We start from the raw sequence: 57,671 nt of genomic DNA on the forward strand, positions 1-57,671 counted from the left end.
AAACAATTATATTAATTAAAAATTGATATAGCAATCGATTGTGAAAATTCTGAACCGTGATTTTTAGGATTGAAGGATTATCCTCATCATAATTTCTGGTTTGGAAATCATGAAATCCTCTAATCCTGAAAATCAAGGTTCTTTTCTTATTTTTACCCCATGCTCCAGATAAGCGAATTATTTATTTATCCCATCAAATCATTAGGGGGTATTGCCGTACAAAGCGCGGTGGTTACCAGTCGTGGCCTACAGCACGACCGGCGCTGGATGCTGGTTAATGAACACAGGCATTTTATAACCCAGCGTGAGTTTCCGCAGATGGCTTTATTAAAAGCGACAATCGAAGATGAAGGTATAGCAGTACATCATCATTCAAGCGGGTCATTATTAATTCCGTTTAATTCCGAAAAAAAAACTTTGCAACAGTTTGCAGTTTGGGATGATACATGTTTGGGGCAATATGTAAGCGAAGAATTTGACCGGTGGTTCAGCGAGGCCCTCAATATGAAATGTCGCCTGGTTTATATGCCGGACGATAGTGAACGAGAAGTTGACCAGCGTTATGCCAAACCCGGCATGATCACTTCTTTTGCCGATGCCTATCCCTTTTTATTAATAGGACAATCTTCGTTAGACGATCTCAACAAGCGTATGGCTCAACCCTTACCAATGAATCGCTTTCGCCCCAATATCGTTTTTACCGGCGGCGATGCTTACAGCGAAGACCTGATGAACCAGATAACGATAGCAGGTATAAACTTTTACGGGGCAAAGCTTTGCGCCCGTTGTGTATTAACCACCATCGATCAGCAAACAGCTATGAAAGCTAAAGAGCCATTGAAAACACTGGCCTCCTACCGTATGAAAAACAATAAGATCATGTTTGGGCAAAACCTGGTGCATGAAAATACCGGCATAATTTCAGTTGGTGACGACCTTAAGGTTTTAAGTATCCATACCGAAGAAAGATTTATTATAGCAAAGAAACCCATAACAGCAGCATGAAGCCAACTATAACTATCGAATATTGCCCTAAATGTAACTGGATGATGCGGGCCGCTTATATGGCCCAGGAACTGCTTACAACTTTCACTGATGATGTAAGTGGTGTTACATTAAAACCAAGTGAAGTAAACGGAAGATATACCATTAGTGTTGATGAAGAAACACTGTTTGACCGTAAGCGCGACGGGCATTTCCCCGAGATCAAAGAGTTAAAACAGGCTATTCGTGATAAAGTTAACCCGGCTAAAAGTCTTGGTCATTCAGATCGGCATCAATTGTAACTTTTATATAACAAAGTCTGTATAAAATATCCTTTCTATATAATCTATAATATTACTCGAAAAAATAGTTAATTTAGATAATATCTTTATTTAACTTTGTGAGTTTTTATTTTAGAAAATGCTTTCAAAAAAAACTAAGTACGCTATAAAGGCACTTGTGGTTCTTGGCAAAAACATTGACCAGCCGCCTATGCAAATTTCGAAGATTGCCGAAACTGAACGGATCCCTAAAAAGTTTCTTGAGCAAATACTGCTTGATCTGCGCAATGCAGGGTTTCTGTACAGTAAAAAAGGCGCTGGTGGCGGCTACAGCCTTAACCGCGACCCTAAAGACATATTCCTGGTAAGCATCATGCGCATAACCGATGGCCCTATTGCCATGGTGCCGTGTGCCAGCTTAAATTTTTACCATAAATGTGATGAGTGCCACCAGGAAAGCACTTGCGGCATAAGGGATGTGTTTGTTGAAGTAAGGGATGCCACACTTAAAATATTAAGCGAAACGAGTATCGCTGATATCATCAAACGCGAAACTACCCTCATCAGCGTTTAATTTCAAAGCTTCATAAAACTGTCATAACGCAGTTTTTTTTATTTAAATGCTACCTTTTCCGTATACTATATATATATTTGGGAAATGAATCATGAGAGCATTGATATTACTTGCCTTAACCAGTTAACCTATTGCCGTATGCGCAATGGCAAAACGAGGCTATAAACGTAATATTTAACCATATATGCCTCTTTAGCCACAGCCAAAGGGGCTTTTTTATAAAAGATTAATACATAGAATATGCAGAGCTTCAGAACAGAACTGGAGAATCCCATTGTTGAGAAGGATATTGTCGATCTTGAAAAAAAGATCCATGCTTTTCGTGAAGGTAAAATTCATGATGAAAAATTCAGGAGTTTGCGTTTGGCGCGCGGTGTATACGGCCAGCGTCAACCAGGTGTACAGATGGTGCGTATTAAATTACCTTTCGGTAAGGTTAGCTTTAAGCAATTATTAAAGATTGCCGAGATCTCTGACGAATTTGGGAGCAGCAACCTGCACCTTACTACCCGTCAGGATATCCAGATCCACTATGTAAGCCTTGATCGCACACCTCAGCTGTGGGCCAAGCTTGAACAGGATGATATTACTCTTCGCGAAGCCTGCGGTAATACCGTTCGTAACGTTACAGCCTCGCCTACTGCCGGTATCGATCCGAAGGAACCGTTTGACGTTTCTCCATATGCATACGCTACGTTTGATTATTTTCTGCGTAACCCGATATGCCAGGAAATGGGCCGTAAGTTCAAGATCTCTTTTTCATCAAGCGATGAGGATACCGCATTTTCATACATCCACGATATTGGTGCTATCCCTAAAATAAATGCCAACGGCGAGCGTGGGTTCAAGATCATGCTCGGTGGTGGTTTAGGAGCACAGCCTATTTTAGCCAGCATTGTTGAAGAGTTTTTACCTGAAGACCAGCTGATTCCTTATATCGAGTCAGTAATCCGTGTTTTTGACCGCTATGGCGAGCGCAACAACCGTAATAAGGCCCGCATGAAATACCTTATCCAGAAATTAGGATTGGATGAAGTATTGCGCTTAACCAAAATTGAGCGCACAGCCAACAAGGTAAAATCATACCCTGTTAACCGCGACGCTGTTGACGCCCCGGCTTTGCCTCCAACCAATAGCTACCCTGAAGTGACCATTAGCAACCCGCTGCGTTATGAGCAATGGTTGGCTACCAACGTTTTTGAGCAAAAGCAAAAAGGCTTTTATGGTGTATATATCAAGGTGCCTGTAGGCGATATTTCATCTGATACCGCCCGCGCATTGGTGAAAACATTAGAGCCCTTGGTTGGTAACGAGATCCGCATCACTCAAAACCAGGGTTTGCTGTTAAAGTATGTGCAAAAAGAAGCCTTTCCAGCATTGTATGAAGGTTTAGCTAAATTGGAACTGGCAGCGCCGGGCTTTGATAGCATAGCTGACGTTACCACCTGCCCAGGTACAGATACCTGCAACCTTGGCATCTCAAACAGTATGACCATGGCCCGGGTGCTGGAAGACCTGATCTATAACGAATACGAAGATTTTATTTATAACCGCGAAATCAAGATCAAAATAAGTGGTTGTATGAACTCATGTGGTCAGCATGGTTTGGCTCACATAGGTTTCCATGGTAGTTCGCTTAAAGCGGGCGCTAAAGTATTACCATCTGTGCAGGTGATGCTGGGTGGCGGTACAGTTGGCGATGGCGTTGGCCGTGCTGCCGAAAGGGTGATCAAAGTTCCTACCAAACGTGCTACTGATGTTTTAAGATGGTTATTGAACGACTATAAAGAGTTTTCGCCTGAAGGTGAAACTTACCACGAATACTATGACAGGCAGGGTAAAGATTATTTTTACCGTTTGCTGAAGCCACTTGCCGATTTAACTACTCTTACCGATGACGAATACATTGACTGGGGTCACCAGGAAACATTTGTTACCGCCATTGGCGTTGGTGAGTGCGCCGGTGTAATTATCGATTTGGTAGCTACCTTATTGTTTGAATCAGAAGAGAAATTGGGCTGGGCTAATGAAGCTTATGCAGATGGCCGCTGGGCCGATGCTATTTATCACGCCTACAATGTTTTTGTAAGCTCGGCAAAGGCATTATTGCTTGATAAAGCCGTTAACAGCAGCACACAGGTTGGCGTGATTCGCGAGTTTGATGCCCAATACGTTGACAAAGGCGAGTTTGAATTGAACGGAAGCTTTAACGACCTGGTATTACAGCTCAATCAAAACGAACCATCACAAGAGTTTGCCACAGCCTATTTGGCACAGGCTACAGAATTTTTAAGCAGAAGCAAGGATAAGAGAGAGGCGCTTGTACAATAATGACCGATAGTAATAAAAATATAAAAGAACCACGTATTACCCTTGTAGGCGCTGGCCCCGGTGATGCCGACCTGATAACAGTAAAAGCCATCAAAGCTTTAAAAACAGCCGATGTTGTTTTGTATGATGCTTTGGTTAACGAAGAACTGCTTGAATATGCCCCGGAAAGCTCAACAAAAGTTTACGTAGGCAAACGGTCTGGTGATCATACTTTTTCGCAGGAAGCAATTAACAACCTCATGGTTGATTATGCTAAAAACTACGGTCACGTAGTGAGGTTAAAAGGAGGCGACCCGTTTGTATTTGGCCGCGGATATGAAGAATTAACTATTGCTGCAGCGCATAATATACCGGCGTCGGTTATTCCGGGTATTTCCAGTTCCATAGCCGTGCCTGAGCTACAGAATATTCCAGTTACTCATCGCGGTTTAAGCGAAAGCTTCTGGGTAGTTACCGGTACAACAGCAAATGGCCAAATCTCGAATGATCTTATTGACGCTTCGCGCTCAAAAGCCACTGTAGTTGTGTTGATGGGTATCCATAAACTGGCCGAAATAACAGAAATATTTAAACAGCAAGGTAAAAACAAGCTTCCTGTAGCCGTTATTCAAAGCGGATCGACAGCTGACGAGAAAATTGCTGTGGCTACGGTTGATACTATTGTCAATGCTGCTAAAGAAAATAAAATCTCGTCGCCTGCCATTATTGTTTTAGGCGAGGTAGTGTCGCTTCATCCAAAATTCCAACTGATACAAGAAGTTTATGACATTGTTGCCCGGGGATAAGAGTTTAGCTAACATTCAGGACGAAAAACAGGAAGGCAACCAGCTTTTCCCTGTATTCCTAAAACTGAATGATCTGCATACGGTGCTTGTTGGCGGCGGCAATGTTGGTTTGGAAAAACTTACCGCTATACTTAACAACAGCAACAGTGCGAGGGTTACAGTTATTTCGCGCGAGTTTTTGCCCGATGTACATACACTTGCATCACAATACCCTGGTATCCGCATCGTGCAAAAATCATTTACCGAGGATGACCTGAACGAAGCAGATATAGTTATCGCTGCTACCAACGATAGCGAGCTTAATAACTATATCCGTAATGCAGCACATGAGCGTAAACTATTGATCAATGTAGCGGATAAGCCTGCATTGTGTGATTTTTACTTAGGATCAATAGTGCAAAAAGGTGACCTGAAACTGGCCATATCTACCAACGGCAAATCACCCACTGTGGCAAAACGATTAAAAGAAGTATTAAACGAAAGCCTCCCTGCCGAGCTCGATATCACTTTGCAGCAAATGAGCGAACTTAGAAATACCCTTGAAGGCGACTTTACCGATAAGGTAAAAAAATTAAACAGCGTGACATCTGTTTTGGTTGAGCCTAAAGCCGCCAGCCGGAAAAACTTCATCTGGCTCATCTGGTCTACCATTATTGTATCGTTAGCTATTGGTATAACGGCACTTTATTTCAAAGAGCCCAATTTTAAGAACTTCGTAACAGGAATCGATCCTATATTTTATTACTTTTTAGGGGCAGGTTTTGTATTTGCCATGATAGATGGCGCTATCGGCATGTCATACGGCGTTACGTCAACTACATTTTCGCTTTCCATGAGCATCCCTCCTGCTTCGGCAAGTATGGGGGTGCATTTATCAGAAATATTGAGCTGTGGCATAGCTGGCTGGATGCATTACCGCATGGGTAACATTAACTGGAAGCTATTTAAGCTATTGGTTATCCCCGGTATTATAGGGGCAGTAACGGGCGCTTATTTATTATCCTCGCTTGAGCATTATGCCATGTACACCAAACCTGTTGTATCGGTTTACACCCTGATATTGGGTATAGTGATATTCAGGAAGGCATTCAATACGCAAAAGAAAAAATCCGCAGATAAAGTAAAACGCATTTCTTTGCTTGGTTTAGGCGGTGGTTTTATTGATGCTGTTGGCGGTGGTGGTTGGGGATCAATCGTACTCTCTACCCTGATAGCTGGCGGCCGGAGCCCTCGTTTTTCATTAGGCACTGTTAAACTATCCCGCTTTTTTGTGGCAATGATGGGTTCAATAACCTTTATTGCAATGGTAAGCAGCGATCACTGGCAAGCTGTAGCAGGGCTTATATTAGGCAGCGCGCTCGCTTCGCCGATAGCAGCTAAAATATCTAATAAAATCTCAGCAAAAACCATCATGGTGGCGGTATCAGTAATAGTTATCCTTATCAGTATCCGATCCATCATTATGTTCGTTACCAAGGTTATATAAAATGAGCACCGCATTACAACAAATACAAGGTATAACCACCGGACTTGGCCCCGTTGAAGCCCTCACCAAACTGGCAGAGCGTTTCCCGGGTGAGGTTATATTTTCCACCAGTTTTGGCTGGGAAGACCAGGTGATCAGTCACATGATCTTTACCAATAACCTGCCTATTAAAGTTTTCACACTTGAAACCGGCAGACTTTTCCGCGAAACTTATTCAGTTTGGGCAGCCACTATGAACAGGTACCAAAAACCCATTCATGCCTACTATCCTAATAACGCACTGCTGGAAGAAATGGTAAGCAAAAAAGGCCCGAACAGCTTTTACGAATCGGTTGAAAACCGTAAGGAGTGCTGTGGTATCCGTAAAATAGAGCCGCTTAAACGTGCTTTAAAAGGCAACAAAATCTGGATCACCGGTATCCGTGCAGAGCAGTCGGTTAATCGCCATGATATGCATGACCTTGAATGGGATGAGCAAAACCAACTGGTAAAGTTCCACCCTATTTTCAGCTGGACATTGGATGAAGTGAAAGCTTACGTTAAACAGTATAATATCCCTTATAATTCATTACACGATAAAGGCTTTCCGAGCATCGGCTGCATGCCATGTACCCGCGCAGTAGCCGAAGGCGAGGACTTTCGCGCCGGCCGCTGGTGGTGGGAAGACCAATCCAAGAAAGAATGCGGACTGCATGAGGTAACTGCCAAATAAGTCAAAGATGCTTTTTTTATACGTAGGTCAATTGGTTGAAAAATCAGTTGGCCTTTTTTGTTTCCATCATAATCTCCACCGTCATTGCGAGGCACAAAGCAATCGCGAACTATAAAGGCTGGATTTGCTCAGCTCCTCTGTGGTTAGGGGATTGCTTCTCATTGCGAGGCACGACGCTTTTATAATAACGATAGACAAAACAAAAAAGGGGATGAAGTTTTTACACCTCATCCCCTTACAAACTAATATAAAACGTAATAAAAGCGCTTATTTATTGTTGTTGCCGGCTAATAAACCATCAAGCGTTACCGATACGTAGTATAATCCGCCAATGGTTGGGCCGCCTGCGTATTGGTAGTACCTTTTGTTAAAGATATCGGTAGCACCTAACTTAAATGTGGCATAGTATGAAGGCACGCGGTAAGTAACCTGGGCATCAACTGTTTTGATTGATGGCACAGTACCGGTAACCAATGGGCTTTCCCACAGGTATGACTGTTGCCATTTGTAAACCACGTTAAAGCCAAAGTTTTTAACCACCTCGCGGTTACCGAACGATACGTTCCCTGACCATTCCGGAGTATTAAAGCCTGTAACAAAGATATCAGATGCTGTTTGAGCTTTTAACTTATTAAAGCTTACGTTTCCTGATACCGTGTAGTGCTGATAAAAATTGTAAGTAACACCTGCTGACGAACCATAGTTATGATAGATGTTCTTAGCGTTGGTATAAACACGGTACCTGCTTTGACCCTGGCTCGCTGCGTTACTTGATGTACCTGTTGTAGGGTCACGGTTGATGTCAAGCATAGACAATACGCCCGCGTCAGTTCCTACTGTAGCACCGTTTGGCACAAATACCTGTACCTGGCCAAGGAAACCATTGTAACGGTTGGTGTACGCATCAATATCGATGAATACTTTATTATCGGCTACGATACCTTTATAGCCTACTTCAAAAGAAGTGATTTGCTCTGGACGGGCAGGAGGAAGATCGGCCACTTTAAGCAGGTTACGGTTAGCCAGGGCAGCCTGATCCGAGCCTCCCGCGGCATTTACAGCTGCGTTGAATGCTACCACCGATGTTTGGGTATAACTGTTACCAAGGTAACCTAAACCCTCGTTAATGAATGGTAAGCTACCAACACGTTTTACACGACCATTATTTACATACGATAAAGCCTCAAACAGTGAAGGGAAACGGTACCCGTTCTGGAATGTGAACCTGAAGTTATGGTTTTGGTTAACAGTATAAACAGCAGCTAAACGCGGTGTAAATTTAGGATCAAAGTATGGGTTACGGTCCCAGCGGATGGAGCCGAATAATTTCAGTTTTTCATCAAAAAACGTTTTGGTAACCTGGGTGAAGGCACCATATTTTTTGTAGATTACGTCTTTACCAAAAGTACCATCTGCCAATGGAGTATTCCTGTCGGCAATTGAGCGAGTGAAATCTACGAAGTTATTACCATCAGGTGTAATGCTGTACACGCGTACATCGGCACCAACCAACAGGTCAACAAACTTCACTTTATCTGTCAAATCCCATTGAGCCTCGCCGTTGTACATGTGGCTTTTTTGCACTAATGCAGCACCGCCGGTAGCGGGGGCGTTAGGAATCAGGCTCGATTTAATATCCCAGTTATTGATCCCAATAATGGTTTTCCTTAAAGCGTCAAATTCAGGAGTGCCTGGTTCAACACGACCTTTATCGGCAGCAGCACGCGCAGCTTGTTCTGCAGCAGCAATATTTGCTGATGTTAATACTCCGCCGTTATAGGCTTTTAAAGCGTTACCATATAAAGTGCCCCATGCCGAGTTGCTGGCATGGTTAAGATCAAGGTTATCAGCTAATGGCTTTACGTTAAACGAGTTGCCGGTATTTTCAATTGATTCGTAACCACGTACCAGGAAATCTTTGCCTTTCAACTCAATCTTGTGGTTCTGAACTGTTGCACCTTGTAATGAGATCTTGTTACCGCGCTGAAACACCCCATCAAGCCTTCCGTAACGATAAGTGTAGGATAAAATAGTATTAGGCGATAATTTATAAGACAAAGTACCATCTAACTTTAAGTTTTTCACGTGAGGATCAACCAGGTCAACCTCGTTGTAGCCTGTACGTGCAACAGTAAGATTTGGACGAGCCTTACCATCAACTGTGATGCCTTTTATAGATACGGTATTACTACCTGCAAGCGCGTCATCGCCATACTTGTTCCAGCCGTCATATGCAGCATTGCTGATGCCGGTAAGTTCAGGATAAGCCGGATTTGCTGATTTAAGATTGGTGGGGTTTTGGTCAAGGCGGGTATCTGATTGCCAGTCCTGGCCCTGCATGTAACTAAAGTTTACTTTAACGGCAAATTTATCATTAAAAGATTTGGCATATCTTAAAGCATCTTCGGTAAGTGAACTCGCTCCTAAACGGTCTTTACCAACGTGGTTTAAACCCTGGCGATGGTAAAAGCTTAAGCCCTGATATTTGAAAGCATCTTTGGTGAATAAGTTTGATAAACCATTAATAGCGTTAGTACCATAAAGCGCAGCAGCCGCACCGGGAGTTATTTCTATACTGGCAATATCAAGCTCCGTTGGGCCAATAGCGTTACCAAGCGGTACACCTAATGTAGCCGATTGCATATCAACACCATCAACCAGTTGCATAAATCTAAAGTTATTTGGGCTGTTGAAACCACGTGTATTAGGTACTTTAAGGGTAATACTTGTGGTGGTCATCTGTACACCTTTAACATTCTCAAGCGCGTCGTAAAAACTTGGGCCAGGCGATTGCTTTAAAGCGGTGATGCTCAACTTTTCAATTGCAACGGGCGAACGAAGTAATTTTTCTTCCTTGCGGGAAGCTGTTACTACTATTTCATTAACCAATAACGATTGCGTAGTAAGGGTAATATTCACCGCGCTGTTAGCGTTTTTAATGTTAAACTCCTGGCGTTGGTAACCCACCGCTGTAAAAATCAGCGTGTAAGGCAGCTTGGCACTGGTGGTTAACGAAAATTTGCCGGTTGTATCGGTTGATGTTTTGTTGGTTGTACCTTTAATAGATACGGTTGCTCCTACCAGTGGCTTGCCCTGGTCATCGTTTACTTTTCCGCTCAATATATATGAGCCGTTAAGTTGCGCGTAACTTAGCCCCGGTAACAGTACCAGGAAAAGCACAACTATTTTAATTGAGTTTGTAAAAATTTTCATGAAGTAATTTTGTGTGGTGGTAAAAAGTGATTGGTTGGTTGATTATTGTTAATTGAAACGTTACTCTCAACAACAACACATTACAGCATGGGGCTGCATTTTTAACATAGGCTGAACGGCAATTGCATTAAAATGATACATTGTCTATAGAATTAGTCGACAAAAATATAAATTTAATGCTGACTGTCAAGCATTCTGCTATGTTTTTTTAAACTTTTGATGATTTTAGCATCATTTCACTATAAAATCCATCACTTTAGTGGATATTTCAAAATAAACGAAGCCTAATTACTCCCAAATTTGTAATATTGAAGCCTCAATCTGTACTGTACTAATGGCTTTCAATTATCAACGCATTGTTATCAAAATCGGCTCAAATGTTATCACCCAGGAAAACGGTCTCCCCGACCTGTCGCGTATAACGCATTTGGTTGAGCAGATAGCTGCGATAAAAAAGCAAGGTATTGAAGTGATACTGGTTTCATCAGGTGCTGTAGCATCCGGACGTAGTCTGATCAACGTTGCAGAAAAAACAGATGCCGTTGCCGCCCGGCAGGTACTGGCTTCTATTGGGCAGGTAAAACTGATCAATACGTACTCGCATTTGTTTGAGCAGTTTCAGATCCTATGCTCACAGGTTTTGGTTACCCGCGAGGATTTCAGGGACAGGATGCATTACCTCAACATGAAAAACTGCCTCGAGGCCTTATTACAATACGAAGTTATCCCTGTTGTGAACGAAAATGACGTGGTATCGGTAACTGAATTGATGTTTACCGATAATGATGAGCTGGCAGGCCTGATAGCTTCGATGCTTAACGCTAACGCACTCATTATCCTCACCAACGTAGATGGTATTTACAATGGCGATCCAAAAGCGGCAGGTTCGGCAGTAATAGATGAAGTTAGCGGCAACGAACTTGATTTTTCAACCTTTGTCTCATCAGGCCGTTCGCAGTTTGGCCGCGGAGGGATGATCACCAAATCAACCATGGCTCAGAAAACAGCCCAGTTGGGTATTTCGGTACATATAGCCAATGGTAAACGGGATAACATATTGACCGATGTTTTGGAAAACCAGGTTACGCATACCCGTTTCATCCCCAATAAAACAGCATCGGGCAAAAAGAAATGGATTGCTCATTCCGAAAAATCGGCGACCGGAAGCGTACTGATTAATGCGGGTGCAAAAGCAGCGCTGATCTCCAATAAAGCAACCAGTTTATTACCCGTTGGCATTGTTGGTGTAATAACCGACTTTAAAAAAGGCGACATTATTAAACTGATAGACGATACGGATAAATTGGTTGGCTTAGGCATTGCCGAATATGGTGCAGATAAAGCCCGTGAACGCATCGGCCAAAAAAACCAGAAGGCACTCGTACATTATGATTATCTTTACTTACAAGGCTAAATACCATGACCTACAACAGTTATTTCGATAAAGCACGTGAGGCAAGCCGTAAACCTACCCTTGCCCCTGCCCTCATCAATGCAGTTTTGGAGGATGTAGCTGCTGAGGCAATTGCTCAAACCGAATATATCCTGGCCGAAAACCAGAAAGATCTTGACCGCATGGATCCGGCTGATCCAAAATACGACCGCCTTAAACTTACTGCCGACAGGATCAAAGGTATTGCCGACGATATGTTGAGCGTTGCCAAATTAGATAGCCCGCTTGGTAAACAGCTTTCGGCTACAGAAATGCCCAACGGCTTATCCATATCAAAAATACGTGTGCCGCTTGGCGTTGTTGGTGTTATATATGAAGCCAGGCCCAATGTTACTTTTGATGTTTTTGCGCTTTGCTTTAAAACAGGTAACATCAGCATACTAAAAGGTGGCAGTGATGCCGATTTTTCTAACCGGGCCATCATTTCGGTTATCCATAGCGTATTAGCAAAACACAATGTTGATGTTAACGTAGCTACCTTGCTCCCTGCCGAGCGTGAGGCCACTACAGCGCTACTAAATGCCATTGGTTATATTGATGTGCTCATCCCAAGGGGAAGTCAATCGCTGATTGACTTTGTGCGGGATAACAGTAAGGTTCCGGTAATCGAAACAGGCGCGGGCATTGTGCATACTTATTTTGATGAATCGGGCAACCCGGAGAAAGGTGCAGAGATCATTGCTAACGCCAAAACCCGCCGCGTAAGTGTTTGCAACGCTTTGGATTGTTTGATCATCCATTCGGCACGGTTAAATGACTTACCGCGCCTGGCACATATCCTGAAAGAAAAAAAAGTAGAGATCTTTGCCGATGAGCAGGCTTTTGAAGCATTAAAAAGTGATTATCCTGCCAATCTTTTGCACGAGGCAAGCCCGGAACACTTTGGTACCGAATTTCTTTCGATGAAGATGGCTATTAAAACGGTAGGTTCGTTTAACGAAGCTTTGGCATACATTGCTGTGAATAGCTCTAAACATAGCGAAGCCATTATCTCTGAAGATGCCGAAAATATTGCTCAGTTTTTAAATGACGTTGATGCGGCAGCTGTTTACGCCAATGTGTCCACTGCCTTCACCGACGGTGCCCAGTTTGGCCTCGGCGCCGAAATAGGCATCAGCACCCAAAAACTGCATGCTCGCGGTCCAATGGGTTTAGAAGAGCTTACCAGTTACAAATGGCTGGTTGTAGGTGATGGTCAAACCCGTAATCCGTAAATTATCCCTTAAAAATCTTATCGCATAAAAAAGGTGCTTACGCTGTGTAGTAAGCACCTTAAAAGTGTTAGTCTGTATTGGTAAGCGCTTACTTTATCAAGTAGTTGGCTGCGGCAATAAAGCAGATAAGCACTAAAATTACGCCCTGTAATTTTTGTTCTAAAGTCAATTGAGTTAACATTGTTTTATTAATTAGGATATAGCAAATTTATAATGTAATAGGTCTGTTACAATAGGCAGTATCATTTTTACGTTATTTTTAATAAATAATGTTGCTTGTTTTTATAATAGTCAGCGCTACATTTATTATTTAAAATTTTAGCAACAAATACCTTTTAACATTGAAATTAGTGTATCACCTACACCTGTTACAAAGGCATTTTTTATAGCCAAATCTATTATTTGAGCGCTCGTTTAATTCTTTTTTTCCAACCTCCTCTTGTTACACTAAGTAGATCAGTTTTTTTCACTTATTATTCAATATTAATATGATGTTAAGGATATAACTATCGACACATTTAACTCATATTAAAGACACAATGAAACTAATAATAGCGCAATGGGGACTTTGTAAGCGATATTTATTACAGGTTGGCTTGGTATATGGATATCATAATTACTTAATATAATCCACACAAAATACTGAATAACAACACATATTAACTATTGATTAATGCCAAATCGGCTGCTATTCCAACACATTTTACCCTATACTGACCAAGCATATGTTAACATAAACATCAAATAGGTATCTTTGCAGCATTATGAGTAAGCATGGCAGGATATTAGTGGCAATGAGTGGCGGGGTTGATAGTTCGGTAGCAGCAGTGATGTTGCATGAACAGGGCTATGAAGTAATTGGTTTAACCATGAAAACCTGGGACTATGCCTCATCTGGCGGTAGCTCAAAGGAAACCGGTTGCTGTAGTTTGGATAGCATCAATGATGCCCGTGCTTTGGCTGTTGGCTATGGCTTTCCTCATTATATATTGGATATCCGTAACGAGTTTGGCGATTTTGTGATCGATAACTTTGTTGACGAGTATTTAGCCGGTCGTACCCCTAACCCATGTGTTTTATGCAACACTCACATTAAATGGGAAGCATTGTTAAAACGCGCCGATAAACTCGATTGTGAGTTTATTGCTACCGGGCACTACGCCAATATCCGTTTACAGGATAATGGCCGGTATGTGATATCAAAAGGTAAGGATACCAATAAAGATCAATCATACGTACTGTGGGGTGTATCTCAAAAAAACCTTGCGCGTACTAAATTCCCTTTAGGCAGTTTTTCAAAACCCGAGATCAGGCAAATGGCGCTTGATATGGGGCAAATTGAACTCGCTGGCAAAAGTGAAAGCTACGAGATTTGTTTCGTGCCAGATAACGATTATCGCTCTTTCCTGAGGCATAAAGTAGAAGATCTTGACGAACGCATTGGTCAGGGCAACTTCGTGCTTACAAACGGCACGGTAGTAGGCAAGCACCAGGGTTATCCTTTTTATACCATCGGTCAGCGTAAAGGTTTAGGTGTGGCATTGGGTCACCCAATGTTTGTAACCCATATCGATCCAAAAACAAACACTGTTGTTTTAGGGACGGCTGATGAACTTGAACGCAAACAAGCCTGGGTAAGAAACCTGAACCTCATTAAATATGAAAATATAAATGAGCCGCTTGAAGCTATTACCAAAATACGTTACAAGGATGTGGGCGCTCAAAGTACTATCCTCCAAATGGGCGAGCATATGAAAGTTGATTTCCATCATAATGTATCAGGCATAGCACCGGGCCAGTCGGCAGTATTTTATGAAGGAGATGACCTGCTTGGCGGTGGCTTCCTGATGTAAACATCGTTTCCCCGGAACCATTGCAGTTTAAAAGTATGAACGACGGCAATCAAGTGTTGTCATTTTGTTAAAATCATCGCAGATATTTTGCGAGAATACAATTTTCAACGGCATTTTCTCGCCATTTTATCAACTTAAAACATAATAAGCTTTCAACTTTTGCACCTTTTACCAAAAACTAATTGGTGTTTCGATTACTTTATGTTTTATTTGCAAAAACTAAAACTGATTAAATGGCCAAAAACTTACTGATAGTTGAATCACCTGCAAAAGCTAAGACCATTGAGGGTTACCTTGGTAAGGACTTTACTGTAAAGTCCAGCTATGGGCATATCCGTGATTTGGTTAAGTCGGAAGATGCAATTGACATAGCTAATAACTTTAAACAAAAATACGAGGTACCGGCCGATAAAAAGCAGGTAGTTAGCGAATTAAAGAAGTTAGCGAAAGAAGCCGAAATGGTTTGGCTTGCATCGGACGAGGACCGCGAGGGTGAGGCCATTTCCTGGCATTTGTTTGAAACATTGGACCTGAAAGACGCGAGCACCAAGCGGATTGTTTTCCATGAGATCACCAAACCTGCCATTTTAAAAGCAATAGATACACCACGTAAAATTGATTATAACCTGGTTAACGCCCAACAAGCCCGTCGTGTTTTAGACAGGCTGGTAGGTTTTGAGCTCTCCCCTGTCCTGTGGAAAAAGGTAAAACCATCCCTTTCTGCCGGTCGCGTACAATCAGTTGCAGTAAGGCTTATTGTTGATCGTGAGCGCGAGATCAATAAATTTAAATCAGAAGCAGCATTTAAAATAGTAGCCTTATTTGGCAAAGGTAAAGAAGCCTTCAAAGCCGAACTGCCTGAACGTTTTGCAAAACAGGAAGATGCTGAAAAGTTTTTACAGGATTGTATTGCTGCCGACTTTGATGTAAAATCATTAGATACCCGGCCGGCAAAACGTTCGCCTGCAGCACCGTTCACTACTTCAACCCTGCAACAGGAAGCCAGTCGTAAGCTTGGCTATTCGGTGGCACGTACCATGCAGGTTGCGCAAAGGCTTTATGAATCGGGGTATATCACCTATATGCGTACCGACTCCGTAAACCTGTCTGAGCTGGCTTTAAATTCGGCAGCAAGCGAAATTGTATCGGCCTATGGCGAAAAATATCATCAGCAAAGAAGATATAAAACCAAGAATGCCAGTGCACAGGAAGCGCACGAGGCGATAAGGCCAACCTACTTCAATAACCATTCTATCGATGGCGAATCGGCAGAGAAGCGTTTATATGAACTGATCTGGAAACGCGCTATCGCATCGCAAATGAGCGAAGCACAGTTTGAGAAAACCACCGCAAAGATCAGCGTATCAACCCGTAGTGAAGATTTGGTAGCCAACGGCGAAGTAATGAAGTTTGATGGCTTCCTGAAAGTATATCTCGAATCGCAGGATGACGAGGATGATGCACAACAGGACGGTGATAACACCATGCTGCCACCTTTAACTAAAGGTCAGCGTTTGGCTTTACAGGAAATGTCGGCAACTGAACGTTTTTCACGCCCTGCAGCCCGTTATACCGAGGCCAGCTTAGTGAAAAAACTGGAAGAACTGGGTATCGGCCGGCCGTCAACCTACGCTCCTACTATCTCCACCATTCAAAACCGTGGTTATGTAGTTAAGGAAGAGCGCGAAGGTAAGCAACGTAATTTCAGGGTGTTAACACTGAAAGCCGGAAGCATTATTAAAGAAGAAAAAACAGAGAACACAGGTGCTGAACGTGGCAAATTGTTCCCTACCGATATTGGTGCTGTAGTTAACGATTTCCTGGTACAATACTTCAAGGATATCGTCGACTTTAATTTTACCGCCAGCGTTGAAAAACAATTTGACGAGATAGCACAGGGCCTTAAAGAGTGGACAGACATGCTCCACGATTTTTACAACCCTTTCCATAAAGAAGTTGAAAACACTATTGAGAAGGCCGACAAGGCTACAGGGGAACGTGAATTAGGAGCTCACCCTGAAAACGGAAAGAAAGTTTCCGTGCGGATTGGCCGTTTCGGACCGTTTGTACAGGTGGGTGAAAGTGCTACTGAAGAGAACGAAGAAAAACCGCTTTATGCAAGTCTTCGTTCAGGTCAAAGCATCGAAACCATCAGCCTTGAGGAAGCACTTGAGCTATTTAAGTTACCAAAAGTTGTGGGCGAATATGAAGGCAAGGTAATGAAAGTAGCTATTGGCCGTTTCGGACCTTACATTAGTCATAACAGTGCTTTTGTATCCTTACCTAAAGAGATCGACCCACATGATGTTACTGAGGAACAAGCTATTGAGCTCATCAACCTGAAGCGTAAAAAAGATGCTGAGAAACTGATCAAATCTTTTGATGAAGATCCGGACGTGAAAGTATTGAACGGTCGTTGGGGGCCATATATTGAATTTGGCAAGCTGAACGTTAAGATCCCTAAAGATAAGGATCCTTTGACCCTTACCTATGAGGAATGCAAGGCACTTGCCGATGCAACACCAAAGGATGCTAAAAAAGGGCGCTTTGGTAAAGCCGCGGCTGCCAAACCAGCTGCAACAAAAGCGCCCGCCAAGAAAAAGGTTGCGCCAAAGAAGAAGTAATAATATGAATGGTAGATTGAGTTGATTAGATGAATGGTTTAGGTAAGCATGCTCGAAACTAATCACCTAATCAACTCAATCAACCCAATCAACTAAAAGAATGAAAAAAGACCTGCCTGAAAATAATGTAAAGGATATTGCTATCGCAGTAGCATTGGAGAGCGAGAGTGCGGAAAGTAAGGTATGGTATGTATATCTCATCAACCTAAAAAATGAGCCCATCGAAAATGTACTCATCACCTCGAAAGGGTATGGTGAAAAGGACGGCGAGCAGGTAAAAACCTCTGTACTGAGGCATATGATCCCTGTTGTTGATAGCAAGGCATATAAGCTTATTGAGCCTATCGATGAGCAAACTTTCGGCCTTAATAATGAGTTTTGGTTGAGCTATTACATTGGCAAAGACATTTTCGATAAGAAATTTATTTTCCTTCCTGAAAGCATTGTGGAGATGAATTTTATTAGGATTCCGGTTTTAAACAAGCCCGGAGTTATGATAAAATAATTTTCGCTTTAAATTATTTATTGTCATAAATTTCATAATTTACCTGATAATAAATAAACCTATTTCATGGAAAACGGATACAGTCAATTCCGCAAACGCCGAACCTTAATCACTGTTGTCACCACCATTGCCCTTGTTTTACTCATCGTATACCTGGTAGCCAGTGGCCACAAAAAAACAGTTGTTGACCCTGCATTCAGCAAGTATATCGAGTCGTACACCACTGGTGTTGTCTCCAAACAAAGTCCCATCCGTATCAGGCTGGCCAGCGATGTGCAGGTAACGCATCAGCAAAATGAAGAAATAACCGAAGACCTTTTTAACTTTTCGCCATCCATAAAAGGAAAGGCTATCTGGACAGATGCGCGTACCATCGAGTTCAGGCCTGATGAAAAGCTTGATCCCGGTAAAAACTATACTGCCGATTTTAAATTGGGCAAACTTATCGAAGTGTCAAACCATTTCGAGCATTTCAAATTTAGCTTCCAGGTGATCCAACCTGATTTTACGGTGTCATTTATCGGGATGCAAACCGCCAGCAGCACCTCAAATGCCGAAATGAAATTGACCGGCGATATCCAAACCGCCGATGCTGAAGATCCATCTGCTGTTGATAAACTAATTGTGCCTAATTATGATTCGCCCGTTAAAATAAACTGGGAGCATGACGCTGCACATAAAAATCACCATTTTACCATAACCGGCTTAACCCGTGTGGCAGGCAAAGCCAATCCGCTTGTTATTAATTGGGATGGCAGCAGTATAGGTGTGGATAAAAAAGGCAGCCAGAATTTTGAGGTGCCTGCAATTGGCGACTTTAAAGTACTGAACATTAGTGCCGTACAGGATAATGACCAATATGTTGAAGTACAATTCTCGGATAATATTTTGGTTGGCCAGGAGCTTAACGGACTTATCACTATCAATAATATATCTGACCCTGCCTATAGCATTGATGGTAGCCTGGTAAAAGTTTATGCACCAGATCGTTTACAGGGCGATTACACGGTATCCGTGAATGAAGGCATAAAAAATACCCTTCTGAAAAGGATCACCAAAGGATACACTGCCAATTTGTTCTTTGAGAACCGCCTGCCTGCCGTAACCATCCCCGGCAAGGGCGTAATCCTCCCCGATTCGGGTCGCATTATGATGCCTTTTGAGGCGATTAACCTGAACGCTGTAGATGTTACTATCATCAAGATTTACGAAAACAATGTACCGCAATACTTCCAGAGCAATGGTTTTGACGGCAATGCCGAATTAAGGCAGGTGGGTAAGCCTATAGTTCAGAAAACTATCCGTTTAGATACCGACAAAGGTCTTAATCTACATAAGAAAAACCGCTTTATGCTCGACCTTGACCAAATGATCCGTACCGAGCCGGGTGCTATCTATCGCGTGGTTATCGGTTTCCGGCGGTCGTATTCGTTGTTCAATTGTAAGATACACAGTGGAAAGGTTCAAAAAGACAATGGCACTGACGATGAAGAAGGCGGCTACTATGGCGGCGAGTACAGCGATAACACATCAAAGGTAAATGATGAGGACGATGACTTTTGGAAGCGCTATGATAATTACTACCCCGAAGGATACAATTGGCAGGAACGCGACGATGCCTGCTCTGAATCGTACTACAGCAAACAGCGTTGGGCTACGCGCAACATCATAGCATCAAACATTGGCCTCATTGCCAAACGCGGCAACAATAACAGTATGCTCATAGCAGTTACTGATATTCTGACCGCCGAGCCTATGGATAACGTAACACTGGAGCTGCTTGACTATCAGAAACAGGTAATTTACAAAACAACTACTGGTGGCGACGGACTGGCTAAGTTCGACCTGAAACGAAAACCTTATCTGCTGGTAGCCAAAAAAGGCGTACAGCGTGGTTATTTAAAACTTGATGACGGCAGCTCACTGCCCCTGTCAAGGTTTAACGTTGGCGGCGAAGAAGTCCAAAACGGCCTCAAAGGATTTATTTATGGCGAGCGCGGCGTTTGGCGTCCTGGGGATTCTATTTATACTTCATTTATTTTGGAGGACAAATTAAAAACCCTTCCTGCTGATCACCCGGTTGAGTTTGAATTATATGATCCGAGTGATAAGCTATACAGGCGCATCACCCAAACGAAAAGTTTGGACGGATTTTACAGTTTCCATACCGCAACCGAAACCTCATCCCCTACCGGTAACTGGACAGCTAAGGTTAAAGTAGGCGGTGCCATATTTGAGAAAAAAATTAAGGTTGAAACCATAATGCCTAACCGGCTCAAGCTTAGTCTCTCATTCGGCGGAGCCGCAGAGTTGACTAAAGGCAACAATGCCAATGGTAAACTAAGTGCACAATGGCTGTTTGGCGGCGCTGCTCAAAACTTAAAAGCTAAGGTTGATGCTTATCTATCCGCGCAAAACACCAGCTTCAAAAAATATAAGGATTATGTTTTTGACGATCCTACCCTGGCCTTTAATACGCAGGTGCAAACCGTTTTTGACGGCAAGCTGAGCGAAGCCGGCACAGCCGATGTGGATGCCAATGTAAATGTAGAGAAACAGGCTCCGGGGCAGCTCCGGGCAAACTTCCTGGTGAAGGTATTTGAACCGGGCGGTAACTTCAGCATCAATCAGGTTAGCATGCCATATAACGTTTACCCCGGCTATGTGGGCGTTAAAACCCCCGAAGGCAGCGACCTGTCGGGTATGCTGGTTACCGATAAAGACCATTTGATTGATATTGCCGATGTGGATGTGAACGGGAACGCCCTGCCAGGCAGCCGCGATGTACAGGTTGAATTGTATAAAGTGCAATGGCGCTGGTGGTGGGATCAAACCGGTAATGAGATGAGCAACTTTACGCAGGATAAGTACAACAAGCTCATTAAAACCGAAACCATAAAGTTGACCAACGGCGCAGGTAAATGGAAACTGCACATCAACAAAGCCGACTGGGGCAGGTACCTCATTAAAGTGAAAGATGAGCAAACCGGGCACTCAACCGGTAAGATCATTTATGTTGACTGGCCAAACTGGTCGGAGCGGCTGCAATCAACCAACCCTACTGAAGCGGCGATGCTATCTTTCACTTCAGATAAACCGGCTTATAAGGTTGGTGATGAGGCTACTTTGACTATTCCAACAGGTGAGGATGGTCGTGCGCTGATAAGTTTTGAAAATGGCAGCAAGGTTTTAAAAACCACGTGGATAGATACCAAAAAAGGGCAAACCCGCTACACATTTACGGTTGATGAAAGCATGGCCCCTAACGTTTTTGTAAACGTTACGCTATTGCAAAAACATTCACAAACGGTTAATGACCTTCCTATCCGCATGTATGGGGCTATCCCGCTGTCGGTTGAAAATCCTGAAACAATTCTGAAACCTATCATCAGCATGCCTGATAAGATCAGGCCTGAAACCCAGTCGGCCATTACTGTATCAGAGGCCTCGGGCAAGGAAATGACTTATACCATTGCCATTGTTGATGAAGGGCTACTGGATATCACCAACTACAAAACGCCCGATCCGCATGATACCTTTTACGCGCATGAAGCTTTGGGCGTAAAAACCTGGGACTTGTTTGACTATGTGATAGGCGCATTTGGCGGTGGACTTGAACGTATCTTAAGCATAGGTGGCGATGGAAATTTAGGCAATAACAAAAACGTATCTGTAAACCGCTTTAAGCCCGTTGTGAAATTCCTTGGGCCTTTCCACCTCAATGCCGGCGAAAAGCAAACACAGCGCTTTATATTGCCACAATACGTAGGTTCTGTTAAGGCCATGATAGTAGCCGGGCATAATGGCGCTTATGGTATAGCCGAAAAAGCCGTGGCAGTTAAAAAACCGCTGATGATTTTGGCTACCCTGCCACGCGTACTTGGCCCGTCAGAAAGTATTCAGCTTCCTGTTACGGTTTTCGCTATGGAAAACAATATCAAATCCGTTAGCATACAGGTACAGAGCAATGCTTTCAGCAATCTTGGCGGCAATAATCAAAAAACACTGACCTTTGATAAGCCCGGCGATCAGATGGTAACCTTTGATTTGAACGTCAAAGATTTTGTTGGTGTAGGCAAGGTGAAAATAATTGCCAAGAGCGGCTCGGAGACAGCGGCCTATGATGTAGAACTGAATGTCCGCAACCCTAACCCGCCGGTTACACGCATACTGCAAAAAGAACTTGCGCCGGGCGAAGTTTGGAATACCGATTATCAACCGGTTGGCATAAATGGAACTAACAAAGCTACGCTTGAAGTAGCTTACATTCCACCGCTCAACCTTTCAAAACGATTGGATTACCTGATAGAATATCCGCATGGTTGTGTGGAACAAACCACTTCATCGGCATTCCCTCAGTTATACCTGAACCAATTGCTTGACCTTTCACCAAAACAAAGGGCAGAAACCGATCGCAATATCAAAGCCACAATTGACAGGCTTAACGGCTTCCAGGTACAGGGCGGCGGTTTAAGCTACTGGCCATACGGAGGCGAAGCCGATGAATGGGGAACCAACTATGCAGGGCACTTCATGTTAGCGGCACAGGCTAAAGGTTTCAGCATGCCGATAGGCTTTATTGACCGCTGGAAGAAATACCAAAAAGAGAAAGCACTGAGCTGGACACCACGCAAGCAACCCTATTATTACGAAGATGACCTTACCCAAGCCTATCGCCTACACCTGCTGGCCCTCGCCCGTTCGCCTGAGATGGGCGCGATGAACCGCCTGCGTGAGTTTGCATTGTTGAGCGATGCCGCAGCATGGCGTCTTGCTGCAGCTTATAAACTTGCCGGGCAGCCTGAAGTTGGGTTGAGGATGATAGCAAAACTATCAACCACTGTTAAACCATATAACAGTCTTTATGGCACTTATGGATCAGACCTAAGGGATGAGGCCATGATACTGGAAACCCTTACCCTTTTGGAGCAAAAACAAAAAGCCGCAGGACTGGTGCATACGGTTGCAGCCCGTTTATCACAGGATGATTGGTACAGCACTCAAACAACGGCATATTCACTGATAGCTTTGGCGCAATTCTATGGGCAAAATAAACCTGCGGGTAAGCTTGAGTTTAACTATGCTAACGGCAGCGCTAAAGCTACCATTAGTACAAGTTCGTATTTATGGCAGGGTGCATTGGCAGGCAATGGGGGTAAAGTTTACCTTAAAAACAACAGCAATAACAAATTGTACATTAGGTTAATACAAAAAGGACAGCCGTCATCAGGGCAGGATACCCAATCGATCATCAATCCTGATGTATTGCAGATGCGGGTTGGATACTTCTCTCTTAAAGGTAAACCAATAGATCCTTCGTCGTTAAAACAGGGTACTGATTTTGTAGCCCAGGTAAATATCAAAAATCCGGGTAAACGCGGCAGATATGATAACCTTGCCCTCACCCAGATCTTCCCTTCGGGTTGGGAAATATTGAATACCCGCCTGCTTGGTGATGAAGCATTTAAATCATCGCCATCTGATTACCGCGATATTCGGGATGACAGAGTGAATACCTATTTCAGCTTAAACGAAGGTCAGGAGTCAACTTATTACGTGATGCTCAACGCGGCTTACACCGGCAAATACTATTTGCCGGCAGTATATTGTGAGGCCATGTATAATAACCAGATCAGCAGTTTGCTGAAAGGACAATGGGTTGAGGTGGTGAAGTGATAGTAAAAACCATATCATTGCGAGGAGCCCGCCGGGAATGAGCCAGGGTGCGACGCGGCAATCGCATACTATACAGAGCGGCTATGCTTCCGTGCGATTGCCGCGCTACGCTCGCAATTGACATGATTTTAAATAAAAAGCGCCTCCAATTAACCGGGAAGCGCTTTTTATTTATGATAGTAGTAACACCTTACAACCTACCGGTTCTTGAAGGCTGATCTTTTGCAGATACATAGTTAAAACTTTGTGTTTGATCACCAAGCTGGATCTTAAACTCACCCGCTTCGGTTACCGTTTTGCTTGCATCATTCACAAAGGCCAAGTCTTTCGGGGTTATTTTGAAGGTAACCGTTTTACTTTCGCCGGGTTTCAGATTGATCTTATCAAAAGCTCGAAGACGTTTGGTATCGGGAGCGATACTGGCATAAAGCTGGCTAATGTATAACAACACCGATTCCTTTCCTTCCAGTTGGCCTGCATTTTTAACATCTACAGATATGGTAAGCGTTTCGTTATCCTTAAGTTCAGGTTTACTGATATGCAGGTTGCTATAGCTAAACGTGGTGTAGCTGAGACCGTAACCAAATTCATATAAAGGATTATAGCCATGCTTATCATCGGGGTTACCGTTCTCTAAATTCTTGCGATAATAATTTACCAGCGCGTTTGTATAACGCGGATAAGTAATGGATAAACGGCCAGATGGATTTACATCGCCAAACAAAACGCTTGCTATGGCATCCCCTCCCTCATTACCCGGCAGGTAGGCCATAATGGTAGCAGCGGATTTAGCTTCAGCGTCGGTAACAATCCGCGGGCGGCCTTCTGCTAATACCAGGATCACTGGTTTACCAGTTTTGGCCAGTTCTAAAGCCAATTGGGTTTGTGCTGCGGGGAGGTTCAGATCATCTATATTGCCTACGTTTTCGGTATAAGACAACTCGCCAAGGCAAAGCACAATAGCATCAGCTTTTTTAGCAGCCTTCACGGTTTCATCTATATTTTGCAGGCTATCGAATGCTGAACCGGCTTCATAAGCTACATTATCCTTTCCTATTTTTTGTTGGATAGCTTCCAGTATGGTGTTCTTACCCGCAGCAAACTTATCTGATAAATCGCCCTGCCACGTGTAGCTCCAGCCACCGTCTAACGAGCGCATGGTATTAGCGGTTGGACCGGTTACCAGAATTTTCATATCCTTTTTAAGGGGAAGCACATGGTTATTGTTCTTTAAAAGCGTTATAGCTTCATTAGCGGCCTGGATACTCGCCTGTTTAAACTCATCCGATCCAAATTTCGGATAATCATCGGGATTGCCAACCGGGCGCTCAAATAAGCCAAGCTCATATTTAACTTTTAAAATACGGTGAATTGCCTCATTGATGCGGGCAATGGATACTTTGCCCTCTTTTACCAGTTCAATCAAATAAGTGTAAAAGGTATAATCATAAGGTACCATACTCATATCAACACCTGCATTTACAGCAATCATTACGGCATCTTTTTGGGTAGCTGCTATGTGATGGCGGTCATGCAGATATTGGATATCGCGCCAATCGGTTACTGCTATACCATCAAAATGCAGTTCGCCACGCAGTACATCGGTTAGCAGGTATTTGCTGGCATGTACTGGCACGCCATTTATCTCGCCCGAATTGATCATGAGGGTCTTCGCTCCTGCTTTAACAGCTTCTGCAAAGGATGGCAGGAAATATTCGCGCATGTAACGATCCGGGATCCATGAAGGGGTACGGTCTTTTCCACTTAGCGGGAAACTGTAACCAAGGTAATGTTTCATACAGGCAGCAACATGATATTTATCGCCCACATCATTTCCCTGGTAGCCTTTAATAATTTCAGCACCCATAGTTTTTACTACATATGGATCTTCGCCAAGGGTTTCATAAATGCGCGGCCACAACGCCGACCGGCCCAGGTCCAACACCGGTGAATAATTCCATGGAATATAGCTTGCACGGGTTTCATAAGCTGTGATCTCCCCCATGTTATGCGCCAGGCTTTTATTGAAAGTTGCGGCCAAAGCTATTTCCTGCGGGAATAAAGTACTGCCAACGGTATAAGTAACGCCATGGATAGCATCGATACCATAAATTACCGGGATTTTCAGCCGATCCTGGTCGGCCGCTTTCTGGATCTGAGAGATCACATCATACCAATGACTGCGCTCATACGCAGTTCCGGTAACATTCAATATCGAGCCAACATGGTATTTCATGATCGCCTCTTTCAGTTTATCAGGATCAAGTTCGTGAGCTCCTCCGCCTGTTTTAGAAACTACGTCGGATGTTACTTCAGTCATTTGCCCAACCTTTTCTTCAAGCGTCATTTTAGCGATCAGGGCATCGACTTTTTTATCAATAGCGCTTGTTGCGGCTGCTTTTTTCTGGGCTTGCCCCTGATAGGATATCCCGTTGAGTAAGGCCAGGCTCAGTACAGTAATGTAGATCTTTTTCATATTGTGAGAGTTTTATGGTTATTTAGTTGATTCCTGTTTCTTACTGATATCTAACTCATGTTGTAAAGCCTCCATGGCATTAGCCAGATAAGCCAGTGGGGCATTCCAGTTGATCGCTATTTCATTTGCCGCGTAAGCACGCTCATCGTCGATATAAGCCTCGTCGGGTACTTTTGATGGCACTTTGATACCATCCTGCATCCCGGGGTTAGAGCCACCTACCAGTAAACCCGGTACAGGATCAGCAACACCATCCGCAGCAGATGGCCTGTGATGCGGATGCATCGGCGTTTTAGTGCCATATCCTGTAACAAAAGAATACCCTGTACCGTTACGGCCAAGCAGGTAATCCAGATTAGCCAAAGCATAATCAAGGTATTTTTTATTGTATGATAATTTGTAAGCCTGGATAAGCAAAATTCCTTCATTTGCAGCTTCAGATGTACTGCCCCAGCCAAAGTGCCTTATGGATTTGGTCATTACCGTTTGATAAGCATTTGAATCAACCCCGCTGATCATATCATTGGCAGTACTGATAAGCCGCTTTTTGATCTCCGGCATATCCGGCACGGCTTTATCTGTTATACCGTTTTTGATCAGCGTATAATAACCCAATAGCCTAACCTGTGACCAGGTTGGAACCGGCATACGGTCGTCAGGTAAAAGGTTTATATATTTAAGATAAACCACATCACGGGTAGTAGCCACCAGTTCGGATGCCGCCCAGATAAACTCATCGGTAAAGTTATTATCGCCATAAGCGCCGGTAGTGATCTTCGGCTCAAACTTTTTATTTATCTCTTCTTGTCGGTAGGCCACTTCGGGATTCTTAACCGCCCAACCCCAGGCTTTTTGAGCTGCCGTTATACATGAGTCGGCGAAGCCCGGCAACTCTTTCGGATATTGCTTAAAGATCCGGGATGCCTGTGCCAATACCGCGACAAAGTCGAGCGTAGCTGCCGTACCTTTTTGCACTACATAGCGTGGCGACTTGTCTTTATCAGGCATATCAAACTTATCGAAAGCGGCATTGGTAAGCTTGTGGTATACACCGCCATCGGCTGGGTCCTGCATGGTAAGCATCCAGCGAAGGTTCCAGAGCACCTCGTCCAAAACATCCGGCACTTTGTTACTGCTTTCAGGGATGCTAAGCTTAACCGTTTTCATGTAGGCAGGAAAATCCTCGTATAAAGAAAGCAGCGTACTTGTAGTGATGCCGCTGTTTACGATATATTTATTATAATCGCCGGCATCATACCAGCCACGGGGTGATGATATTATTGAACCAGCCTTTCGCCCTTCACTTTCGGCAGATGGATGGATCAACACAACAGTATCAGGGTGACCTTCTGCCCTATGCCATTTGCCGGCATATTTTTCGGGCAGGGCGGTGCCCGACCGCATAAAATAGTATGCTTTGATAGCGGCGGCGGCTACAGCTTTATGAACTGAAGCTTTAACCTCAAAAGGATAAGAATAATCTACCGATGGAACGTAAAGCACATACTTACCTGGCTTGCCAAACGTGCTAAAATCAGCATAATGAATAATATGACCTGCAAAGTTTGGCTCAAGCGAAGTGTTTAGCTTTCCGGTAAATACCGTTTGCTTTTGGATGGTTTGTATAAAAAAGTCGCCCCCTTTATCACTTATTACAACTGCTTTTTTAATAGCAGCAGGATAAAAACCTATTTGATTAAGGCCGATGGGCCTTGAAGTAGTGTCTTTTTGTTGTGCCGAAACATTGCTTCCAATCAGCAATAACGCGAATAAAGATTTACTAAATGATATAAGAAGGTGCTTTTTCATCTGCCCTGAATTTTAGGAAACACCTGTAATCTGCGTTTAAACAGATAACAGACGTATAAATGGCAAGATAAATATAGGTGTACGTTATACAATAAGTATAATACTATTCTGTCAATTAAAAGCAAAAATATAATACTAAATATACAATCGATTGCATTGCTTAAACTGCAGTTAGTTTATACCTTAATTTAAAGCAAAAAGACCCGCCGTACCGGCAGGTCTTTCTACATTCTTGAAGATCTCTAAAATTATAATGAGAACAATTTATAAGCCACGGCAAGGCTGAACAAGCTTACACGTGTATGCGAATTATCATTGCCATAGGCTATTTTATTTAAACCACCCTCGTAGCGAAGATCGATAGAAAGACTGCTGATATCAACGCCCGCACCTACCTGGATCGCATAATTGGCATCTTTATACCTTAATGCAGTTGCATCATCCAAAGCATTTCTGTCCCGGCCCGTAGTAAACGAAAGTACGGGGCCTCCATAAAACCTTCCGCCTAAACCTAAGGCGCCCACTTTAGCTCCTACTAACAACGGAACATCAAAACTTTTAAAGCTTTGTTTATTTGAAACACCGCCATTATTTACAGTTACACTTTTATCAGTATAATAAAGCTCGGGTTGAAAAATTAAACCCAGGCCACCGATCCTTGCCCAGGCACCGGCTTGATAACCTGCTTTGTTATCGTTGTTAAAAACGCCGTTTGAGGGAAAAGTTGAGTAGTTTAAGCCGCCTTTCAAACCAAAAGAAAAGCTTGGGATCACCTGCGCTTTCGATACGCCGATTGACAATAAAAAAATAGATAACGAGAGTAGAATTAATTTTTTCATACTTATTAGGTGTTTGGATGATGTAAAAGTTTTTGCAAGCCATATTGTTTGCAAAACTGTCGCTAAAATAGAAATATCCGGTTAAACACAACCGATAAGTTCGGCAAAAGTTTAACCGGATATTTAACTGAGAATCTGAGATAAAAGTATAGGTTTCTGTTAATCTTAAAAATTGCGGTTAAAGCGCTAAGTTCCCCTGATAATAATCAAGTATTTTGGTACGGATAAAATAATCATACCGGGCGTTGATCAGGTTGGTATTAGCCTGATCGAAGTTTGATTTAGCTATCACAAAATCAACTGAGGTAATGGCGCCCGAGTTAAATTTAACCTCGGCAATACGATACGATTCGCCGTAGGCATCAACCTGGTCACGCAGCAGGTGATAACGTTCAAGAGCGGATGACATGTTGATATAAGCTTGATCGATATTTTGTTTTAATTGGATCCGTGTAAAATCGTTATTATACTTTGCAGTTTGCAGATCAATACGGGCCAGAGCCACTTTATTCCGATTTTGAAAATAATTGAGGATTGGAACACTTAAACCAACCCCAAATCCCGAACTATAATTATTTTTAATTTGCGAATAATAACCGGTGTTACCTGTACTTGAGTAATTGGATGCAAGGGATCCAAATGCAGTAATGGTTGGCCATAAAGCGCCCTTGGCCGATTTCACACCTTTTTCGGCGCTTTTTAGACGCAAGTCATATGCTTTAACCAATGCCAGGTCATTAAGTGCTTTAGTATAGATCTCATCCGGTTTTTTATCATATGTACCGGGCAGTTGATCTGCAGATAGTCGTGCAAGTTTAATATCTTTATCCAAAGGCACGTTCATGATCTGCAATAAGTTGATCCTGGAGATGCCCATTGCCGCCTTGGTATTAACAGCACCTATCTTACTGGTTGCCAGTGTGCCTTTCAGGTCATATAATGTTGCCGGCGGCGTAGCACCGTCTTTATTCAATACTACCAGTCTGTCTACCTGTCTCTGAGCTTGTTCAACCTGTATAACGGTTGCCTTTAGCAGATCCTCATTGTCGAGCACCTGAAGATAAGCCGTGATAACGTTTAAAGTAACCAGGTCTTTAGCCTGTTGAAAGTCCATTTTACCGGCCTGGTACGCCAATGAGTAACGTTTGATATTATTGATCAGGCTCATGCCGTTAAACAATGTCAAGTTACTGTTCAGGTTATACTGAGCATAGGTAATTTGCTGTGTAACGTAGTTATAGTTTGTAGGATCCTGGCTACGACCGTTACTTATATTATGGCTCACATTGCCATTAATTGAAGGCAGCAAATTTTCACGGGCCTGGTTGTAGGCAATTTCCTGTGACTGCATTTGCAATTCGCTCTTTTTTACATCGAGGTTGTTTTTAATTGCAAGATCAATACATTGCTGTAACGTAAGCACAGAGTCTGCCGGGGCCTGGCTGTAAGCCTTTAAGTTTCCAAATACAACAAGGCCGAGAAATAGTAATTTATAGTATCGCATTTTATTATAGAGTTCAGAGTTTTCTTGATGAATCGATCCTGCCATCCAGCAAATCGATAATGCGCGAACCGTATTCGGCATTTTTTTCGGAGTGGGTAACCTGTATAATAGTTACACCGTCTTCTTTATTCAGCTTGCGGAATAGCTCCATGATCTCCTCGCCTTGTTTTGAGTTGAGGTTACCGGTTGGTTCATCGGCCAATAACAATTTGGGTTTGGCAATAAGTGCACGGGCTATACCCACCAATTGCTGCTGTCCGCCTGATAACTGGGCAGGGAAAAGATCTTTTTTACCAACGATGCTGAAGCGGTCGAGCATATCGGCAACCATGGCTTTACGCTCAGCACTTTTAAAATCCTGGTAAATAAGCGGGGTTTCGATGTTTTCATAAACAGTGAGCTCGTCAATTAAGTGATAAGCCTGGAAAACGAACCCTATGTATTGCTTATATAAAGCCGAGCGCTGTTTTTCTTTAAGCTGATGCACTGCATGGCCCTCAAAGTAATGGTAACCGTCTGATGGATCGTCAAGCATACCTATGATATTGAGCAATGTTGATTTGCCAGAGCCTGACGGGCCCATGATCGAAATAAATTCGCCTTCGTCAACCTCAAGGCTAAGATCATTAAGGATGATGTTTCTGTTGCCCCCTACCTGGAAATACTTTGAAATATGCTGCAGTGATAACATTTTTAATTATTGAATTAGTTTGTTAGTAAATAAATGAGTTAAACAATAATACTCATCATTTTGCGATTAACATATCAATAACATACCAAAGTTATATCTAACTAATTATCAGTATATTAAATCATTCCATCCAAATATCACTGTACGCTTATGTGACACGATGCGTACGGTTATGATACAGTGGTTTTTAGTGATTGGTGGTTAAAGGTTAGAGATTGGAGAAAGCTCTTAAAAAAAACGTCATTGCGAGGTACGAAGCAATCCCAAACTATACAGGGCGGATTCGCATAGCCGCTCTACCAATCGGGGATTGCTTCGTACCTCGCAATGACGCCTTTAATATGCTGATGTTTTCAACTAAATCTTCAACCTCTAATCACTGGAACGTAAACTCTTCACCGGGTTAGCAAGAGCTGCTTTAAGCGATTGTACACTTACGGTAATAAATGCGATCAATATCGCAACGGCACCAGCGGCAATAAATACCCATAATTGGATGCTGATCTTATAAGCAAAATCCTGTAGCCATCTATGCATAGCATACCAGGCAATAGGCGATGCGATGATAACCGATATGATCACCAGTTTTAGGAAATCGCCGGAAACCAATTTTACTATGCTGAATACACTTGCCCCCAATACTTTGCGCACACCAACTTCCTTTATCCTTTGTTTGGTTGAGAATACGGCAAGTCCAAACAAACCAAGGCAGGATATGAATATAGTAACCAGTGTGAAAGCCGTCAGTATTGAACCGGTGCGTTGCTCTGATTTATACATATCATCAAATTCCTGGTCGAGGAAATGGTATTCAAACGGCGTGGCCGGGTTAAAGGCGCTCCATTTTGCTTTTACTGCCGATATGGTTTGGGCGATATTATTTCCCGAAGTTTTGATGAGGATCTTACCAAAATAGTCTTCGGTAAACATTACTATAGGAGCAATTTCCTGGTGCAGGGAGGCAAAGTTGAAATTTTGGACAACGCCTCTTATTTCACCTTTACGTCCGTTTAGGCCAATATGTTTGCCTATAGCTTCGCTGGCTTTCCAGCCCAATGCGTTAGCCGCTTTTTCGTTAATAATAAAGCCGTAGCTGCGCAGGTTTTCGTCGGTCAGGGTTGAGCGTTGTTCATCGGCAACAGTAAAATCTATGCCTTGCACCAGTTTAATACCGAGTGTTTTTAAAAAATTCCGTTCAACAGGCAGGGCAGTTACCGAAAGATTGTAATCACTGTTTTTACCATCGGCCTGGTTAATACTATACCCTCCATGAACATCCACCGGCGAATCATACGAGGCAGTTGCGTTAAGCACGCCAGGCAGTTGTGTAACTTCATTATTAAATGATTGGATATCCTTTAATGATTTACCACCGAGATCAAGTACCATAACCTGCGACCTGTTGATACCGATATTAAGATGTTGAATATATTGCAACTGGCTGCCGGCTATAACCGTACAGATCATGAAGAACACGGATACTACAAACTGAAATATCACCAGCGAACGGCGTAATGCTTTTCCGCCCGAGGTATTTGTCAGCTTTCCTTTTAAGGTAACAATAGGATTAAATGATGATAAATATAATGATGGATAAGTTCCGGCTAAAAATGTAACCACTATAAATAAGGCAGCCATCGCCAAAAACAACCATGAAGCATTCCAGGTTTGGAAGCTTAACTGCTGTCCCGAAAAATCACTGAACCATTTAAAACTGACATTGGCCAAAAACAAACCGCAAAGTAAAGACACCAGCGTTATCATAGCCGATTCGATAATAAATTGGGTAAAAAGCTGGGTACGTGCTGCACCCATTACTTTCCTTACCCCTATTTCGTGACCGCGCTCAATTGCTTTGGCTGTTACGAGGTTCAGGAAATTAACGCAAGCCAACAGTAATAAGATAACTGCTACTGCACCTAAAATGTAAATGTACTTGATATTGCCAGATGGCGTAAGCGGGTATGTAGCAACAGATTTCAGGTGAACATCGGCCAATGGTTCAAGTGTGAACCACATTTTATGGCCCTGTCTAAATTCATCTTTAAACATCTCTGCCACATAATTATTCATTTTTTGCTGAACGGAAGACGCGTTAACACCCGGCTTTAACAGCAGATATGAATAATCATTAGCTGAATCCCATCTGCGTGTTTTGGAATGTTCGGAACCTGCATAAGAGCCAATCATATCGAACTTTATCTGCGAATACTCCGGCACATCCTCCACTACACCGGTAACCATCATGTTTTGCTTGTTATTAACCTTCAAAACTTTGCCCAGCGCATCATCATTACCAAAGTATTTTTTAGCGGTAGAGGCGGTAATAACCACTGCCGATGGATCTTTAAGCGCTATTGCAGCGTTCCCCCGCAAAAACTTAAAGCTAAAGATCTTGAAAAAAGGCTCATCGGCTAATAAAAAGCGCTTCTCGTTAAACAGCTTATCCTGGTACTGAACTGGATTATTGTTCCAGTAAATACGCACACCATCTTCAATTTCTTGTAATTGATGTTTAAATACCGGCACCGGCGCGGTCGGCGTTACCGACACTGATTTAGCTTCCGCATCATCCGACGATTTATAATTATACACCACACGGACTATCCGGTCGGCCTTTACATGAAACCTATCGTACCGCAACTCATTTAACAGGTAGGTAGCCAGCAGTATAAAGCAGCCTATCCCAACTGCCAAACCTGCAATACTTATTAGCGAAGTAACCTTATTTACAACAAGGTTACGCCATGCTGTTTTTATATAGTTTTTAATCATTTGTTAGTTTATTAGTTCAATGGTTCATTAGTTCATTGGTACTTGCATGTTTGTTAAAGGTGTCTTTCCGCGTTCACACTAATGAACCAATGAACAAGTGAACCAATGAACGCAATTATTCAGATCTCAAACTTTTAACCGGGTTAGCCACGGCCGCTTTAATAGCCTGGAAACTTACCGTTGCAAATGCAATAATGAGCGAGGTGAACCCGGCTATGCCGAACACCCACCAGCTGATATCAATGCGATAGGCAAAATCCTGCAGCCATTTGCTCATTGCATAAAAAGCAATAGGCCAGGCAATGACATTGGCAATTAGTACCAGTTTTACAAAATGGCCCGAAAGCAGTATTACAATATTTTGTACCGATGCACCAAGTACCTTGCGCACCCCTATTTCCTTGATTCGCTTTTCGGCAGAATAAGATGCGAGGCCAAATAAACCTAAACAGGATATAATGATGATCAGCCCGGCTAAAATACTTACTACTGTGCTTACCTGGTTATCTACACTATAAACTTCGGTAAAATGATCATCAAGAAACTGATATTCAAAAGGCACACCCGGAAACTGTTTCATCCAGGTTGATTGGATGAACGCCACAGCCTCCTTAGCCCTGCCGCCATTGATCTTAACCGACATCTGGCCAAACCCTTTGCCATTAACGAGAAACAGTGTTTCAATTTTGTAATGCAAGGAGTTGAAATTAAAATCTTTAGCAATACCTGTAATCACACCTAACGAATCAAAACCAAACCTTTGGCCTAATAAGGATTCCATGTTTTTTCCTTTATGGTCTTTCAATAGTTCTTTGGCCAATGCTTCATTGATGATATACTGCTTCCATACTGCCGAGGTGTCGGTAGAGAAGTTTTTGCCCATCAGCAGCTTAATCTTATACAGATCGAGGTAATTATTATCAACAACCAGCAAGGTTGAAGTAAGCTGTCTTAATGGCGAATCGCCCAGTTTAAATGAGATCCCGGTTTGATCAAGGTGGCTGCCCAAAATATCCTGGGATGCCGTAACACCTTGTACCAGCGTATTGGATAGCAGCTCTTGCTTAAAAAGATCATATTTATTTTGTGGAATAAGGCCTAATGGAACGTTAACAATTTGATCGCGGTTAAAGCCGGGATCTTTTTGCTGCATAAACTTAAGTTGTTTGATAACCAAAACCGTAGCGATCATCAAAATTACAGCACTGGTAAACTGGCCCACAACCAAAATATTACGCAGCGGGATCTTGTTACCTCCCGCCGAAGCAAAAGCTCCCTTCAACACTTTAACAGGTTGAAATGACGACAGGAAGAGCGCCGGATATATACCCGATATAATGCCCACAAGCACTGTGCTTATAAATATCAAACCTATAAGCATCTTATTATCGTGCAGTGGCAAACTGATATCACGCTGACTTAAACTATTGATAAAAGGTATAGCAAGGCTTACTAAAACACAGGCAAAAGCCAAAGCTATCAGGGAGAGCAATACCGTTTCGCCCAGGAATTGCATGGCCAGCTGAAAACGACCTGCACCGATGGATTTGCGTACACCTACTTCTTTAGCCCGCTCTGATGACCGCGCGGTTGAAAGATTAATAAAATTAATACAGGCTATCACCAAAACAATGATGCCGATTATCGTAAACAGGTTGGTTATATGCTTATCAAACTTTTGGTAATTAATATAATCCAACCCGATATCGGCCGAATTAGCGTGAACATCTTTCAGGGAAAGCAGGAATAGCTCGTAATTTTTAGGGCCGTCCTTACCTTTATATTTTTGAAGGTATGCCGGAAATTTCTTTTCGAGCGCTGCTATATTTGTACCCGGAACCAGTTCAAGGTAAGTATTTAGCCAGTTCCCTCCCCAATTGGTAAACATCCATGGTTTATAGATACTGCTAAATGAAAATAGACAATCGAACTGTAATTGTGAGTTTTTAGGCACATTGGCCAAGATGCCCGTAACCGCGTATGTTATGGTGTCCTGACCGTAATTGGTAACGGTTTTACCTATCGGGTCGTCGTTGCCAAACATGCGTTTAGCGGCATCTTCGGTTAATAAAACACTGCGCGGTTTTAGCAGCGCGGTTTCTCTATCGCCCCTTAATAATTTAAAGTCAAACATTTTCAGAAAAACCGAATCGACAAAAAACACCTGCGGCATATATACCCGTTTAAGCCCAACATTGAGCGGAAACTTTTGCTGCCAGCGTACCCGTGTAAAGTTTTTCACCTCCGGAAAATCAGCCTTAAGGCTTGGCCCCATCGGGAACATGGATAAGGCCACCTTTTGCGATGCACCCATACCTTCAAACTTTTGCACTTCGTTTAAGCGATAGATGTTTTCAGCATGCAGGTTGTCAAAGCTTTTTTCGTAATAAACAAAAAGCAGGATCACAATACAGGCAGCCATACCCACAGCCAATCCAAAAATATTGATAGCCGAAAAAACCTTGCTTTTCCAGATATTCCGCCAGGCGGTTTTGAAGTAATTTCTTATCATAGCTTTATTTCATTATATCATTGGGGCATTAAGTCATTTTTGCCTTGCTACTTTATCAATGACCTGATGAGGCGAAGCAAATGACTCAATGACCAGTCAAATTATTCCGAACGTAAACTTTTAACCGGGTTACTTAAAGCCGCTTTAATAGCCTGGAAACTAATGGTAGCCACAGCTACCAAAATGGCCAGGATGCCTGCCAGCACAAACACCCACCACTGGATATCAATGCGATAAGCAAAATCCTTGAGCCATTGGCTCATAAAATACCAGCCTACCGGCATGGCAATAACACAGGATATCAATATCAATTTTAAAAAATCTAACGATAACAAGTTCACGATACCCGGTACCGATGCGCCCAGCACTTTACGGATCCCTATCTCGCGGGTACGCTGCAGGGTACTGTATGATGCCAAACCAAGCAAGCCTAAACATGAAATAAATATGGCCAGTATGGCAAAGTTGAAAAAAAGCTTCCCAAAACGTTGTTCCGCACGATATTGCCTGTCGAAGAATTCATCTAAAAAATAATAAGTATATGGCCTGTTAGGGATAAATTGTTTCCACTTGCCTTCTATCTGTGCCAGTGTAGCATTTAAGTTTTGGGGCGATACTTTTACAGTGATCAGATCAAGGCTATGTAACTCAATACGCATGGTAAGCGGCTTGATCACCTCCTGTAACGAACGGAAGTGAAAATCCTTCATTACCCCTACTATCTTGCCCTCACGTCCCCATTGTTTAAACCGGCGACCGATGGCATCTTTAGGAGAGCTATAGCCAAATAGTTTAACGGCTGCTTCATTAACGAGCATGGCCTGGGCAGTATCTGTACTAAACTCACGCGAAAATGCACGACCGGCAACCATTTTGATCTTGAACTGTTTTACGTAGTCGTAATCGACAAAATAAAGGTCGAGATTAGCAATCTGTAAATCGCCTTTTTTGTTCTCAATCTCGGAGTAAGCTCCGTTATTGCCGCCGCCAGGGATGCTCGAAGCTGATGCTGTTGAAACTACACCAGGTATCGAACTGATGGCATTTTTCAACGCATCTTTGGCCGGATCGCCATTGGTGTTAATTACTACCATCTGCTCTTTATTAAAACCGAGATCGCGGTTTTGCATAAAGCTCATTTGGTTATAAACCACTATGGTGCCGATAATAAGTGCTATGGAAATACTGAACTGGGCAATAACAAGCGTTTTACGCAAAACTCCGCCTTTTTTGCTTCCCGAAAATCTACCTTTTAAAACCATCACCGGTTTAAAGGAGGATAACACCAAAGCCGGATACAAACCTGCCAATAAGCCGATACAAACGGATGTTACAAAAAGGATAAGTATATAATACCAGTTTGAAAAGATGCCTGAGCTGATGGTCTTACCAGCCAGCTGATTAAACATAGGCAGCAACAAAGAAGCGATACCAACAGTGAGTAAAAAAGCGATGATACAAAGCACTATTGATTCGCCAATAAACTGGCCTGCAAGCTGGCTTTTTTCGGCACCTACAACTTTGCGGATCCCAACTTCCTTAGCCCGCTCAACAGAACGCGCTGTGGTAAGGTTAACGAAGTTAATGCAGGCTATCAGCAAAATAAAAACAGCAACAATGCTGAATATGTATACATTGCTGATGCTGCCAACTTCCTGCCCGCCTCTTTTTGAATAGAGATAGGTAGACTTTAAAGGCTCAAGTGTAAGTGTATAAAACATCTGGCTCTTTTTCATGCCGTCTCCATCGCGGTTTTGCAGAAAAGCCGGCATTTTTGCTTCAAAAGCTTTTTGACTGGTACCCGGTTTTAGCAGAAGATAAGTTGTAGCACCGAAATTTCCCCATTGACCATCTATCCCTTTATTAAACTTTTGAGTTAACGATGTCATAGAGATAAGCATATCGGCCTTAATTTGCGAGTTGCCGGGAAAATCTTTTATGACACCCGTTACTGTGGCCGGTATGGCATCGCCGGTAACCAAAACAGTTTTACCGATTGGGTCGGCGGTACCAAAATACTTTTTCGCGGTCGATTCTGTAAATACGATCGTAGCGGGTGCGCTAAGGGCGGTGTTTGGATCGCCTTTTAGCAATTTAAAATCAAAAACCTTGAAGAAGGTCGAATCGGCAAACATGGAGTTTTCTTCCTGAAACTTTACATCGCCCCTGCGTACCAGAAAACTGCCGCCGCTGGTGCGTACAAAGGCTTCCACCTCGGGCAGATCGGCTTTGATACTGGGTGCAAAAGCCCAGGAAGTGATACTGGTATTAATAGTTTCGCTTGGCGTTTTAATGTCCGTTACTAAACGATAGATCCTATCGGCCTTTGTATGAAACTTATCATAGCTCAGCTCAAAAGCCACATACATAAAAATGAAAAAACAAGCCGTTATACCTATTGACAGGCCTATAATATTGATAAAGGAAAAGCCCCGGTGCCGCCAAAGGTTCCGAAGGGCTATTTTGATGTAATTTCTGATCATATCTCTTTATTTCATTAAGTCATTGGGTCATTGGGTCATTAAGTCATTGTTACTTTACTCCATTATCAATGACTCAATGACCAATCAATTATTCAGAACGTAAACTTTTAACCGGATTGGCAATTGCGGCTTTAATAGCCTGGAAACTTATTGTTGCCAGCGTGATCACAATAGCTACTATTGCCGATATGATGAAAACACCGGGGCCAACGGTTACCCTGTAATCATATTTTTGTAACCATCCCTGCAAAAAGTAAAATGCCAGCGGCGATGCTATCACACAGCTAACAAGCACCAGCAACACAAAATCCTTCGACAGTAAAAACCATAGCTGGCTAACCGTGGCGCCCAATACTTTACGTACGCCAATCTCTTTGGTGCGCTGCTCCGCTATATAGGCAGCCAGGCCGAACAATCCGAGGCACGAAATAAAAATTGCCAGGCCTGCGAATATGCCGGAGAGTTTGCCTACTAATACTTCCTGACCGAACTTGCGGTTATAATCATCATCGACAAAGCGATAGGTATATGGATAAGCCGGGCTGTATTTTGAAAACACCTGCCCTAATTTGTCAATGGCATCATGCGGGTTTACTTTAGGCGACAGGCGATAGATCATGTTTTGATGTGGATCATTATTATACACAAACATGGTAGGGTCGGCCTGTGCAAACGGTGATAACATTAGTGCGTTTTTAACTATACCAATTACTTTGACGGGCCTGCCCCCGAAAATGATCACCTGGCTTATCGGATCGCCTTTAAGGCGGAGACGTTTAATAGCAGCTTCATTAAAAATAACATTTGAAGTATCTGATGCAACACTATTAAAATCCCTCCCGGCAAGCATTTTCATTCCCGTTGTTTTAAAATAATCGTCAGCAATGTTTATAATGCCCATTTCAACCGTTTCGCCGGCCAATTTACCTGGCCATTGATCAAGGTCATTGTGCGTGTTTACATCAGTGACAGTACTTGATGCCGATGATATACTTTCTACTACACCGCTTTGCAATAACTCATTTTTAAATGCCGCAAAGTGTTTGCCGAGATCTTCATTGGCGTTGGTTGCCATCAGCCTGTTGATATTGTATCCGCTGGGGCGGTTTTTGGCATACTGAATTTGCTTGTAAATAACTACCGTACTAATGATTAGCGCTATGGAACAGCTAAACTGCATCACCACCAATATTTTGCGCGAATAGGATGCGGAGCGCCCGATCTGGATTGTACCCTTTAAAACTTTAACCGGATTAAATGACGACAGGTAAAACGCGGGCCTGCTCCCCGCAACTAAGGCAGTAAGCAGTACACAGCCAATGACTATTAGCCAAAAAGTTATACTGCTAAATGGTATGGCGATGGCAGTACCGGTAAGCGCGTTAAATGGCCCAAGAGCTATCTGCACAAAAAGTATCGAACAAATAAAAGAGATAAAAGTGATCAATGCTGATTCAGTCAGGAACTGAAAAATAAGATGCTTGCGTTGTGAACCAATTGCCTTGCGGATTCCGACTTCCCGTGCACGTTTTTCAGACCGGGCGGTGGTGAGGTTAATGAAATTAACACAGGCTATAAGAAGTACAAGCGCTCCTACAATACTAAACGTACGTACATAATCAATAAAACCTGCACTCGCTACGCCATTTTTATAATCGGAATACAAATGCCAGTCGGCCATGGGCTGCATGATCACTTCCGAATTTTCGGCGTTTACGTTTTTCTCACCTTTTTCAATAATTTTAAGCTTTGGGGCAAGCTGCGCATAAGTTACACCGGGTTTTAATTTGGCATAAAGTTCAAAACCATTATTGCCAAAACTGCCATGTGCGCCCTTCATATAAGGTTGTAGCTCCAAAAGACTGAAGGGTATAATGTATTTAAACTGAAGCGATGAATTCAATGGTACATCCTGCATTATACCGCTAACTTTTAATGGTACATCCTGCATTATACCGCTAACTTTTAAGTTATAAGCATTATCAATCTTAACCACCTTATTAATCGCGTTTTCGGTGCCGAACAGAGCAATAGCTGTAGCCCTTGTTAATACAATTGAATAGGGATCATTCAAAGCAGATAAACGACTTCCCTGTAGTAACTTGTATTCAAATATCTTTAAAAAATCGCTTCCAGCCTGTATACCATCAATTGACAGTTTTTTTTCACCAACCATCAATCCATGCGTACCACCCCAATCTGTTGGCGCAGCATATTCAACTTCGGGAAGGGTGTGCAGTACATCAGCCAGCTTTAATGAAGTTGAACTAAAAGTTAGCGTTTCGCCATTGCTGTTAAAATTACGGCGCACCTGGTATACCCTATCCGCGTTAGGCAAAAATTTATCGTACGAGTACTCGTTAGCAACCCAAAGCGCTATCATTAATGCAACGGCCATTCCGGCTGCCAGGCCTAAAACATTGATAGCCGTATAAGCTTTGTTATTGACAATGTTTCGCCAGGCTATTTTCAAATAATTTCTAAGCATAATACTTTGTAACATTAAGTCATTGGGACATTAAGTCATTTTTGCTTTGCGAGTTTTCCAATGACTTAATGACGCAAAGCAAAATGACTCAATGACGATTTATTCGGAACGCAAACTTTTAACCGGGTTAGTCAACGCCGCCATAGTGGCCCGGTAGCCCACAGTGATCCATGCTATTATAAAGGTGGATACTATCGACACGATAAATATTTGAGGGCCGATACTGATCCGGTATTGAAAATCTTTTAAGTAATTATGCATTGCCCACCAGGCCAGTGGAGCCGCTATTACAAATGCTATAAGTAACAGTATGCTAAACTCCTTGCCAAATAACCATAAAATACTGCTGATATTGGCACCTAATACCTTGCGTACCCCGATCTCTTTGGTTTTACGCACGGCCATGAACGATACCAGGCCATACAAGCCAAGGCACCCTATTATAATAGCTATACCGGCAAATGCTTCAACCAGTGTCAGCAGGATGTTATCCATTTCGTAAAAACGGGTAATGGTATCATCCAGAAACTGGTATGAATATAATTCTTCAGGGAAGGTTTGGTTCCAGACCTTATCAATGGCGGCCAGGGTCGCTTTAGCATTACGCATATCTATTTTTATCGCCACGGTAGAAAGAGACTGGTAATTAGGCATCACACATAGCGGTGCAATCTCAGTATGAAAGGAGTAATTGTAAAAATCCTTCATTACCCCAACGATGATACCTTTATAATCCCGACCATTAATTGCTATCTGCTTTCCAATTACATCCTGTGGTTTAAGGCGTAATTTTTTAACGAAAGTCTCGTTCACCAAAAGTTCTTTGGTTGAATCGCCTTTGAAGAAATTCCTACCCGCAACCAGTTTAATCCCAAAGGTAGAGATGTAATTTTCATCGGCTTGTTTGGTATTAATGCTCCAATGTTCATCTTCGGCACGGTTATCATATTGAATACCCGTATTGCTATTGGAGCGGGATGCAGGGGCATTATAACAGTAAGTTACATTTTCAACGCCCTTGATTTCGCTGATGCGGTTACGCATCGTGCTCATTTTTATCTTATCGTTTTGAGGAAGCGGCACCAGCACCACGGCATTCTTATTAAACCCAAGATCGGCATTTTGCGAATAATGTAATTGCGATACCACAATAATGGTACCGATGATCAGCACCTGCGATATGGTAAATTGGGTAACTACCAATACCCTACGCAACGAAAACCCGCCAACATCTTTTTGCGACAGCTTACTTTTAAGCGCCTTGATAGGTTGGAATCTTGCCAGTACCAAGCCCGGATATGAACCCGACAGAAATACTACGACAATGGTTATAACAACGATAAACGCGCTCAGCTCGGCCCAGTTAAACACCATTTTTGCATGGAATAGGTTATTCAATGCCGGCAAAGCAATTTCTGATAGACCGATGGCTACTCCAACCGCTATGATACTGATAATAGCAGTTTCTGCAATAAACTGCCAAAACAACTGAAATGGTAAACTACCAAGCACTTTACGGATCCCTACTTCTTTTGAACGGTTAAGAGCTTGAGCTGTAGCCAGGTTTATAAAATTTACAGATGCGGTAATGATCAGGAATATCCCAATAAAGAACAGCGCCCACAAATAGCTTTTATCAGCATAACCGCCAAGCTCACGATCAAAGTGCATTTCGGCAATTGGTTGTAATTTAAAACGCCATACCTGTAAATCACGGCCGGTATAGTTCTTTTTAACCAATTGCAGCATGGCTGTTTCAACCTGTGCTTTGGTTACCCCGGGCTTTAAACGGGTAAAGGCCTGGCAACCACTGTAAACACCTCCCCAGTTATTTTCGCGGTCTTTGCCCGCGTATGCATCCATGCTTGAGTAGGAAATAAAAATTTCCTGCTTTTGGTCAGTGTTATTTGGCAAATCCTGCAGTACACCGGTTATGGTAACATTGATATTGTTGTCCAGTTTAAAAACCTTACCTATCGGGTTGTCGTTACCAAAATATTTATGCCCCATTTTTTCGGTAACCAAAGCTTCATTTGGGTTAGCAAGGAGGCTTTTCTTATCCCCTTTAAGCAACGGAAAATTCAGAATATTGAAATAATCAGGCTCAACAAAAGCAACACCGTCATCTTCACCAAATTTCTTAACATCATTTCCCTTAGTAATAGTGATCAGCGTTCTGTTGAAACTGATATACCTTGCCGTTTTTTCGCTAAGGCCAAGATCATTCCGGTAGCCTTTGGCCATAGGTTGAGGTATAGCACCCACCCTATCAACACCCTGGTCATGAAACTCCGTATAAAAACGATAGATCCTATCGGAGTTCTTATGGAAATTATCAAAGCTCAGGTGATAGCTTATCAGCGTAAAAATCAACACGCCGCAGGCAATCCCCAAAGCCAAACCAATAACACTGATGGTTGCATAAGCCTTATTGCGAACCAAATTTCGCCAGGCAATTTTTATATAGTTTTTGATCATAGTATAATGTTCATTAGTTCACTTATTCATTAGTTTATTGGTGCCTGTCGATCTTAGTATGATGGACTAATCTCTAGTCTCTAAACTCTAATCACTCCGACCTTAAACTCTTCACTGGGTTGCTCAACGCTGCTTTAATAGCCTGGAAACTTACGGTTGCCAGTGCTATCACTATGGCAGCAATACCGGCCGCTGCAAATACCCACCATTGCACGGTTATCCTATATTGATAATTTTGAAGCCAGTTATTTGTAGCATACCAGGCAACCGGAAAAGCTATCAGACATGAAACAACAACCAACTTTAAAAAATCTCGTGATAGCAAACCCGTTAAACCTGCTACCGATGCGCCAAGCACTTTGCGGATGCCTATTTCCTTGATCCTTCTTTCGGCAGTATAAGCAGCCAGGCCAAATAAGCCGAGGCAGGATATCACAATAGCCAGCGACGCAAACACACCAGCCAGTTTACCAGTGAGCGCCTCAGTTTTAAACAGCTCATCAAAATCCGAATCAACAAATTTGTACTCAAACGGATAACCTGAATTAGCGCGTTTATAAACTTCACCGGTTTTTGCCAGCGCCTGGGTTAAATTAACACCTGGTTTAAAGCGGATGGTTAAAATATTATTGTTTTGCGGACGGCTGAACAACATGAGCGGTGCGCCCGAAACATACATATCGTTGTAAAGGAAATCCTTAATAATTCCTGCAATTTGATAGGGCTTACTGCCGCCATCCCTGATAATGCCACCAACATGACCTGCCTTGCCCATTTGTTTGGCAAAAGCCTCGTTAATGATTACGTTGCTGCTATCAAGCTTTGCATTGGCATAAAAATCTCTACCCGAAAGCAGTTTCATGTTCATAGTAGATACAAATTGCGGACTCACACTTTCAATAGTAATAAGCGGATTTTTTGACGCATCCTTGCCATCCCATGAAAAATTATCGGTATTGCTCCAGATCTGTAAAACAGGATATTCGCTTAATGCCGCATCGGCTACAACGCCTGTTTGCTTCAGTTCATTATTTACCGCAGCAAAATGGTCGGTTATTTTGCCTTTGGTATCGATGTAAACAAGATTATCTTTTTTATAGCCCAGCTCCCTGTTTTTTACGTGCTGAATTTGCTGGTATATAATTACAGTACCGATGATGAGTATTATAGATACCGAAAACTGGATCACCACCAAACTTTGCCTGATAAAACCGGCACCAACAGCCGATGGTAGTTTAATATTTTTCAATACCGCTATCGGGTTAAACGACGATAAATAGAATGCCGGGTAGCTACCAGCCAATAAACCGGTAACCAAACCTATCGACAGTAAATAAAACAAATGTGATGGTTGCAACAGGTCAATATTCAAATCCTTTTGAACCATATTATTGAACGATGGCAGAGCCGTGTAAACTAAAAGCACGGCTACAATTACAGCAATAAATGCCATGATCAAAGCCTCACCTATAAACTGGGCGATGAGTTTGCCCCTACCCGCCCCCATTACTTTGCGAACACCAACTTCCTTAGCCCGTTTCTCGGAGCGGGCTGTTGAAAGGTTCATGAAATTGATACAGGCTATGATGAGGATAATAAACGCAATTGCCGAAAACAAACGAACATATTCGATCCTTCCGCCATCCATTTTACCGTCTGTAAATTTATCGCGCAGATTCCAGTCGTTCATCCCGAAAAGGAATGAGACAGTTTTATTGCCGTTTTTCTTGCTGCCGATGTAGTTAGCCAGCTTTTTGTTAACGGCCTTAACATCTGCCGATGGTTCCAGCTCTACATAAGTGCGGGCCCAGTTAGCACCCCAGTCCTGCATCCAGGGTTGCATATGATCGATGTTTTTTAACGGCGCAAACCATTGCATCTGGAAAGTTGAGTTTTTAGGCAGATCGGCAAATACACCTGTGACCGTAAAATCCTGCTCATTATTCATCTTCAAGGCCTTCCCGATAGGATTGGCTTCACCAAAAAACTTTTTAGCCATGGTTGTACTGATCACTACAGAACGCAGCTCATGAAAAACATTAGCCTCATCGCCCTGCACAAATGAAAGTTTCAGCATCGGGAAGATCTCCGCGTCAGTATAGGAGCCATCTTCGTTGATAGTTTTATCGCCAAGTGCAAACACAATATTATCGGAGCCTGCCATCCGGGCAGCATTTTTGACACCGGGGATATCGGTTTTCAAAGCCGCAGCCATTGGCCCCGGGGTGGCCCGAAATGTGGAGGTTTTACCATCATAGGTTTGATTTTCGCGAACCGTGTACAAGTTATCCCGCTTTGCAAAATTATGGTTAAACGTAAGCTCATCCTGCACCCACAAAAATATCATAGATGCGCAGGCCACGCCAATAGCCAGGCCAGCGATGTTCAAAAAGCTGTAAGCCCGGTTTTTCGTCAGGCTCCGTACAGTGGTTTTAATATAATTTCCTATCATGGTTTGGTCATTAGGTCATTTGCGTTGAGTTTGTTTCACGTCATTTGCGTTGGATCATTGGGTCATTAAATCATTTTTTACTTCGCCTTTTTGTCAATGACTTAATGACGCAGAGCAAATGACCAAATGACTATTCCGATCGCAAACTTTTAACCGGGTTGGCAAGTGCTGCTTTAACAGCTTTGTAACCCACCGTTACCCACGCTATTATCAATGATGATACTATCGCCAGTAAAAAGATCCAGACGCTCATTGAAATACGGTACACAAAGTTTTGCAGCCAGCCATTCATGATATACCACGCGGCGGGCATCGCTATCAGGAACGAGATACCAATGAGTACCATAAACTCTTTTGAAAACAGCAATACGATACTGCTTACCGAGGCACCGAGTACCTTGCGGATCCCTATTTCCTTGGTACGCTGAACCGCCATAAACGATACCAACCCATATAAACCAAGGCAGGATATAAATATGGCAATCCCGGCAAATACCTTGTATACCAATGCCATTTTGTTTTCCTGCTCATAAAACTTGGCTATGTTATCATCAAGAAAATAGCCATTGTAAGCATATTCAGGATAAGCATTCTCCCACATTTTTTGTAGCTGGGATACTGTTTTGCTCAGGTCGGAGGTTTGGATCTTGATCCCTATCTGGCCTTCAAATTTCTTTGCCGGTGATATTACTATGGGCTTTATTGCTTCGCGAAGGGAATTGGTTTTAAAATCTTTGACAACCCCAACTATTTGCAGCCATTTGCCGCCACCTAAGCGCAACGTTTTGCCAATAGCCTCATTGGCGTTTCGGATACCTAACTTATGAATAAAGGTTTCATTAACCACATACTGCCTCGCCGTATCGCTTACATCGTAAGCTTTACCGGCTGCAAACGTTAATCCATAAGTTTTGAAATAATCGGCATCGCCAAATTTTAGATAGGTATTAAAACCTACATCTTTTGTTGAGTTATTAAAATCAAAATTAGTACCCCAGTTATTTTCTGACGATGGCACATCCGAAGAAAAAGTGACAGCTTTAACATTGGGATTTTGCAACACCTGCTGCTTAAACGATTCCATTTTCCGCAGGCTTAAACTATCGGTATAGCCGGGGATGATAAGCAATGCGTTTTTGTTAAAACCCAAATCGGCTTTATTAACAAAATCCATCTGATTAACGGCCACTATAGTACCGATGATCAGCAATTGCGATATGGCAAACTGAGCGATAACCAGCCCACGGCGAAGCGGGATACCACCGATAGAAGCTGCAGTTATTTTATTTTTAAGTGCAAGCACCGGTTTAAAACCCGATACAACCAATGCAGGATAAATACCCGATAACAACACGATTGCTATTGTACTTGCTACTAAAAACAATAAGCTACCAGCAGTAAACAAGCTGATAGTGTCAGGTACATTAGCTATGTTTTTTAATTGAGGCATAGCCAGCCAGGCTGCCGCCAAAGCAATTAAGGCCGACGCAATAACGATGATCGTAGTTTCGCCAATTACCTGAAAAATCAACTGTGGACGGGTACTACCCAGTACTTTACGAATCCCAACTTCTTTTGAGCGCCCAACAGATTGCGCTGTGGACAGGTTGATAAAGTTGATTGATGCCATGATAATGATCAGCAACGCAATGAACGACAGGGTACGCAAGGTAGCTCTGCTGGTGCTGTGGTCGCCAAGTGGATTGCCTATCTGCGTATCAAAATGCATATCGGCAAGCGGCTGAGGTAGCAATGTGGTTTGTGCCGATCCTTTTTTAAAGTGCTTCGTCGAAAATGCTTTTAACTGGGCATCAATACTGCTTTTTGACATACTGGCCGGGAACAGCATAAACACCTCATGGCTGCTGCTGGTTGATCCCCATTCTGCGCTGTAGTTATAATCTTTAGGGTGCTGTTTCCAGGTATCGAAGGATACCATTATTTTAAACGGAAAATCGCTGTTCACTGGAGCATCTTCAACAATGCCCGATACCTTTAGCGTTAAAACATTATCCATTTTAAGCACTTTGCCAACGGCATTATTCCAGTCGCCAAAGTACTTAATGGCCGAGCTTTTATCCAAAACAACCATATCCGGATTAGCTAATACCGACGGACTACCTGCCAGCCATTTATAGCTAAAAATATCGAAGAATTGAGGCTGGATAAATAGTACGCCTATGTTTTCGGTAAACTTTTTGTCACCGTTATTACTGCCCGCTACTTCAGGAACGGTGATCTGGCTTCCATAACTGCTGTTCAGGGCCGCTACTTTAGCCTGCGGAATGTCGAGACGTAAAGCATCGGTAGCAGGAACCGCGACACCTGGGTTGGTGGTAGTTTCCGACTCATGTTTTTCCTGTGTTACAACACGATAGATATTTTTATAATTGGGATTGAAGGTATCAAAACTAAGTTCAAACTGAATGATCACAAAAATGAGCAGGCAGGCTGCCAAACCAACAGTTAAGCCAGCGACATTTATGGCAGAATAGGCTTTATGACGAACGATATTACGCCAGGCTATTTTGAAGTAATTTTTAAGCATATCGTACAGTATTTTTTAGTACCAATGTAAAACCTATACCAAAATCAAAACAACCTGTATGTCAGCCACTTAAACCAAATCAAAATCATCAACTGTACGCAAGTGTAACACCTTGTGTACGATATTGATACAGTACTTTAATTGGGATTTCGGATGTTCTATTTCGGATTTTGAATTTTATTATGGGCTCCTGACTCAAGTATCGTACGGCTGCCAGAGCAAAACCTACTTGTGCCTTTTCAGCTTCAAGAAAAAAGGCCGGCTTTTGAATAAGCTGACCTTCACATATCATTATAAAATAATCTCCAACCTCGAATCACTCCCCCCTCAAACTCTCCACCGGATTTGCCATAGCCGCTTTAATAGATTGGAAACTTACAGTAAAAAACGCGATCAATAGCGCGACGAAAGCAGCCAGAACAAACACCCACCATTGGATATCTATGCGATAAGCGAAGTTTTGCAGATATTTACTCATCATAAGCCAGGCTATAGGTGATGCCACGATCACAGCCACAAGAACTAGTTTCAGAAAATCGACAGAAAGCAAACCGGTTATATTTGTAACCGATGCGCCAAGCACTTTTCGGATGCCGATCTCTTTGGTGCGCTGCAGGGTTAACAACGAGATAAGCCCAAGCAAACCAAGGCAGCTGATAAAAATAGCGATCACCGCACTTGAGGTGATCAGCTTATTTAACAGATCTTCCTTTTGATAAAAATCAGCTATTTGCTGGTCGAGGAACCGATATTCAAATACATTATCAGGGTAAACAGTCTGCCACTCTTTTTTAATATGATCAATAACTACCGAAGGATTGCCGGAACCGATCTTTACACCTACGTACTGGTAGCCTTTTCTGAATGTGCTGATGTATTCGGGTGCAATAGCCGTATACAACGATTTGGCATGGAAATCCTTTACCACCCCTACTATAGTACCTGGATTGTTTGACAGGTCGCCCGCGATAAAATGCCTGCCGATAGCCTGTTGCGGATCTTTAAGTCCCAATTTGTATACCATTACTTCATTGACCAAATATTCACGGGCAGTATCACTTTCAGCAATATTACGCCCGGCAACTAATTGTATTCCAAAAGTTTTAGCATAATCGGCATCCCCTATCTGCGTGTAGCCAACAAATTTTTCCCAATCACGGGTGTCAAATTTAATTGAGCCACCTTTATCGGCGGTAGAAGACGGTGCCCGGTAACAAAAGGATACGCTTTTTATGGCGGGATCGGCCAGTAACTGGTTGCGCAAATAATCGGTTTTACCTTTATCACTATTGGGCACAGGAAGCATTAAAACAGCATTTTTGTTAAAGCCAAGGTCGGCCGTTTTAAGGTATTTAACCTGCATGGTTATTAATATGGTACTGATGATAAGTACCTGCGCTATTACATTTTGTACAATAATTAAACCTTTACGTGTAAAACCGGCAGTTTGTGTTTGACCGCCGAACTGGTTTTTCAAAGCGTTAACCGGTTTAAACCTGCTTAATATTAAGGCGGGATATGAACCGGCGGCTAATATAATAATGGTTAAAACGGCTATTATAAAAGCTGAAAGCCGGTAGTCGGTAAAAAGATTAAAACTTAACAGCGTTTGCAGCCAGCTATTTAAAACCGGTATGGCCACAATAACCATAACAAATGATAGCAATGCGGCAAAAACTACGATATAAGAAGTTTCGGAAATAAACTGGATAAATATGGCCGCCGGCGAACTGCCCAAAACCTTGCGGGTACCAATCTCCTTTGCCCTTTTAAAACTTTGTGCCGTAGCCATGTTTATGAAGTTAACACAGGCTATGATGATCAACAGCAAACCTATTATACCCAGTGTAACCAACAAAGACCGTTGAATAACACCCGCGAAACGGCCATCGAAATGTACCTCGCTTAAAGGCAGCATCATAAAATGATATGGTTTTGCTTCTGCTGCGCCCTGAGCTTTAACATTCAGTTCGTTTATATCACTTTCTACTTTTTGCGGATTTACCCCCTCCTTCAGTTCAACATAAATAGAGTTGGTTGAATTGATAAAATTCCAATCATTGTGCATTGGCGTATAAACATCCGGGTAAATGTTTTTAAGCGTTGACAATGAAAGAAACAGATCTGCTTTAATATCGGTATTTGCAGGGTGATCTTTTACTACACCTGTTACTTTAAATATATTTTTGTTATCCACACTAATGTTTTTGCCGATAACATCCTGGCTGCCAAAATATTTCTGAGCCAGCCCATGACTTAAAACGACAGCATTGGGTTCGGTAAGGGCGGTATTTTTATTGCCCTGCTCCCACTGATAATCAAACAGGTTAAAAAAATGGCCGTCGGTTATGCCAATGTTTTCATGCTCGGCAAACATTTTTTTTCCGGATCCCTCACTTTGTGGGATAGTAACATTGATATCATGCATCCGTAATAATACACCTACATCTTTTACCCGCGGATCATTGGCTTTCACATCCCTTGCCAAAGCTAAAGGTGCACCCTGATCGTACAATGGCACCCCATCAAAAAAAGTTAAACGGTGAACAACCCTATACACCTGTTTGGCATCATGATGATAGGTATCAAAACTTAAGTGATAGGTAATAAACTGAAATAGTATAATACTACAGCCAATGCTCAGCGCCAGGCCGAACATATTAATAAAGGTGTAAAACTTATGCTTCCAAAGGTTGCGCCAGGCTATTTTAAAGTAGTTTTTTATCATATCTAATACTTTATACGATATTACGCAAAACCCTTTAAATGAGTAGTTAAAAAGTGTTAAAGGAGAGCTGAAAGCCGAAGGCCAAAAGCTTAAGGCTTTTTATGAAAAGAGTGAAATGATGTTTAACCTCATTTAGCTCACCCGTATCTTGCTTTTTGCTTTAAGCCTTCGGCTTTCAGCTCCCTACTCGCTCCTCAAACTATTTACCGGATTAGCCAAAGCGGCTTTGATAGATTGGATACTCACTGTTATCAGCGCAATCAAAAGGGCAATGCAGGCTGCAGCAGCAAAAATCCACCAGGAAATATTTGTACGGTACGCAAAATCCTGCAGCCATTTGTTCATCATATACCAGGCCACAGGGAAGGCTACAATATTGGCTATCAAAACCGTTTTCAAAAACTCTGCTGATAACAGCCCGATTATATTTTGAACACTTGCGCCAAGTACTTTACGGATGCCTATTTCTTTCACCCTTTGTTCGGCGGCAAAAGCGGCTAAACCAAGTAAGCCCATGGCTGATATTAAAATAGCTATAATGGCGAAAGCAGCTATAAGTGTTGAGGAACGCTGTTCGGCATGGTAAAGTTTATTGTAACCATCATCAATAAAACTATAATCATAAGGCTGATCAGGAACAAATTCATTCCACACATTTTGAGCTACCCTGATAGCGGCAGCAGCATTACCGGGAGTTGTTTTGATATAAAAGCTACGCGCCCAGTCAGTATGATTATCGATAACTATTGGGCCTATTTTTTCGTGAAGGCTCCTGAAATTAAAATCTTTCACCACACCGGCGACTACTCCTGAGTCTCCGTTAAACTTAAACCGTTGCCCGATAACAGGTTTATGGATATTGAGCTGCTTTACAGCAGTTTCATTTAAAATTACATTGTGGGCATCGGTACCAGCTTTATCAAACCAATGTCCGTCAAGCATTTTAAGGCTTAATATATGTTGAAAATTTTCATCGGCCGATATGGTAGAAACCGAAGGTTTATAGTCTTGCGGCCGGCCATCCCAATCCATTGAGCCTGAAACTTTATTACTATTATTAAAAAAAGCATCATTAGCCGAACGGGAAACCTCACTTATAGCACTTTGCTGCTGTAACTCATTGGCAATACTTTTCAGTTTTGATTCCCTTAATTTATCATCAGAACCAAGTACCTGCCAGGGTATACTCATTACAAAAACATGTTCTCGTTTATACCCCAAATCGGCTTTTTGCATAAAATTAAGCTGGCGGTAAATGATCATTGTACTGATAATGAGCATAACCGATATGCCAAATTGTAAAACAACCAGGGTTTTACGGATGCCGCCATCCTTAAAATTCAATAAAGCCCTGCCCTTAAACACACTTAGTGGTTTAAACGATGACAATAATATAGCCGGATATAACCCGTTAAAAACGAAACAAATAACCAATGTACCCAGTAATATCAGCCATGTAATGCCGGATGTTAGTGGTTGTACGAAATGCCTTTCGGTAACCTGGTTAAACCATGGCAGGCATAGCTGGATAAACAAAATAGCAAACAATAACGATAAAAAACTTACAACCAATGATTCAGACATAAACTGGGCAAAAAGCTGCCTCCTTCCTGCACCTACAATTTTACGCACGCTCACCTCTTTTGAACGTACGCTTGCCCTGGCGGTAGTTAAGTTTACGTAGTTGATACAGGCTGTAGCCAAAAGCAAAAAGGCCAGGATCAGGAATATATTAACCAGTTTCCGATTGCCATTTTCAAATGATGTACTCAGCAACCCGCTTTCAAAGTGGATATCCTTAAGCCCGATCACACTCATGGTTGTGTTTTCACTGCCCTTATTATTTTTCCTGATAATTTGGGTTAGCTTTTTACCTACATCCTTAATATTTACCCCCGGTTGCAGTTTTAAAAATGTAAGCCCACTATAGTTGCCCCAATTACTTGCCTGGCTTTTTTCATGTGCGTCGCTTAATTTGGCTTCAACCGGGATCAGCATATCATACTGAAAACTTGAGTTTGCCGGATTATCCTTAACTACCGCCTGTACCTGATAGTTCATTGAATCAATCTTCAGCACCTTACCTACAGCTTCGCCATCGCCAAAATATTTCTTTGCTGTTGATTGCGTCAGGATTAAACTAAATGGATTTTTTGAAAAACTTTCGACACTACCGTCAATAAAATCATAATGGAATACTTTAAACCAATTGGCATCTACAAAAGCATATTTTTTTTCAGATATCAACTGGTTATCATGATGTACGGTCATCATATAGCCCGGCCATAGAAATGTATAATTCTTTATGCCTGGTATTTCCTGTTTGGCTATAGGACCTAACAAATAAGGTGATGATTCCCAGTCCCATGTTTCGTCTTTGGTTAGGCTTAGTTTGGTTTTTATCCGGTATATATTATTAACATCCTTATGGTAGTTGTCAAAACTAAACTCGTTTTGCACCCACAACATAATAAATACGGCCGCGGTAATACCAATGGCAAGCCCGCCAATATTAATGAAACTGATAGTACGGTGCTTACCTAAATTACGGAAAGCTACTTTAAAATAATTCTTGAGCATATTAATTAGTCATTGAGTCGTTATTACATAGTCATTAAGTCATTTACTCAACTAAATCATCAAACAAAAATGAATTAATGATGTAAAGCAAATAACTCAATGACAAATTATTCGGAGCGCAAACTCTTTGTTGGGTTGGCCAGCGCTGCGCGGATGGTTTGGAAGCTCGATGTAACGAGCGCTGTTAAAAGCATTCCCGCCCCACTTGCTGCAAAAATCCACCAGCTAATGCTGGTACGATCTGCAAAGGTTTCCATCCACTTGTTCAGGGCATACCAGGCCAGCGGGGTTACAAGTACAAAAGCGAGCACAATAAGTATCACCAGTTCTGTTGATAGCAGGGTAACTATTTGCGTTACCGTCGCGCCCAAAACTTTACGAACCCCAATTTCTTTAGTACGCTGGTTAGTATTATAAATAGCCAAACCTAACAAACCAAGGCAGCTGATAAATATAGATAAGCCGGTTGCCCAGGTTAACAACGTTGAAGTATGTTGCTCTGCATCGTAAAATTTAGCGATGCTCGCATCAAAAAAATCATACTGAAAATCATCTTCAGGATAAATCTCCTTCCACGATTTTTCTATTGACGAGATAGCCCTCTTCCAATCGTCACCGCCGGCGGTTTGTGGCTTAAGTGCTATATGAAAGGTGCCATTGTTATAGTAGCTATTGCTGATATGGATACATGTTGGTTTTATGGCCGCGTGCAACGATTCGGAATAAAAATCGGCCACTACACCTATGATCTGCATCCTTTTATCGCCATTAAACTTATCTATATATTTTCCAACAGCATCGTTAGGGTTTTTAAAACCCATGAGTTTTGCATACGTATTATTGATTAAAAATGCACTTGTGCTGTCACCGTATTGTATATTACGTCCGGCCAAAAGTTTAATTTTATATACATTGATGTAATTAGGATCGCCATACTTTTCGTATAGTTCTATTTTAATTTCCTTTTTGCCATCAATATAAGTAGCCTCTGTTGAGTTGGTGCTTGTTGACGATGGCGCCGCCTTGCCCGCGCTTACCAGCTCAACCTGGGGTATTGCCTTCAGCTTGTTCATAAACACCTGATTTTTATTGAGGGTGCGGTTTTTCCAGGGCGAGTTTACGATCAGGATCGCGTCCTTTTTAAAGCCTAAGTCTTTAGTAAGTGCATAATGGATCTGCTTACTTACCAGCACAGTAGCCATTATAAAAAACTGGGCAATAACAAACTGCGTTACAGTTAACGATTTGCGCAGCCATGCATTACGGGTCTTGCTGCTGTTTGAAGAGGCCTGGTTTTTAAGTACCAATACCGGTTTGTAACCTGATAATAAAGCAGCTGGGTAAAACCCTGATAACAGGCTTACAACTATTGTCAACAAAAACAGGAACACAAAAAGATTAGGCTGGTGCAGCAGGTCAAGTTTAATACCTTCAGCTATAAAATCCTTAAACAGTTTTAAAATAGCCGGAGCCAGCGCTACCGAAATAATTACGGCAAACAGGGTAATGATAAACGTTTCACTTAAAAACTGAATAATGAGCTGGGTACGGCTACTCCCCATAGTTTTGCGCACACCAATTTCTTTAGCCCTTTGGGTTGCCTGGGCGGTAGTTAAATTAACAAAATTGATACATCCCAATAATAACAGAAATGCAGCAATTACCAGCAAACCGTAAAGTGTTGTTTTATTAGCCGGATTGCCACTATCAAAGGTGCCATAAACGCTATTAAAATGAATATCACTTAAGGGTTGTAAGGTAAAATTCCGGGTATTACCTTTATTTTCCGGTTTTGGAGGGTTGTTCTTTTTAAGGATAATGTTTAGTTGCTTTTCAAAATTGGCTACAGTGGTGTTGGGAGCTAACTTAACAAAAAGTATAGATGATGAAGTGGTGCCTCCCCATTCGGTAAGGTTCAGTTCATCGGCAAGCGCTTTATTATTCTTAGCCGTTGAATAGGAGATAAAATCATGAAAAGTAAAATCGTTGTTCCCCTTCAATGGTTCAACAATGCCGGTAACTGCTGCGCTAAGGGTATCATAAGTGATCACCCGGCCTATCATCTGGCTGTATGAAAGTTTAGGAAAATATTTTTTTGCCTGATCTGTAGTAAGTACTGTTTGATTAGGTGCATTCAACGCGGTTTTCACCGAACCGGCCAGCCAGTTATATTTAAACATGCTGAAATAGCGCCCGTCGGCAAGGATCACGTTGTCCTGTAGCTTAAACTTAACAGGAACACCACCTTTTCCCGGAACAAGTACATTAGGCTGGCTTAAAGTAAAGAATGGTGCCGTGAGTTCAACGCCGCTTACACCATTTCTTACTGCTTCAGGTACAGGGCCTGATACTCCTCGGTTATGGGCCTCTTCGCCCGAAAAGGTATAGTTTGATACTACCCTGTAAATCCGGTCGCCATTATCAAAGTTTTGATTAAACGTAAAATCAAAATGTACTATCAGGTATATCACCAGCGCCGAACTGATCCCAATAGATAAACCGATTACATTGATGAATGTAAAAAATTTGTGCCGCCAAAAATTGCGCAGTGCAATTTTAAAATAGTTTTTAAACATCTTAGTGGTCATTAAGTCATTGCGTCATTAAGTCATTGGGCTTTTCTCATCAACCATAAAAAAATGACTTAATGAGCGAAGCAAATGACTTAATGACCTATTATTTATTCAGAACGTAAGCTTTTAACCGGGTTAGCCAGTGCTGCTTTCATCGTATTAAGGCTTACCACAATCAGTGTAAGCAATAATATTAGCATGCCAACGGCAGCAAATAACCAAATACTGATATTAATGTGGTACGTATACTTTTGAAGCCAGTTATGCATAACCCACCAGGTTAAAGGCACTGCTATAACAAAGGCTATGGCTACCAGCTTTAAAAACTCTGTTGAGATAAGCACGAGTAACTGCCTCACGCTGGCACCCAAAACCTTGCGGATCCCAATCTCCTTAAACCGTTTTTCGATGGTGAATGAAGCCAGACCGGCCAAACCTATACAGCAAAGAAAAATAGCCAGGCCAGCAAATATGTTGGTTATACGACTGATCAGCTCTTCGGTAAAGAATTTTTTTCCAAACTCCTGGTCAACAAAATGATATTCGAAGATATCGGCAGGGCTGTATTTGGCGTAAATACCCTGGAGCAATTGAACGCCCTGTTGCGGCTTTACGTCTGGATTTAGCCGGATATCGATGTACCCGGAGCTGTTTTTATCTGCAAAAACTATCATCGGATCAACCGGGACATAGGGTGATGACATTACCACATTATCAGTGATACCAATCACGGTAAATTTCTTTGACCCATATTGTAATTGCATGCCAAGTGGCCTTTTAACCTGCATGGCCTCAACCGCTGCCCTGTTCAATAATACAGCCGATGTGTCAGATGGCATGCCGGTGAAATCGGTTCCCTGCAGTACTTTGATACCCATGGTTTTTATATAGTCGACATCGGCAGTCATATTCGAAAATATGATATCGGCATTAGCTGGCCTGCCCTCCCAGTTAGGTGGCCCCGAACGCCATGAAATTTGGGTTACCATAGCCGATGTGCGTGTAACACTGTTGATAATACCCGATTTTAGCAGGTCGTTTTTT

Annotated in this window: 30 protein-coding genes (1 of these 30 running past the window's edge); 13 read left to right on the top strand and 17 right to left on the bottom strand. The window is 42.4% G+C overall.

Annotation, left to right across the window (positions count from 1 at the left end):
* Positions 1-159 precede the first annotated feature (159 nt).
* The 7 genes from AC1DUD_RS11950 to AC1DUD_RS11980 all read left to right on the top strand — a co-directional run bounded on the left by AC1DUD_RS11950 (position 160) and on the right by AC1DUD_RS11980 (position 7,153).
* Positions 160-1,005 carry an MOSC domain-containing protein gene (locus AC1DUD_RS11950; RefSeq protein WP_477374896.1) on the top strand — a complete coding sequence of 282 codons (846 nt, stop codon included), beginning with the start codon at positions 160-162 and terminating at the stop codon, positions 1,003-1,005.
* On the top strand, positions 1,002-1,286 hold the full coding sequence (locus AC1DUD_RS11955) for an Rdx family protein (protein ID WP_477374898.1): 285 nt from the start codon (positions 1,002-1,004) through the stop codon (positions 1,284-1,286). The genes AC1DUD_RS11950 and AC1DUD_RS11955 overlap by 4 nt, the downstream gene beginning before the upstream one ends.
* 118 nt (positions 1,287-1,404) lie before the next feature.
* A complete protein-coding gene (locus tag AC1DUD_RS11960) occupies positions 1,405-1,839 on the top strand; it encodes an RrF2 family transcriptional regulator (protein WP_477374900.1) in 435 nt (144 codons plus the stop codon).
* A 240-nt stretch (positions 1,840-2,079) separates the two neighbouring features.
* Positions 2,080-4,170, top strand: a complete 2,091-nt coding sequence (locus AC1DUD_RS11965) for a nitrite reductase (RefSeq protein WP_477374902.1) — start codon at positions 2,080-2,082, stop codon at positions 4,168-4,170.
* Positions 4,170-4,955 (top strand): uroporphyrinogen-III C-methyltransferase, encoded by a 786-nt coding sequence (gene cobA, locus AC1DUD_RS11970; protein ID WP_477374904.1) that lies wholly within the window; start codon positions 4,170-4,172, stop codon positions 4,953-4,955. Before AC1DUD_RS11965 ends, cobA begins: the two co-directional genes overlap by 1 nt.
* A complete protein-coding gene (locus tag AC1DUD_RS11975; protein ID WP_477374905.1) occupies positions 4,933-6,441 on the top strand; it encodes a TSUP family transporter in 1,509 nt (502 codons plus the stop codon). The genes cobA and AC1DUD_RS11975 overlap by 23 nt, the downstream gene beginning before the upstream one ends.
* 1 nt (position 6,442) lies before the next feature.
* Positions 6,443-7,153, top strand: coding sequence for a phosphoadenylyl-sulfate reductase (locus AC1DUD_RS11980; RefSeq protein ID WP_477374906.1), 711 nt, complete (start codon positions 6,443-6,445; stop codon positions 7,151-7,153).
* Between the two features lie 267 nt (positions 7,154-7,420).
* Here the strand turns inward: AC1DUD_RS11980 and AC1DUD_RS11985 are convergent, their stop codons facing one another.
* Entirely contained in the window at positions 7,421-10,366 is a 2,946-nt protein-coding gene (locus AC1DUD_RS11985; protein ID WP_477374907.1) for a TonB-dependent receptor, read from the bottom strand.
* Positions 10,367-10,700: 334 nt separating this feature from the next.
* Here AC1DUD_RS11985 and proB point away from each other — a divergent pair, with 334 nt between their 5' ends.
* The 6 genes from proB (at position 10,701) to AC1DUD_RS12015 (ending at position 23,691) form a co-directional block, all read left to right on the top strand.
* Positions 10,701-11,780 carry a glutamate 5-kinase gene (gene proB, locus AC1DUD_RS11990; protein ID WP_477374908.1) on the top strand — a complete coding sequence of 360 codons (1,080 nt, stop codon included), beginning with the start codon at positions 10,701-10,703 and terminating at the stop codon, positions 11,778-11,780.
* 5 nt (positions 11,781-11,785) lie between these two features.
* On the top strand, positions 11,786-13,033 hold the full coding sequence (locus tag AC1DUD_RS11995) for a glutamate-5-semialdehyde dehydrogenase (protein WP_477374909.1): 1,248 nt from the start codon (positions 11,786-11,788) through the stop codon (positions 13,031-13,033).
* A gap of 764 nt (positions 13,034-13,797) precedes the next feature.
* Positions 13,798-14,886 carry a tRNA 2-thiouridine(34) synthase MnmA gene (mnmA, locus tag AC1DUD_RS12000; RefSeq protein WP_477374910.1) on the top strand — a complete coding sequence of 363 codons (1,089 nt, stop codon included), beginning with the start codon at positions 13,798-13,800 and terminating at the stop codon, positions 14,884-14,886.
* 233 nt (positions 14,887-15,119) lie between these two features.
* Positions 15,120-17,510 carry a type I DNA topoisomerase gene (topA, locus tag AC1DUD_RS12005; RefSeq protein ID WP_477374911.1) on the top strand — a complete coding sequence of 797 codons (2,391 nt, stop codon included), beginning with the start codon at positions 15,120-15,122 and terminating at the stop codon, positions 17,508-17,510.
* A gap of 100 nt (positions 17,511-17,610) precedes the next feature.
* A complete protein-coding gene (locus tag AC1DUD_RS12010; protein WP_477374912.1) occupies positions 17,611-18,015 on the top strand; it encodes a hypothetical protein in 405 nt (134 codons plus the stop codon).
* Positions 18,016-18,081: 66 nt separating this feature from the next.
* Positions 18,082-23,691 carry an alpha-2-macroglobulin family protein gene (locus AC1DUD_RS12015; protein ID WP_477374913.1) on the top strand — a complete coding sequence of 1,870 codons (5,610 nt, stop codon included), beginning with the start codon at positions 18,082-18,084 and terminating at the stop codon, positions 23,689-23,691.
* Between the two features lie 190 nt (positions 23,692-23,881).
* Here AC1DUD_RS12015 and AC1DUD_RS12020 read toward each other — a convergent pair whose 3' ends face one another.
* The 16 genes from AC1DUD_RS12020 to AC1DUD_RS12095 form a co-directional block, all read right to left on the bottom strand.
* Positions 23,882-26,167, bottom strand: coding sequence for a glycoside hydrolase family 3 N-terminal domain-containing protein (locus AC1DUD_RS12020; protein ID WP_477374914.1), 2,286 nt, complete (start codon positions 26,165-26,167; stop codon positions 23,882-23,884).
* An 18-nt stretch (positions 26,168-26,185) separates the two neighbouring features.
* Positions 26,186-27,976 carry a glycoside hydrolase family 9 protein gene (locus AC1DUD_RS12025; RefSeq protein WP_477374915.1) on the bottom strand — a complete coding sequence of 597 codons (1,791 nt, stop codon included), beginning with the start codon at positions 27,974-27,976 and terminating at the stop codon, positions 26,186-26,188.
* 248 nt (positions 27,977-28,224) lie between these two features.
* A complete protein-coding gene (locus AC1DUD_RS12030) occupies positions 28,225-28,815 on the bottom strand; it encodes a porin family protein (RefSeq protein WP_477374916.1) in 591 nt (196 codons plus the stop codon).
* Between the two features lie 178 nt (positions 28,816-28,993).
* Positions 28,994-30,319 carry a TolC family protein gene (locus AC1DUD_RS12035; protein WP_477374917.1) on the bottom strand — a complete coding sequence of 442 codons (1,326 nt, stop codon included), beginning with the start codon at positions 30,317-30,319 and terminating at the stop codon, positions 28,994-28,996.
* A gap of 13 nt (positions 30,320-30,332) precedes the next feature.
* The gene (locus AC1DUD_RS12040) at positions 30,333-31,010 is read right to left on the bottom strand and encodes an ABC transporter ATP-binding protein (RefSeq protein WP_477374918.1); all 678 of its coding nucleotides are present in this window, start codon (positions 31,008-31,010) and stop codon (positions 30,333-30,335) included.
* A 372-nt stretch (positions 31,011-31,382) separates the two neighbouring features.
* On the bottom strand, positions 31,383-33,785 hold the full coding sequence (locus AC1DUD_RS12045; RefSeq protein WP_477374919.1) for an ABC transporter permease: 2,403 nt from the start codon (positions 33,783-33,785) through the stop codon (positions 31,383-31,385).
* A gap of 115 nt (positions 33,786-33,900) precedes the next feature.
* Complete coding sequence (locus tag AC1DUD_RS12050; RefSeq protein WP_477374920.1) at positions 33,901-36,297, bottom strand: ABC transporter permease; 2,397 nt, start codon at positions 36,295-36,297, stop codon at positions 33,901-33,903.
* A 101-nt stretch (positions 36,298-36,398) separates the two neighbouring features.
* Positions 36,399-38,780: an ABC transporter permease gene (locus AC1DUD_RS12055; RefSeq protein ID WP_477374921.1), complete on the bottom strand. Its 2,382-nt coding sequence runs from the start codon at positions 38,778-38,780 to the stop codon at positions 36,399-36,401.
* An 88-nt stretch (positions 38,781-38,868) separates the two neighbouring features.
* Positions 38,869-41,268 carry an ABC transporter permease gene (locus AC1DUD_RS12060; RefSeq protein WP_477374922.1) on the bottom strand — a complete coding sequence of 800 codons (2,400 nt, stop codon included), beginning with the start codon at positions 41,266-41,268 and terminating at the stop codon, positions 38,869-38,871.
* A gap of 99 nt (positions 41,269-41,367) precedes the next feature.
* Positions 41,368-43,746, bottom strand: coding sequence for an ABC transporter permease (locus tag AC1DUD_RS12065; RefSeq protein WP_477374923.1), 2,379 nt, complete (start codon positions 43,744-43,746; stop codon positions 41,368-41,370).
* A gap of 91 nt (positions 43,747-43,837) precedes the next feature.
* Entirely contained in the window at positions 43,838-46,198 is a 2,361-nt protein-coding gene (locus AC1DUD_RS12070) for an ABC transporter permease (RefSeq protein WP_477374924.1), read from the bottom strand.
* Positions 46,199-46,328: 130 nt separating this feature from the next.
* Complete coding sequence (locus tag AC1DUD_RS12075; protein ID WP_477374925.1) at positions 46,329-48,746, bottom strand: ABC transporter permease; 2,418 nt, start codon at positions 48,744-48,746, stop codon at positions 46,329-46,331.
* Positions 48,747-49,062: 316 nt separating this feature from the next.
* Complete coding sequence (locus tag AC1DUD_RS12080; protein ID WP_477374926.1) at positions 49,063-51,474, bottom strand: ABC transporter permease; 2,412 nt, start codon at positions 51,472-51,474, stop codon at positions 49,063-49,065.
* 183 nt (positions 51,475-51,657) lie between these two features.
* On the bottom strand, positions 51,658-54,054 hold the full coding sequence (locus AC1DUD_RS12085) for an ABC transporter permease (protein WP_477374927.1): 2,397 nt from the start codon (positions 54,052-54,054) through the stop codon (positions 51,658-51,660).
* A 107-nt stretch (positions 54,055-54,161) separates the two neighbouring features.
* Complete coding sequence (locus AC1DUD_RS12090; RefSeq protein WP_477374928.1) at positions 54,162-56,642, bottom strand: ABC transporter permease; 2,481 nt, start codon at positions 56,640-56,642, stop codon at positions 54,162-54,164.
* A gap of 92 nt (positions 56,643-56,734) precedes the next feature.
* On the bottom strand, positions 56,735-57,671 hold the 3' end of the coding sequence (locus tag AC1DUD_RS12095; protein ID WP_477374929.1) for an ABC transporter permease. It continues 1,418 nt past the right edge of the window; only the last 937 of its 2,355 coding nucleotides appear in the window; the start codon falls outside the window, past its right edge; the stop codon is at positions 56,735-56,737.

The sequence above is a fragment of the Mucilaginibacter sp. P4_A11 genome (assembly GCF_056402535.1).

Excerpts from the sequence above, each read along its gene's own strand:
- cobA (WP_477374904.1), top strand. The coding sequence starts at position 4,170 with ATGACCGATAGTAATAAAAATATAAAAGAACCACGTATTACCCTTGTA.
- AC1DUD_RS12020 (WP_477374914.1), bottom strand. The coding sequence starts at position 26,167 with ATGAAAAAGATCTACATTACTGTACTGAGCCTGGCCTTACTCAACGGG.
- AC1DUD_RS11960 (WP_477374900.1), top strand. The coding sequence starts at position 1,405 with ATGCTTTCAAAAAAAACTAAGTACGCTATAAAGGCACTTGTGGTTCTT.
- AC1DUD_RS11950 (WP_477374896.1), top strand. The coding sequence starts at position 160 with ATGCTCCAGATAAGCGAATTATTTATTTATCCCATCAAATCATTAGGG.
- AC1DUD_RS11955 (WP_477374898.1), top strand. The coding sequence starts at position 1,002 with ATGAAGCCAACTATAACTATCGAATATTGCCCTAAATGTAACTGGATG.
- AC1DUD_RS12040 (WP_477374918.1), bottom strand. The coding sequence starts at position 31,010 with ATGTTATCACTGCAGCATATTTCAAAGTATTTCCAGGTAGGGGGCAAC.
- AC1DUD_RS12065 (WP_477374923.1), bottom strand. The coding sequence starts at position 43,746 with ATGATCAAAAACTATATAAAAATTGCCTGGCGAAATTTGGTTCGCAAT.
- AC1DUD_RS12085 (WP_477374927.1), bottom strand. The coding sequence starts at position 54,054 with ATGCTCAAGAATTATTTTAAAGTAGCTTTCCGTAATTTAGGTAAGCAC.
- AC1DUD_RS12060 (WP_477374922.1), bottom strand. The coding sequence starts at position 41,268 with ATGCTTAGAAATTATTTGAAAATAGCCTGGCGAAACATTGTCAATAAC.
- proB (WP_477374908.1), top strand. The coding sequence starts at position 10,701 with ATGGCTTTCAATTATCAACGCATTGTTATCAAAATCGGCTCAAATGTT.
- AC1DUD_RS12070 (WP_477374924.1), bottom strand. The coding sequence starts at position 46,198 with ATGATAGGAAATTATATTAAAACCACTGTACGGAGCCTGACGAAAAAC.
- mnmA (WP_477374910.1), top strand. The coding sequence starts at position 13,798 with ATGAGTAAGCATGGCAGGATATTAGTGGCAATGAGTGGCGGGGTTGAT.
- AC1DUD_RS11980 (WP_477374906.1), top strand. The coding sequence starts at position 6,443 with ATGAGCACCGCATTACAACAAATACAAGGTATAACCACCGGACTTGGC.
- topA (WP_477374911.1), top strand. The coding sequence starts at position 15,120 with ATGGCCAAAAACTTACTGATAGTTGAATCACCTGCAAAAGCTAAGACC.
- AC1DUD_RS11965 (WP_477374902.1), top strand. The coding sequence starts at position 2,080 with ATGCAGAGCTTCAGAACAGAACTGGAGAATCCCATTGTTGAGAAGGAT.
- AC1DUD_RS12050 (WP_477374920.1), bottom strand. The coding sequence starts at position 36,297 with ATGATAAGAAATTACTTCAAAACCGCCTGGCGGAATATCTGGAAAAGC.
- AC1DUD_RS12025 (WP_477374915.1), bottom strand. The coding sequence starts at position 27,976 with ATGAAAAAGCACCTTCTTATATCATTTAGTAAATCTTTATTCGCGTTA.
- AC1DUD_RS12080 (WP_477374926.1), bottom strand. The coding sequence starts at position 51,474 with ATGATAAAAAACTACTTTAAAATAGCCTGGCGCAACCTTTGGAAGCAT.
- AC1DUD_RS12045 (WP_477374919.1), bottom strand. The coding sequence starts at position 33,785 with ATGATTAAAAACTATATAAAAACAGCATGGCGTAACCTTGTTGTAAAT.
- AC1DUD_RS12015 (WP_477374913.1), top strand. The coding sequence starts at position 18,082 with ATGGAAAACGGATACAGTCAATTCCGCAAACGCCGAACCTTAATCACT.
- AC1DUD_RS12090 (WP_477374928.1), bottom strand. The coding sequence starts at position 56,642 with ATGACCACTAAGATGTTTAAAAACTATTTTAAAATTGCACTGCGCAAT.
- AC1DUD_RS12055 (WP_477374921.1), bottom strand. The coding sequence starts at position 38,780 with ATGATCAGAAATTACATCAAAATAGCCCTTCGGAACCTTTGGCGGCAC.
- AC1DUD_RS12010 (WP_477374912.1), top strand. The coding sequence starts at position 17,611 with ATGAAAAAAGACCTGCCTGAAAATAATGTAAAGGATATTGCTATCGCA.
- AC1DUD_RS11975 (WP_477374905.1), top strand. The coding sequence starts at position 4,933 with ATGACATTGTTGCCCGGGGATAAGAGTTTAGCTAACATTCAGGACGAA.
- AC1DUD_RS12035 (WP_477374917.1), bottom strand. The coding sequence starts at position 30,319 with ATGCGATACTATAAATTACTATTTCTCGGCCTTGTTGTATTTGGAAAC.
- AC1DUD_RS11995 (WP_477374909.1), top strand. The coding sequence starts at position 11,786 with ATGACCTACAACAGTTATTTCGATAAAGCACGTGAGGCAAGCCGTAAA.
- AC1DUD_RS12075 (WP_477374925.1), bottom strand. The coding sequence starts at position 48,746 with ATGCTTAAAAATTACTTCAAAATAGCCTGGCGTAATATCGTTCGTCAT.
- AC1DUD_RS11985 (WP_477374907.1), bottom strand. The coding sequence starts at position 10,366 with ATGAAAATTTTTACAAACTCAATTAAAATAGTTGTGCTTTTCCTGGTA.
- AC1DUD_RS12030 (WP_477374916.1), bottom strand. The coding sequence starts at position 28,815 with ATGAAAAAATTAATTCTACTCTCGTTATCTATTTTTTTATTGTCAATC.